Source organism: Psychrobacter sp. H27 (assembly GCF_059072655.1).
Genome location: NZ_JCACRX010000001.1, coordinates 1095756 through 1153426 on the forward strand (window position 1 = coordinate 1095756; position 57671 = coordinate 1153426).

Genomic DNA, 57671 nt, shown 5'->3' on the forward strand with positions numbered 1-57671 from the left:
TGATGACAGGTCTATCGTTAGTACCATTGATAGTCACAGTCAAAGTGGTCGTACTGGTATCACCATCAGCATCTGTGATGGTGTAGTTGAAGGTTTCGGTTAAAGGTTCATCATCGACAGCAAGATATTGTACTGCATCGTTATCAAGATCGTAACTGTAACTGCCATCTGCATTGAGCGAAAGCACACCATAGTCACCTTGTGTACTTCCGCCTACTGTACCCGTCACCGTGGTAGATGTAACTGATTCTATCGCCGTGACAGATGTTGCGTCTGCCCCTAAACTGTCGGCGACATCTGTTGCAGCGGCACCTGTAGCCGTGAGCACGTTACCTGTTACTTTGTCTATTTCTTCAGTAAGGCTATTAGTATCTGGATTGGCAGTAGGCGCGGTATCAATGATACGAATATCTAACGTGTCAGATGAAGTCCCACCTGCACTATTGATGAGATTGACAGTAAACTGGTCTAATACATTGTCACCAGCGGTGTTGTGCATTTCAGCACTGCCATCTTCGGTATATGCATAAGTGAGCGAGCCTGTGGCCGAGTTGTAATCCGTAATAACCAGTTGGCCTTCGCTACCATTTATAATCACAGGATTAGCAGCGGTGGCTGTGGTCACATCGACACTGTTGATAGTCAGCGCTGCGACACTTTGCGGGTTAGTGATATCGATAGCGCCAGTCACATTGTTACCTGTGCCTTCAACCACGCTGTTATCTTGTGGTGTTGTGGCTGCATCTGTATCTTCAATAGTGACGGTTGGCGCTATATCATTGTCAGTAATGGCGGTGGTAACACTTGCTTGCGTGCTATCAATACTGGCATTGAGTGATGGATTAGATAAAGCGATAGTATAGTTCTCAGAATTTTCAAACAGGGTGTCGTCAGTAATAGCAACCGTTACCGTTTTGGTTACCTCCCCTGGTGCAAAAGTCAACGTACCTGAGTTTGCACCATAATCAGCCCCAGCAGTGGCTGTACCATTACTGGTGGCATAATCAACCGTCACAGCCGTTGATGATGGGTTGGTTAAGCTAACGGTATAAGTGACCGTACCAGCATCTTCATTTACTAAAGTAGCACCAACAATTGAAACAACAGGCGCATCATCGTTATCAATGATGGTACCAGTCGCTGTGCTTGGCGTGACCTGATCAGTTGCACTTGCCGTAAGCGTAATGGTTTCATTCGGCTCATCAATATTGTCATCCACAGTAGGCACACGCACGATGATACCATCCGTGCTATTAGCGGGAACATCCACACTAAAGGTACCATCTATAGCAACAGTAACCGTGCTAAAGGTGTTGCCACCATCTAAGCTTACTTCAACAGACATATTCGTGTCTGTGCCAAGTACCGCTGTACCATTCGCTAACGTCAGCGCTACTGTTGTATCAGACTCAGATAGGTTGCTCAAATCAACGGTGAACTCAAGAGTACTCCCCTCAACCACACTGTCTCTAGTGACAATTGCAGTCGGCTTATCACCTGCTTGAGGTGTACCGTCTACCGCATCTTCGTCTAAAATAGTGCCAGTCGCAACAGCACTATCAATGTCTGCATTATCAGCACTAGTGACCACAAAGCTGAGCTGCTCACTGCTCTCAAAGATATCATCATTATTAGTAGTGACGATAATAGCAGGTGCTGTTTGGCTTCCTGCAGGAACTTTGAGCTCAAGTATAGTACTACCATCTAAAACTTCTGCTATGACCGTAGCATCGGTAATAACCACTTGATCACCAGTCGCATTGATATAGATAATCGAAGCAATATCTGCCGCTTCTACGTCACTACTTGGATCAACTGTCACTTGCACTGTAGTGTCAAAATTACTTTCACTATCTTGCTCAACCGTAAAGCTCAAGACATTGTCCACCCCTTCAATCGATTGCGCATCAGTGGCAGCAATGCTAACGCTCGGTTTGTCGCCCTCGTTGACGGCGCCGTCTGCTGCATTTTCATCGAAGATGGTGGCGACATCAAAGGCGGTGCCAATGCTGGCGTTGATCGGATTGCTGATGCTCATGCTTAGGGCTTCTGAGACCTCATAGATGGCATCGTCAGTTGGGCTGATGGTGAACGTTGGCAGGACACTGCTGCCCGCAGGAATGGTCACGCTAACCCCAGCAATGGCGTCCGCCACGCTGATGGTTTGCGTGCCATTGGCATCGGTAAAGGTGATGCTGTCAATGTCGCTGCCATCACTATCGCCAAGCACTAGGCTTGCGGTGACGGTGCTGTCTTTGTCCGTTGCGCCCGTTTGGCTGATACTAAAGACGATGCTGTCGTCTGCCCCTTCGGTGGCGCTATCACTCACCGCGGCAATGCTCACCGCAGGAATGGCATCTAAAGCATCGATGATGGTGCCAGTGCCACTGTCATTGCCAATGGTAAGCTCGGTGGTTTCATCGTTCTCAAGGATGGCATCATTGAGCACAGGATAGCTGACGGTAAAGTCGGTCACCCCAGCAGGGACGGTGATGGTGCCATCATTATTGTTGATGACGCCGTTGCTAAAGATGAGAGCAGCAGGGTCGCTACTGTAATCATTGCCATCTGTGGCGCTATTACCTGCCAAGTCAAAGTCATAGGTGACATCCGCTTCGGTGACGCCATTGACGGTAACTTGGTGAACCAGAGTGTCCCCTTCGGTGGCGCTGGCATTGCCCACGCTAACGCTCGGTTTGTCGCCCTCGTTGACGGCGCCGTCTGCTGCATTTTCATCGAAGATGGTGGCGACATCAAAGGCGGTGCCAATGCTGGCGTTGATCGGATTGCTGATGCTCATGCTTAGGGCTTCTGAGACCTCATAGATGGCATCGTCAGTTGGGCTGATGGTGAACGTTGGCAGGACACTGCTGCCCGCAGGAATGGTCACGCTAACCCCAGCAATGGCGTCCGCCACGCTGATGGTTTGCGTGCCATTGGCATCGGTAAAGGTGATGCTGTCAATGTCGCTGCCATCACTATCGCCAAGCACTAGGCTTGCGGTGACGGTGCTGTCTTTGTCCGTTGCGCCCGTTTGGCTGATACTAAAGACGATGCTGTCGTCTGCCCCTTCGGTGGCGCTATCACTCACCGCGGCAATGCTCACCGCAGGAATGGCATCTAAAGCATCGATGATGGTGCCAGTGCCACTGTCATTGCCAATGGTAAGCTCGGTGGTTTCATCGTTCTCAAGGATGGCATCATTGAGCACAGGATAGCTGACGGTAAAGTCGGTCACCCCAGCAGGGACGGTGATGGTGCCATCATTATTGTTGATGACGCCGTTGCTAAAGACGGGGGCGTTGCTAAAGTCGGTGGCCTCGGTGGCGCTATTACCTGCCAAGTCAAAGTCATAGGTGACGTCCGCTTCGGTGACGCCATTGACGGTAACTTGGTGAACCAGAGTGTCCCCTTCGGTGGCGCTGGCATTGCCCACGCTAACGCTCGGTTTGTCGCCCTCGTTGACGGCGCCGTCTGCTGCATTTTCATCGAAGATGGTGGCGACATCAAAGGCGGTGCCAATGCTGGCGTTGATCGGATTGCTGATGCTCATGCTTAGGGCTTCTGAGACCTCATAGATGGCATCGTCAGTTGGGCTGATGGTGAACGTTGGCAGGACACTGCTGCCCGCAGGAATGGTCACGCTAACCCCAGCAATGGCGTCCGCCACGCTGATGGTTTGCGTGCCATTGGCATCGGTAAAGGTGATGCTGTCAATGTCGCTGGCATCACTATCGCCAAGCACTAGGCTTGCGGTGACGGTGCTGTCTTTGTCCGTTGCGCCCGTTTGGCTGATACTAAAGACGATGCTGTCGTCTGCCCCTTCGGTGGCGCTATCACTCACCGCGGCAATGCTCACCGCAGGAATGGCATCTAAAGCATCGATGATGGTGCCAGTGCCACTGTCATTGCCAATGGTAAGCTCGGTGGTTTCATCGTTCTCAAGGATGGCATCATTGAGCACAGGATAGCTGACGGTAAAGTCGGTCACCCCAGCAGGGACGGTGATGGTGCCATCATTATTGTTGATGACGCCGTTGCTAAAGATGAGAGCAGCAGGGTCGCTACTGTAATCATTGCCATCTGTGGCGCTATTACCTGCCAAGTCAAAGTCATAGGTGACATCCGCTTCGGTGACGCCATTGACGGTAACTTGGTGAACCAGAGTGTCCCCTTCGGTGGCGCTGGCATTGCCCACGCTAACGCTCGGTTTGTCGCCCTCGTTGACGGCGCCGTCTGCTGCATTTTCATCGAAGATGGTGGCGACATCAAAGGCGGTGCCAATGCTGGCGTTGATCGGATTGCTGATGCTCATGCTTAGGGCTTCTGAGACCTCATAGATGGCATCGTCAGTTGGGCTGATGGTGAACGTTGGCAGGACACTGCTGCCCGCAGGAATGGTCACGCTAACCCCAGCAATGGCGTCCGCCACGCTGATGGTTTGCGTGCCATTGGCATCGGTAAAGGTGATGCTGTCAATGTCGCTGCCATCACTATCGCCAAGCACTAGGCTTGCGGTGACGGTGCTGTCTTTGTCCGTTGCGCCCGTTTGGCTGATACTAAAGACGATGCTGTCGTCTGCCCCTTCGGTGGCGCTATCACTCACCGCGGCAATGCTCACCGCAGGAATGGCATCTAAAGCATCGATGATGGTGCCAGTGCCACTATCCGCCCCAATGGTAAGCTCGGTGGTTTCATCGTTCTCAAGGATGGCATCATTGAGCACAGGATAGCTGACGGTAAAGTCGGTCACCCCAGCAGGGACGGTGATGGTGCCATCATTATTGTTGATGACGCCGTTGCTAAAGACGGGGGCGTTGCTAAAGTCGGTGGCCTCGGTGGCGCTATTACCTGCCAAGTCAAAGTCATAGGTGACGTCCGCTTCGGTGACGCCATTGACGGTAACTTGGTGAACCAGAGTGTCCCCTTCGGTGGCGCTGGCATTGCCCACGCTAACGCTCGGTTTGTCGCCCTCGTTGACGGCGCCGTCTGCTGCATTTTCATCGAAGATGGTGGCGACATCAAAGGCGGTGCCAATGCTGGCGTTGATCGGATTGCTGATGCTCATGCTTAGGGCTTCTGAGACCTCATAGATGGCATCGTCAGTTGGGCTGATGGTGAACGTTGGCAGGACACTGCTGCCCGCAGGAATGGTCACGCTAACCCCAGCAATGGCGTCCGCCACGCTGATGGTTTGCGTGCCATTGGCATCGGTAAAGGTGATGCTGTCAATGTCGCTGCCATCACTATCGCCAAGCACTAGGCTTGCGGTGACGGTGCTGTCTTTGTCCGTTGCGCCCGTTTGGCTGATACTAAAGACGATGCTGTCGTCTGCCCCTTCGGTGGCGCTATCACTCACCGCGGCAATGCTCACCGCAGGAATGGCATCTAAAGCATCGATGATGGTGCCAGTGCCACTATCCGCCCCAATGGTAAGCTCGGTGGTTTCATCGTTCTCAAGGATGGCATCATTGAGCACAGGATAGCTGACGGTAAAGTCGGTCACCCCAGCAGGGACGGTGATGGTGCCATCATTATTGTTGATGACGCCGTTGCTAAAGACGGGGGCGTTGCTAAAGTCGGTGGCCTCGGTGGCGCTATTACCTGCCAAGTCAAAGTCATAGGTGACGTCCGCTTCGGTGACGCCATTGACGGTAACTTGGTGAACCAGAGTGTCCCCTTCGGTGGCGCTGGCATTGCCCACGCTAACGCTCGGTTTGTCGCCCTCGTTGACGGCGCCGTCTGCTGCATTTTCATCGAAGATGGTGGCGACATCAAAGGCGGTGCCAATGCTGGCGTTGATCGGATTGCTGATGCTCATGCTTAGGGCTTCTGAGACCTCATAGATGGCATCGTCAGTTGGGCTGATGGTGAACGTTGGCAGGACACTGCTGCCCGCAGGAATGGTCACGCTAACCCCAGCAATGGCGTCCGCCACGCTGATGGTTTGCGTGCCATTGGCATCGGTAAAGGTGATGCTGTCAATGTCGCTGGCATCACTATCGCCAAGCACTAGGCTTGCGGTGACGGTGCTGTCTTTGTCCGTTGCGCCCGTTTGGCTGATACTAAAGACGATGCTGTCGTCTGCCCCTTCGGTGGCGCTATCACTCACCGCGGCAATGCTCACCGCAGGAATGGCATCTAAAGCATCGATGATGGTGCCAGTGCCACTATCCGCCCCAATGGTAAGCTCGGTGGTTTCATCGTTCTCAAGGATGGCATCATTGAGCACAGGATAGCTGACGGTAAAGTCGGTCACCCCAGCAGGGACGGTGATGGTGCCATCATTATTGTTGATGACGCCGTTGCTAAAGACGGGGGCGTTGCTAAAGTCGGTGGCCTCGGTGGCGCTATTACCTGCCAAGTCAAAGTCATAGGTGACGTCCGCTTCGGTGACGCCATTGACGGTAACTTGGTGAACCAGAGTGTCCCCTTCGGTGGCGCTGGCATTGCCCACGCTAACGCTCGGTTTGTCGCCCTCGTTGACGGCGCCGTCTGCTGCATTTTCATCGAAGATGGTGGCGACATCAAAGGCGGTGCCAATGCTGGCGTTGATCGGATTGCTGATGCTCATGCTTAGGGCTTCTGAGACCTCATAGATGGCATCGTCAGTTGGGCTGATGGTGAACGTTGGCAGGACACTGCTGCCCGCAGGAATGGTCACGCTAACCCCAGCAATGGCGTCCGCCACGCTGATGGTTTGCGTGCCATTGGCATCGGTAAAGGTGATGCTGTCAATGTCGCTGGCATCACTATCGCCAAGCACTAGGCTTGCGGTGACGGTGCTGTCTTTGTCCGTTGCGCCCGTTTGGCTGATACTAAAGACGATGCTGTCGTCTGCCCCTTCGGTGGCGCTATCACTCACCGCGGCAATGCTCACCGCAGGAATGGCATCTAAAGCATCGATGATGGTGCCAGTGCCACTATCCGCCCCAATGGTAAGCTCGGTGGTTTCATCGTTCTCAAGGATGGCATCATTGAGCACAGGATAGCTGACGGTAAAGTCGGTCACCCCAGCAGGGACGGTGATGGTGCCATCATTATTGTTGATGACGCCGTTGCTAAAGACGGGGGCGTTGCTAAAGTCGGTGGCCTCGGTGGCGCTATTACCTGCCAAGTCAAAGTCATAGGTGACATCCGCTTCGGTGACGCCATTGACGGTAACTTGGTGAACCAGAGTGTCCCCTTCGGTGGCGCTGGCATTGCCCACGCTAACGCTCGGTTTGTCGCCCTCGTTGACGGCGCCGTCTGCTGCATTTTCATCGAAGATGGTGGCGACATCAAAGGCGGTGCCAATGCTGGCGTTGATCGGATTGCTGATGCTCATGCTTAGGGCTTCTGAGACCTCATAGATGGCATCGTCAGTTGGGCTGATGGTGAACGTTGGCAGGACACTGCTGCCCGCAGGAATGGTCACGCTAACCCCAGCAATGGCGTCCGCCACGCTGATGGTTTGCGTGCCATTGGCATCGGTAAAGGTGATGCTGTCAATGTCGCTGCCATCACTATCGCCAAGCACTAGGCTTGCGGTGACGGTGCTGTCTTTGTCCGTTGCGCCCGTTTGGCTGATACTAAAGACGATGCTGTCGTCTGCCCCTTCGGTGGCGCTATCACTCACCGCGGCAATGCTCACCGCAGGAATGGCATCTAAAGCATCGATGATGGTGCCAGTGCCACTATCCGCCCCAATGGTAAGCTCGGTGGTTTCATCGTTCTCAAGGATGGCATCATTGAGCACAGGATAGCTGACGGTAAAGTCGGTCACCCCAGCAGGGACGGTGATGGTGCCATCATTATTGTTGATGACGCCGTTGCTAAAGACGGGGGCGTTGCTAAAGTCGGTGGCCTCGGTGGCGCTATTACCTGCCAAGTCAAAGTCATAGGTGACGTCCGCTTCGGTGACGCCATTGACGGTAACTTGGTGAACCAGAGTGTCCCCTTCGGTGGCGCTGGCATTGCCCACGCTAACGCTCGGTTTGTCGCCCTCGTTGACGGCGCCGTCTGCTGCATTTTCATCGAAGATGGTGGCGACATCAAAGGCGGTGCCAATGCTGGCGTTGATCGGATTGCTGATGCTCATGCTTAGGGCTTCTGAGACCTCATAGATGGCATCGTCAGTTGGGCTGATGGTGAACGTTGGCAGGACACTGCTGCCCGCAGGAATGGTCACGCTAACCCCAGCAATGGCGTCCGCCACGCTGATGGTTTGCGTGCCATTGGCATCGGTAAAGGTGATGCTGTCAATGTCGCTGGCATCACTATCGCCAAGCACTAGGCTTGCGGTGACGGTGCTGTCTTTGTCCGTTGCGCCCGTTTGGCTGATACTAAAGACGATGCTGTCGTCTGCCCCTTCGGTGGCGCTATCACTCACCGCGGCAATGCTCACCGCAGGAATGGCATCTAAAGCATCGATGATGGTGCCAGTGCCACTATCCGCCCCAATGGTAAGCTCGGTGGTTTCATCGTTCTCAAGGATGGCATCATTGAGCACAGGATAGCTGACGGTAAAGTCGGTCACCCCAGCAGGGACGGTGATGGTGCCATCATTATTGTTGATGACGCCGTTGCTAAAGACGGGGGCGTTGCTAAAGTCGGTGGCCTCGGTGGCGCTATTACCTGCCAAGTCAAAGTCATAGGTGACGTCCGCTTCGGTGACGCCATTGACGGTAACTTGGTGAACCAGAGTGTCCCCTTCGGTGGCGCTGGCATTGCCCACGCTAACGCTCGGTTTGTCGCCCTCGTTGACGGCGCCGTCTGCTGCATTTTCATCGAAGATGGTGGCGACATCAAAGGCGGTGCCAATGCTGGCGTTGATCGGATTGCTGATGCTCATGCTTAGGGCTTCTGAGACCTCATAGATGGCATCGTCAGTTGGGCTGATGGTGAACGTTGGCAGGACACTGCTGCCCGCAGGAATGGTCACGCTAACCCCAGCAATGGCGTCCGCCACGCTGATGGTTTGCGTGCCATTGGCATCGGTAAAGGTGATGCTGTCAATGTCGCTGGCATCACTATCGCCAAGCACTAGGCTTGCGGTGACGGTGCTGTCTTTGTCCGTTGCGCCCGTTTGGCTGATACTAAAGACGATGCTGTCGTCTGCCCCTTCGGTGGCGCTATCACTCACCGCGGCAATGCTCACCGCAGGAATGGCATCTAAAGCATCGATGATGGTGCCAGTGCCACTATCCGCCCCAATGGTAAGCTCGGTGGTTTCATCGTTCTCAAGGATGGCATCATTGAGCACAGGATAGCTGACGGTAAAGTCGGTCACCCCAGCAGGGACGGTGATGGTGCCATCATTATTGTTGATGACGCCGTTGCTAAAGACGGGGGCGTTGCTAAAGTCGGTGGCCTCGGTGGCGCTATTACCTGCCAAGTCAAAGTCATAGGTGACGTCCGCTTCGGTGACGCCATTGACGGTAACTTGGTGAACCAGAGTGTCCCCTTCGGTGGCGCTGGCATTGCCCACGCTAACGCTCGGTTTGTCGCCCTCGTTGACGGCGCCGTCTGCTGCATTTTCATCGAAGATGGTGGCGACATCAAAGGCGGTGCCAATGCTGGCGTTGATCGGATTGCTGATGCTCATGCTTAGGGCTTCTGAGACCTCATAGATGGCATCGTCAGTTGGGCTGATGGTGAACGTTGGCAGGACACTGCTGCCCGCAGGAATGGTCACGCTAACCCCAGCAATGGCGTCCGCCACGCTGATGGTTTGCGTGCCATTGGCATCGGTAAAGGTGATGCTGTCAATGTCGCTGGCATCACTATCGCCAAGCACTAGGCTTGCGGTGACGGTGCTGTCTTTGTCCGTTGCGCCCGTTTGGCTGATACTAAAGACGATGCTGTCGTCTGCCCCTTCGGTGGCGCTATCACTCACCGCGGCAATGCTCACCGCAGGAATGGCATCTAAAGCATCGATGATGGTGCCAGTGCCACTATCCGCCCCAATGGTAAGCTCGGTGGTTTCATCGTTCTCAAGGATGGCATCATTGAGCACAGGATAGCTGACGGTAAAGTCGGTCACCCCAGCAGGGACGGTGATGGTGCCATCATTATTGTTGATGACGCCGTTGCTAAAGATGAGAGCAGCAGGGTCGCTACTGTAATCATTGCCATCTGTGGCGCTATTACCTGCCAAGTCAAAGTCATAGGTGACATCCGCTTCGGTGACGCCATTGACGGTAACTTGGTGAACCAGAGTGTCCCCTTCGGTGGCGCTGGCATTGCCCACGCTAACGCTCGGTTTGTCGCCCTCGTTGACGGCGCCGTCTGCTGCATTTTCATCGAAGATGGTGGCGACATCAAAGGCGGTGCCAATGCTGGCGTTGATCGGATTGCTGATGCTCATGCTTAGGGCTTCTGAGACCTCATAGATGGCATCGTCAGTTGGGCTGATGGTGAACGTTGGCAGGACACTGCTGCCCGCAGGAATGGTCACGCTAACCCCAGCAATGGCGTCCGCCACGCTGATGGTTTGCGTGCCATTGGCATCGGTAAAGGTGATGCTGTCAATGTCGCTGCCATCACTATCGCCAAGCACTAGGCTTGCGGTGACGGTGCTGTCTTTGTCCGTTGCGCCCGTTTGGCTGATACTAAAGACGATGCTGTCGTCTGCCCCTTCGGTGGCGCTATCACTCACCGCGGCAATGCTCACCGCAGGAATGGCATCTAAAGCATCGATGATGGTGCCAGTGCCACTGTCATTGCCAATGGTAAGCTCGGTGGTTTCATCGTTCTCAAGGATGGCATCATTGAGCACAGGATAGCTGACGGTAAAGTCGGTCACCCCAGCAGGGACGGTGATGGTGCCATCATTATTGTTGATGACGCCGTTGCTAAAGACGGGGGCGTTGCTAAAGTCGGTGGCCTCGGTGGCGCTATTACCTGCCAAGTCAAAGTCATAGGTGACGTCCGCTTCGGTGACGCCATTGACGGTAACTTGGTGAACCAGAGTGTCCCCTTCGGTGGCGCTGGCATTGCCCACGCTAACGCTCGGTTTGTCGCCCTCGTTGACGGCGCCGTCTGCTGCATTTTCATCGAAGATGGTGGCGACATCAGTGGCGGTGCCAATGCTGGCGTTGATCGGATTGCTGATGCTCATGCTTAGGGCTTCTGAGACCTCATAGATGGCATCGTCAGTTGGGCTGATGGTGAACGTTGGCAGGACACTGCTGCCCGCAGGAATGGTCACGCTAACCCCAGCAATGGCGTCCGCCACGCTGATGGTTTGCGTGCCATTGGCATCGGTAAAGGTGATGCTGTCAATGTCGCTGCCATCACTATCGCCAAGCACTAGGCTTGCGGTGACGGTGCTGTCTTTGTCCGTTGCGCCCGTTTGGCTGATACTAAAGACGATGCTGTCGTCTGCCCCTTCGGTGGCGCTATCACTCACCGCGGCAATGCTCACCGCAGGAATGGCATCTAAAGCATCGATGATGGTGCCAGTGCCACTATCCGCCCCAATGGTAAGCTCGGTGGTTTCATCGTTCTCAAGGATGGCATCATTGAGCACAGGATAGCTGACGGTAAAGTCGGTCACCCCAGCAGGGACGGTGATGGTGCCATCATTATTGTTGATGACGCCGTTGCTAAAGACGGGGGCGTTGCTAAAGTCGGTGGCCTCGGTGGCGCTATTACCTGCCAAGTCAAAGTCATAGGTGACGTCCGCTTCGGTGACGCCATTGACGGTAACTTGGTGAACCAGAGTGTCCCCTTCGGTGGCGCTGGCATTGCCCACGCTAACGCTCGGTTTGTCGCCCTCGTTGACGGCGCCGTCTGCTGCATTTTCATCGAAGATGGTGGCGACATCAAAGGCGGTGCCAATGCTGGCGTTGATCGGATTGCTGATGCTCATGCTTAGGGCTTCTGAGACCTCATAGATGGCATCGTCAGTTGGGCTGATGGTGAACGTTGGCAGGACACTGCTGCCCGCAGGAATGGTCACGCTAACCCCAGCAATGGCGTCCGCCACGCTGATGGTTTGCGTGCCATTGGCATCGGTAAAGGTGATGCTGTCAATGTCGCTGGCATCACTATCGCCAAGCACTAGGCTTGCGGTGACGGTGCTGTCTTTGTCCGTTGCGCCCGTTTGGCTGATACTAAAGACGATGCTGTCGTCTGCCCCTTCGGTGGCGCTATCACTCACCGCGGCAATGCTCACCGCAGGAATGGCATCTAAAGCATCGATGATGGTGCCAGTGCCACTATCCGCCCCAATGGTAAGCTCGGTGGTTTCATCGTTCTCAAGGATGGCATCATTGAGCACAGGATAGCTGACGGTAAAGTCGGTCACCCCAGCAGGGACGGTGATGGTGCCATCATTATTGTTGATGACGCCGTTGCTAAAGACGGGGGCGTTGCTAAAGTCGGTGGCCTCGGTGGCGCTATTACCTGCCAAGTCAAAGTCATAGGTGACGTCCGCTTCGGTGACGCCATTGACGGTAACTTGGTGAACCAGAGTGTCCCCTTCGGTGGCGCTGGCATTGCCCACGCTAACGCTCGGTTTGTCGCCCTCGTTGACGGCGCCGTCTGCTGCATTTTCATCGAAGATGGTGGCGACATCAAAGGCGGTGCCAATGCTGGCGTTGATCGGATTGCTGATGCTCATGCTTAGGGCTTCTGAGACCTCATAGATGGCATCGTCGACCACTGTGACATTAATGACTGGTGCCGAGCTCTGTCCTGCTGGTATTCTGACACTCGCTCCATTGATAAGAAAATCTTGGATATCATTTGCATTACTCAGAAATACAGTAACACCATCAATGTCAACATAACTAATAGAAGCAATATCTGCCAATTCGATACTGCTTGTATCACTAATTTTTACGTCAACTAAGGTGTTGAAGTTACTAATTTTGTTTTGTGATACAGCGAAAACTAACCCATTATCAATCCCTTCAATCGCTTGACCATCAGTTGCCACAATGCTGACCACGGGTATATCACTTCCTGTCATCGGATTGTTAGGATCGACCGGTGTACTACCATCAGTCGTACCATCATCATATACAGTCGTTTCTACAGTACTATTGGCAGTATCAATAGTAGCTCTGCCCGTGCTGACACTTGTGATCGCTACTTGAAAGCCTTCTGCTCCTTCATAGACATCATCATTGACAATCGGCACATCAAAATCAACAAAGGTCTGTCCAGCCGGAATCGTGACTGTCTGCGTGGCTGGCGCACTATAGTCATCACCATCAGCAGATCCAGGTGTGATCGTTATCGTAACTGTAGTATCTGTCTCACTCACTTTATCCAGACTGACTGTGTACAGCGCTGTATTCGCATTATCGGCAGCATCTGCTTCGCTTAGGTTCATCACTCCACTAAGACTCACTACAGAAGCAGGTTCAGCTGGCTCATTGTCATCATCACTGCCACTACTAATGGCTGCTACTAGACCCGCCAAGCCAAGTCCTGCTGCTGCAGGTATCCACCAAGGTATCGCAGCTGCTGCTATATATTCAGTGCCACCCAATGCCTGTCCTTCCACATCCCCTGTCTCTAGCTGCGTGACATAGTCATAAGTCTCACCAGTATCTGGAATATAGTAATAGTACTCACCATCTTCAGCGATTCCGAGCAGTGCACTGTCTGCCTCGTCGTAGAATCCCTCTATTATAAGATCACTATCTTTACCATCCTTCTCAAACGAGACATGCAAATCATTTTTTAGACGCTTAGTAATAATATGATTGGGTGCACGACCGATTGCCGTATCATGAAACTCGTAATTCACCTTGTCCACAGCTTTAATAATAGTAGGCTTTCCATCTTCAGTGACTACTTGTACTTGCGCGATGGTCTGAGTTGCATTGTTAGTTTTTACTATAATCGTGTTCATATTTTTTACCTTCTATTTTTTACCTTCTATTTTTCAATTCAAATAATATAGATTACGATATAATTATATTAGGCAGCGTTAGTTGCCAAAGAGTAATTTCTTGAGGCTATCCTAAATGATTGAAATTCATTTAGGATAGCCCTTAGTCATCCATTTTATGGACGTTCTTCTACTATAGCGACGACGCGGCGATTAAGCTGTCTTCCTGCTGCAGTATCATTACTTGCTCTTGGCTGCGACTCGCCATAGCCGATAGCGCTTATACGATTGGGTGCAACACTGAATTCGTTAACTAGTATCTCTTTCACTGCGTTGACTCGGCGCTGTGATAATGCTTTGTTATAGTCATTTTGACCACGGCTATCTGTATGTCCCTCGATAGTTACTACAGTATTCGGGTACTGCTTCATAAACGTGACCAGTTCGGTCGTTTTTGCATAATAGGCTGGACGTACCATCGACTTGTCTGTCTCAAACAATATTTCAAGATCAATAGATATTCTTTCGGACAGTGTTGGTGTCGGTGTTTTGATAACAGCAGGTGGATTAATTGGTGGTGCGGCTATGATAGGTATTGGGCAGTTAGGAACAACGCGACTGATTTGATGAGACTGATAACGCTTTTTCTCTAGTAGTTGCAATGAGCTAGCGGTAGTGATCTGCTCTAAGATGCTTTGACCCGTTTGAGCCATATTCACATAAAAAAAGTAAGTTTGACCGCCTACTAACTCATACTCTTTTTTATTTGCCAGCAAGTTATTGTCCTTGAACCCCGTGGCATGAGCGCTTAATTGGTTTATACCAACACATGATTCAACAACCGTATAGTTGCCTGCATGGAGACTCACTTGAAACCGATTGTTTACTGCGATGTTGGCACTCGTTTGTTCAGAGTAACGGTCATTGGATCTAATAAATACCAAACGGGTTTTATCAGAAGATACATTTTGGTTTAATATATAGTTGATATCAGCATCAGTTTGGTTGTTCCATGCAACCTTACTCACATGGCGACTACCTCCATCGTTATCGATACTGTTGTTACCAGTCACAGAGCATGCTGTCATTCCTAATAGCATTACTGGTAAAGCAATGATATTGATAGACTTTCTGAGTATATTTCCCATGACTACTCCCTTACTTACTGTATTCCGAATCACCTTTGGGCACTTATGTATACTTTTATGCTACCTGTTACTATAGTTGCATACCAGTACGGTCAAACCATCCAACCGACCGTACATCGCTTTTTAGCTGTAAATCTTATCTTAAGTCATTAATTTTATTAATATAAATAAATTACCCAGATCGCTTTATCGTACAAAAACCTCTCATTCTTCTGAGCAGGTGCTATCTTACATGAAAATTCATCCCATAATTAAACAAACTATTGTTTATTTAAATATTTATAAAAATAATAGTTGCTGGTTCTTTAATGTTGCAAAATAAATGCCAATTCATACCACCTTTTAGAAATCCGTACTACCATAAAATAAACCTCGCAAGCTGTTATGCTTGGCGAGGTTTTTTTTATGCAGAGTATTCTGTAGTAGTGACTACGCTAATGACTGTCATTCAATAACTCAAAGGTAATGATTAAATCATGACGATAAGTCATCTCGATGAGATCTAATATTGCAATATTATGGTCTTGATCTCTAAGTCTATAATACTCAATGCGTACTAATCTAACGATAAAAGACTTATTACTCAAGCAATATATACTATGAAGTAAGAGTTTATATACGTTGAGGCGGTACAGAATATGTGCCGACTACGTGTGCGACAACGTCATCCGAGCCTTCCGAATACAGAGACACCTCACCCACTATCAGCGCTCGCCCTACTTTGAGTAAGGTGCATTCAGCGATAATACGAGCATCTGCTGATGGTTTACGCAAAAAATTAATCGTCAGGCTGGTCGTCACGGTCAAGGGCACGATGCCGATTTTTCCCAGTATCGCCACATAGATGGCGACATCAGCGACGGCCATCATGACAGGGCCAGACACTGTGCCACCGGGACGTAGCTCATTGATACCAATCTCGTGTGATAAGGTCGCGCCATGCGCGCTTACTGCTTCAACAACGCATTTTGTTTGAGGGAACTCCATTGCCATAAAGGCGTTAATTTCTTCTTTGGTTGCAGACATAATTCTTCCTTGAATGTCACTGTCTCGAATATCACTACCTTGAATATCGCTATATTAAATGTCGCTATATTAAATGGAACTACCGCTATTGCCGTTGTTAACACTGCCGACATTGCTATTTTCTTTAACACATCCGATTAATGTATCACAGGCGTGCCTTCGGTACTAAACGCAAATCCTTTATTGCTAAAATTCCCAATCATGACCGCTTCAATGACAGGTTTGACCGTCTCATCCGCGCCTTCAACTTCGATAATAAAGTTAGCACCAGCGCCGCCTTTGTTCTCTTCTTTTTCAACGATATAGTTGAGCGTGGCCATCGCAGGTAGCTCGATTGGCTTGTCTATATAGGATTTGACAAGAGCGCCATCGGTATCGTAATAATCAATTTTATTGATATATAGTGATTTTTCCAACGTGGTATTGCGTACGCTCAACGTCGCTGCCAATAACACTTTACGATTGTCTTTATCGGTATAAATATCAGAATAAATGGGCACATAAAAGGTTTCTTTATAGCTAAACTCGCTACGATCCACATTGGACGTCACCTCTAACGCCTCAATCGGGTCTTGTTGATTCTCGGACAGGGTGACGTTTGGATCTTGCGCGGACGGATCACAGCCAGACAGTAGTGCCATAATGGTAACTAATAGAGCGGCTACACTGCGCTTATTCATAAACTTCCCCTGTATCTTCTTATGCCACTACGCTGTTGAGCCGTTATTTGATTTTCACACCGACGCTACGTAAAAACTGGTTGATGTGTTTGTTCGCGCCATAAATGACCAGTACATCGTGGTCTTTTAATACTTGCTCTGGCGTTGCCAATCCTTGAATGCTCGGTTTGCTCTGAGTACGACCAAAGCTGTCTTCATAATACTCATAGCGCAAGGTACTAAGCAATCGTATATTGAACTTTTGCTCCAATTGCAATTCATCGATGGTCTTACCGATCAATACACTTGGAATATTAATCTCTACCATACTGAAGTTATCGCTTAACTCAAACGAATCGACAAAATAACGTAGCGACAGTCGTTTGGCCCAGCGATTGGCCGCTTCTTTTTCAGGATGAATCAAATCGTCCACCCCAATAGCCTGTAAGACTTTTTCGTGCAGTGGATTAATACTGCGGCTGATCAACCGTTTTGCTTTTAGGGTCTTAAATAACGCCGTTGCCATCACGTTTGCGCCTTGATCTTCGCCAACTGCCACGATGACGATGTCAGTATCAATGATGGGTAAGCCGCTTACGGTATACTCATCTGTGGCATCCATACAGAGCGTATGAGAGATAACTTCCTTATAGGTTTCGACCCTTTGCATATTGCTATCAATGCCAATCACTTCATGCCCTTGGCTAGTCAATGCAGAGCCTAGTGACGCGCCAAAATTCCCCAATCCTACGATAATATACTTCATAACCTTGATGACCTTTTTTAAACTATATTTTTCGCTTCTGAACGTAAAATTATTTATGTATAAAAATTTAGTTAATCGTAATTTCCTCAGTTGGATAGCGATAATTGCGTTGGCGCATGTTTTTGAGTAGCGCAATAAATATCGTTAGCATACTGACCCGACCAACAAACATAATGACCGATATCACCACTTTGCTAAAATCTGACAAATCTGCTGTTAGATTCAAACTCAGCCCTACTGTACTGTATGCTGAAAAACACTCAAACACTACTTTAATCAAATCAAGCTCTGGCTGATCATAGCTAATGAGCGTCACACCCGTACCGATGACCAGCAGTGACAACCACATAATAGAAAATGCGCGGCGCACGGAGATTTCCGCAATTTGACGTTTGAACACCTCGATCTTCGTTTGCCCACGGGCTAGACTGAGTGTATTCAATAAGGCAATCGCAAAGGTACTGGTCTTAATACCGCCCCCTGTCGAGTTTGGTGACGCCCCAATCCACATCAAAAATATCGTCAGCATGATCGTTGGGAATGCAAGCTCACCCATATCAATCACATTGAACCCTGCGGTTCGCGGCGTGGCAGCGGTAAAGAATCCTGTGACAAGCTTACCAAAAATACTGGTATGGTCAGCGAGCACATTATCGTATTCAAATATCATTACTCCAATAAGACCGACCAGCAATAGCGCACCAGTCGTAATCAAGGTAATGCGGCTATTGATGTTGAGCAACCAAGGCTGATAAAAATAGCGCTGATCATGACGATACAGTAGTCGCTCGATGCGATGCCGTAGATAGCGCAGTACATTGACCACAATAGTAAAACCCATACCGCCAAAGATAAAGGTCATCGCCACGATCAGCTGTAGCGGGTAATTAAAGCGCAGCGAATCGTCATACATGCCCGCACTAAAGGTCGAAAACCCCGCATTACAAAAAGCTGAAATTGCATGGAAAATCGAAAAGAACAACTGCTCAGACCAATTCATATCGGGTATATCATAGATACTGATATAAATCAGTGCCGCTGCTACTGCTTCAACACCGAAAGTCACGTATAAGATTGACTTCAAGGTCGAGACCACATCCCCCATACCGCGCATATACGACATCTCGCTGATACTCGCTTGCGTCTCATAACTGACGCCGCCCTTGAAAAAGTAACTAAAATAAGTCACAAATGTCAAAATACCTAAGCCACCGACTTGTATTAAGCCCATAATAATGGCCTGTCCAAACGTCGTAAAATGGGTCGCTGTATCCACGACAATAAGTCCTGTTACGCAAACCGCACTGGTCGCGGTAAAGAGCGCATCAATAAAGGATAACGGCTGCGTTGTGGCATTGGGCATCATTAGCAGCAGGGCACCTGCCAGCACCACCGCCAAAAAGCTTAGAATAAAAAACTGCGCAGGATGCAGAAAGGTACGATTAAGATTAAACTCGTGATCAGACAGTTCACGGATAAAGGTGACAAACACCGCTATTTTTATCGCGACGAAGCCATCAACAGCGGCAGACAACCCAAAACGCATTAGGTCAGTAAAGTGTGCCACAAGTAAAACGATAATAGCGATACTGGTAAAAGCATCGAATACCGCCACTTTATTGAGCGTGAACGGCTTATTTGTGTAGATATAACGGCCAACCGTCACTACAAAGCTCAAAAAAATAATGACTAGATAAAAAATATGGAAACCTTGTTGTAGCCACATCGGCAGTGTAAAACCACTATCCAACAAAGCAACAACGACTCCGATGATGCTAGTAAGAATCGTGACATTATTTAATAACCGATAACGCGTGGCTGCATTCATAGCCTGAATCCAAGACAACAATAACCCCGATACTTATACTCCTTTTTTGCCATATTCACAAAAATTGATTTGAGATAATCGTAACCAATTATTGGATCTATATAGACTTTATGAGTAATTAAGACGAGATATCAAATACTTGCACGATTATAGAGTATTGATCAGATATGCTTACCTATTGGCGCGTTTGTTGAGCGTCCTTCATTCTTTTTTTGTTGTGACCGTCGACATTTTTACACCGCCCCATGTCACCAGTGCTATGCCAATAGTAATCAGACAACCTCCTAACAGCAAACCCTCAGGCGGATGCTCTCCCTGCAAAAATATTGCAATAGGGACACCAAAGATGGCCCCGACTGCCCCCAACAGACTGAGCAAAACAGGACCGCCTGTTTTTTGTAAGAGAAACAGTAATAAAAACTGTCCAGAAAATACACCTGCCTGTACGGCTATCAACCCAAGCGGTAGCCCACTCTCTAAGGGTATCGTGACAGAAAAGTTAAATACCGCACTAAATAGAGCCAGCAGTAGAGAGGCGGCGACTAGCATCCCCGGAGCGAGAGCACTAAATGCGGCATTATCAGGCCAGCGTAGTGTCCGGTATATGTTGCCAATGGCGAGTAGTACTGGTCCACACAGCGCGACCAAAATCCAAAACACGCTGGTATCTGGGGCGGAGAGCTTATGGATAGCCAACACCCCTGCTCCTAAAAGTGCTGCAGCGACACCAAGCGCACGGGAGAGGTAGAAGCGCTCTATGCGCAGCAGCAGTGCGCCAAGATACGTTAGCAATGGAGGTAAGGATATAATAAGAGCGACAAATCCTGCGCCAACATGAGGAATCGCTGAAAACAACAGTAAATTGGCAGCCGCCACACTGACAAAGGCGGCAACGAAATAATACTCGAAGCTACGGGCGCTAAAGGGAAGTGTCTCTTGTTTGATGAATGCGACGATCAATAAAATAATAGCTGCACCAGTGATCGACCAAAACAAAAACGCTAGTGGCGTAAGACCGGTATCGACAGCATATTTGGCGAGATTGGTTGAGATACCTGTGAGCGCGCCACCGACCAGCAGGCAAGCAACAGGTACTAGCCAAGTCGCATTATGGTCAGGTTTTTGCTTGAGGGAGTCATTCATCAACTATCCTATTAGATGACGATGTTTTTGTATAACTATAGGTTTTCTGGCGATATTCACTCTTTGGACAATACTGTCGCAGGCAAGCTTTGTACTGCTATGGCTGCCGCATCAATAGCGCCAGCAATATAACCAGGAAACTGTGCTGACCACTCACTACCGCAGCCTGTTAGTTGGTCTTGCCATGCGCCTGTTTTTGGTTTGGCTGGTGGTGCTACGGCATGTTGCCCGTTGCCATTGATATCAGCAGGCATCGCTGTCAATAGGTCTTGCGCCCAGTCCTTGAGATACTCAGCTACCGGACTACTCGCCTGCGTACCAAACAGACGTACCAATTGCGCGCGGCAATGTTGTTTTAGCACGATATCAGAGACACTTTGCCGTGCCTGCGCCGATACACCAAAGAAGCCAAACAGGGCACCATGACTGTCTACAGTAGAAGCATCATGTATTTCAGTGAGTGGTCCTATCGCACTACGCGCGGCCCCTGAGAGACCATTATCTCGCCAAAATGGCGTTTCATAGACTGCCACATATTTGGCATGGGGCGCCATCCACGTTGCTGTCTGTTGCCACTGCGTCATTAGATCCTGTGGTAGTGGTGGCTCAAATGCTATCCGACCCGCTACCAGTCTAGGCGGTAGCGCAAGCAAGACATGCCGCGCTCGAGATATGGTCACTTGTCCAGAGGCATCTACGCTCTGTACGTTGATATACTCACCTACTCTACTTAACTGCTGCACAGTTTGATTGGTGATGATACTTTTAGCATCTAAGCGGGTATATAGCGCCTCAATCAAAGTCGCCATTCCACCGACTAGGCGCATAGAAGACGGCGCGCTTTTGTAACCTTGCATTCGTACGGGCGGCTGATCAGTAGCGCGCTCCACCATCATATCGCCTACTTCAAACTGCGCAAAACGTGATAAGTTCAACGATTCAATGAGCGTACTTAACTGCGTCTGATAGTCAGGCCAAAACCAAGACGGTCCCAAATCAAATGCATTATCTTTATTAGCACTATCTTTATTAGTATCTTGATTAGCATTGTCTTTATTAGCCATACTTGTGTTAGGAGCAGCCTGTCCATTATGGAGCGCACTTGAAAAATTAGCGACTGCAATACGACCGCCTAATCTATTACGCGCTTCTAGCAGTCTATAGGCGATGCCTTTTTGCTCTAATAAAAAGGCAGCGTATAGTCCACTTAGCCCGCCGCCAACAATCACCACAGGTACATCTTGCATATCAGATTACTCAATTCATAGAGGATTGATTATAGTTGAGACTACTCTGCCAATAGTTTGGTAAGCATCTCATCGATCTCAACCTTAAATTCTTTGTCTTCAATTTTGTTTGCCGTGACTTTGGCATTTTGCAAACTTTGGATGGCTGTTTCTTTTTCACCCATCTCAAGCTGTAGTACCGCCATAGAAAAAGCTATTGAAGACATATGATCTTTTGAGTTGATAGCAGTGGCTTTGATTAGTGCTTTGTCATAGATAACCAATGCCTCATCTAAATCCTCTGTAAAATCAGCAAGAGTTTCCCATTGCTCTGGATGGTCTTTATCAGTATTTTCATTATCGGTACAGATGGCTTTTAGCTCAGCATAAAGCTCGTCAAATTTCGATTGATTGCCTCTACGATCGGCTTCTAATAGCTCTTCGGCTAACGTATAGATGGCTTTATATATTTTGGTATTGATCATTTTTTTCTCTATTTTTAGTGAAGTAATAAAAGAGTACGTATGTGTATTTATGGTTTAATTGCGAATAGTTTGATGGCAAAAATTTTAATACAGGCAAGCTTAGCACGGTTACTGCAAATGATGAGTGTTTTCAGTTATCAGCAAACACATGGTATGGCTATATAACGTCCATGTAATCAGCGCTCTTGCCAATGCAACCATAAACGCATATCCAGCTCCAGTTGATGATATTCAGGCTCCATATGACAGCACAGCTGATAAAACGCCTTGTTATGATCATGCTCTTTGAAATGCGCAAGCTCATGCACCACTATCATGCGCAAAAAATCTGGCGGCGCGTCTTTGAACAAACTGGCCACCGTGATGCTATTGTGCGACTTGAGCTTACTTCCTTGTACTCGAGACTGTGTGGTATGCATCCCTAGCGCATGTTTTAGAACTTTTAATTTACTGCTATAGCTGACATTCGATAGCGGGCCAATCTTACGCATGTATTGGTTTTTTATCTCATTGATATAGTGATAGAGCGCCTTATCACTTTGGATCTCATGCTGGGTGGGGTATTTATTTTTGAGATATACCCCTAACCTGCCATCACTCATCATCTCTGCAACTTGAGTTTGGATGTGCTCTGGATAATGAGCAATGTATTTTAATGTAGTCACAACGATATCCTTTGCTTAAATGCTCAATTTATTGGCTGATCAGCACAGTCTTAGTTAATTTTACCTTATACATGCTGCTTGTATTGACTTCTTGCTTTATTAATTACTTTGACTGGTCATCACCTGCTTTCTGACTGAGTTTTTGTCATAAAGAAACCCCATAAGCTGTCATCAACTTATGGGGTGTTTTCTTATATAAGCGTTCAATGATGAGCTATCGTACCTATATAAATGGATAGCTATTTATAGTCAATTAACGCTCTAGATGTAAATACTGCAAGTGACGCTCGTACTGATTGAGAATATCGACCAGTACCTGCTCTTTGGTATAACCAACCAAGTCATACTCTTGCGACCCTTCTCTCAAGAATACCTCAGCACGATAATAGTACTCTGCATGCTTGCTTGACGTATTCAGCGTAAAGTTAGGGCGCTCAGCTTTGATCAAATGTACTTCATAAATAAAGTCATCTTCATCACCATGACCGACACGCAGTTTTAGACCGTCAACTTGACCGCTGTCTTGATCCATACCAGCATCGATACCTTCACCAATACTCGCAAGATTATGGATATCTAGCGAGGTTTTTAGACCACCCGCTTCGAACTCTTTTTCGACATCACTCATGGCAGGCATCACCACAGTGTGCAAGAATTTTTCGACCTGCGCATGTCCTGGGAAACTCACAATACGTTGCAAGCGGGCTTTCCAGCCTTTACCGTTATCAAGGACATTGGCAGTACCAATAGTACTCGCTTTGCGTTTGTTGCCTTCTTCTTTTAGTGACTTCCACATCGCTATCATGTAGAGCACAAGAATGATAGAGAATGGCAAGCCTGCGATCACAGAGACCGACTGCAATGAGCCAAAACCACCAGCAAACAATAAGCCTAGCGTAATAAGACCCGTTGCCGCTGCCCAGAATAAACGCAACCATACCGGTGCATCAGTATCATTAGTCATACCTCGTGAGCTCAGGTTTGCAAGTACCAACGCCCCTGAATCCGCTGAGGTTACAAAGAATATAAGACCAATCACTACACCAGCAAATGACAGCACCTCGCTATAAGGGAAGTACTCAAATAACGCAAACATACCCATCGCAGCGTCATTAACAGCGATCTCACCCAGCTCAGTTGCACCATTGGCAACCAAGTCTATCGCCGTGTTACCAAAGATAGAGAACCATGCAAAAATGAAACCCAGTGGAATAAACATCACGCCAAACACGAACTCTCGCAGCGTGCGACCACGGCTAATACGCGCAATAAATAGACCGACAAATGGCGCCCAAGCAACCCACCATGCCCAGAAAAATATCGTCCACCAAGATTTCCACTCGGCACCAGCAGCGCCATCATAAGCATAAACATCAAAAGTCTTATAAATAATAGTCTGGAAATATTGACCGATATTTTGGGTAAAGGTATTCAATAGGTATACGGTATTGCCCATCACGAGTATGGCAAGCAATAGTAAAATTGATGACAACATGTTGAATTCAGACAGACGACGTACGCCTCTTTCGACACCCGTCATCGCAGAGATAGCAGCCGCCGCGACAACGCCCACGATGATAAGCGCCTGAACCATCTTGCTAGATTCGATACCAAATACGTGGGTCAAACCAGCATTGGCTTGTAGCACACCAATACCTAGACTTGTCGCAATACCCATCAACGTACAGACGACACCAAAGGTATCAATACCATCGCCTAGCCAGCCTTTGATTAAGCGTTCACCAAATACTGGTGTCAGCGGCGAGCGTAGTGCCAGCGGCATGTTTTTGCGATAGGCAAAGTAAGCCAATGCCATACCAATCAAGGCATAAATACCCCAGCCATGCAGACCCCAATGCAAAAAGGTTTGCGCCAGTGCTTCGCGCATGGCCTCAGTACTAGCAGGCTCTAAGCCTGTATGCGGGGTCAAATAATGCATCAAAGGTTCAGAGGCACCAAAGAACAATAGGTCAATACCGATACCTGCTGAGAACAGCATGGCTGCCCACGCCAAAAACGGAAATTGTGCTTTTTCGTGGTCTTGACCAAGCTTTATATCGCCGTACTTAGAAAAACCAACAAACAACGCAAAGATACTATAAGCGGCAACCACCAACATGTAATACCAGCCAAACTTGTCTGATACCCAAGTCATGCTCGCGCTCAGCAAGGTTTCACTATAATCTGGAAAAGCAATGGTCCAGATTATCAATAAAATAGAAATAATAGCAGAGCCCAAAAACACCGTTTTGTTTAGGCTCAAAGGTTTCGTCACATCTTGTGATGGCGAACTGTACATAAAAGACCTCAATAGGTAAATTAAACAGGGTCCGATATTGCTTTGTCCGGCATAGTATTATGGATAATCGTCACACAATATATAAATCACCGCATGACGGACAAAGCAGTACCAATAAATAAAACGCAAATAAAATTATAAACAGCTTCAACCATAACGATATTTATCGTACCAATACGTTAGCGCTGATAAAAAAGGCCTCTACTTAGAAAGGCCTTATAGTTAAAATTTTCTTATATTGTTATTTATTCAGTTACTGACATGTAGGTTTGTATTTAACTTAAATAGTCGAGAGATAATCACGCATAGGCTCAGCGCGCAGCGGTGCACCATTGGCGACATAGTAATCTGCCGTTGATCGTGGCAACTGTACACCTCTCATTTTATCAACGATTTTTTCTGCCAACATGATCGTGGTGGCGTTGAGGTTGCCACTGATGATGTTGGGCATGATAGACGCATCGACGACGCGCAAGCCATCGATACCGTGTACCAAACCTTCACCATTGACGACGGAGTCATTGTCTTCGCCCATCGCACAAGTACAAGATGGGTGATACGCGGTCTCGCTATGATTACGTACGTACTCATCCAACTGAGCATCCGTCACCAAATCGTCAGTCGGTGCAATAGCACGTCCACGATAAGGATCGAGCGCTGGCTGATGCATGATCTCACGCGTGATACGCATCGCCGCGCGAAACTCTTGCCAATCCTGATCATGAGACATGTAATTGAACAAGATGCTTGGATGCGCTTTCGGATCACGTGATGTGAGCTTGACGCGACCACGACTTGGTGAGCGTAATGACCCTACATGTGCCTGAAAGCTATGCGATTTGACTGCACTGCGTCCGTCGTAACGTACCGCCAGTGGTAAGAAATGATACTGAATATTTGGATGAGTGAATTTCTCATCGGTACGGATAAAACCGCCGCCTTCGAACTGGTTAGAGGCACCAAGACCAGTGCCATTAAACAACCATTCAGCACCAATAGCAGGCTTATTCCACCACTTATTAGCAGGGGCAATAGAGACAGGCAGCTTACACTCATACTGCATATACAGCTCTAAGTGATCTTGCAGGTTGTTACCCACACCTGGTAAATCTAGTATTTCAGTTATGCCTGCGTCTTTTAACCACTGACCAGGGCCGATACCTGAGCGCTGCAATAGCTGAGGTGAGGCAATCGCACCAGACGAAACCACCACTTCACGAGAGGCATAGAACTTTTTGGTCTGTCCGTCGTGCTCTACCTTGACACCGACGGCACGCTTACCATCGAATAAGATCACATCGGTCAGTGCTCCTGTTAAGATCGTGATATTGCTACGCGGCTTGGCGCGATCTAGATAACCGCGAGAGGTTGACGCGCGGCGACCATTAGGGGTCACGAATCGATCCATCGGGCCAAAGCCTTCTTGCTGATAGCCGTTCAAATCTTCGGTACGTGGATAGCCCGCTTGTACGCCAGCTTCAATCATGGCTTGGAACAACGGATTGACCCCTGGCTTTGAGGTGGTCATCTCAACAGGGCCGCCCGCACCGTGATAGTCATTTTCGCCAACATCGCGGTTTTCTGACTTTTTAAAGTACGGTAGGCAATCTGAATATGTCCAGTCTGATAGCCCTTTTATCTTAGACCAATCATCAAAATCCAGCGCATTGCCACGTATATAGCACATACCATTGATAAGCGATGAGCCACCAAGCCCTTTACCACGACCACAATCCATAACACGGTTATTCATATAGGGCTCAGGGTCTGTCTTGTAACCCCAATTATAAGTCGTGCCTTGCAATGGCATGGCGAGCGCGGCTGGCATTTGAGTGCGAAAATCTAGTCGATAGTCTGGGCGACCTGCCTCTAATAGCAATACTTTGATACTGGCATCTTGGGTCAAACGCGTGGCCAGCACATTTCCTGCTGATCCTGCACCGACTATAATGTAGTCGTACTCAGGTGTGGTTGATGTCATAACATGCTCCATAATATGGAAAAAACATAAATCGTTTCGTATCAGAAAGGTCAAATAAAGCTGGAGGATGACCTTACTGTCTTAGTTTCTTTCAATACAAATTGCTAAACTATCAACGCTTAAAAGACCGATTCAAACGCGCCCAACTCTACTTGGATAGATTTGGTTTGAGTATAATGCTCAAGCGCCTCAACACCGTTTTCGCGGCCAATACCGGAGTGCTTGTAACCACCGACTGGCATCTGTGCTGCTGACTCGCCCCACGTATTTAACCAGCAGATACCTGCTTCGATCTGAGCGATGACGCGATGCGCGCGCTTCAGATCAGCCGTCACCACACCAGCTGCTAAGCCGTAATCGGTATCGTTAGCACGGCGAATCACTTCCTCTTCAGTCTCATAGGTTAAGATTGACATGACCGGACCAAAGATTTCTTCACAGACGATAGTCATATCATCGCTACAATCTGTAAATACGGTCGGCTCGACAAAAGCACCATTTGCAAGCTCGTCTGTCGTCACACGTGCGCCGCCTGTTAGCAGACGAGCACCGCTCTTTTTACCTTGCTCGATATAGCCAAGCACGCGCTCCATATGTGGGAAGCTAACCAGTGGACCCATGTTGATGTTCTCATCCACCGGATCGCCAAGCTTGATACGATTAACGCGCGTTAAGATGGCTTGCTCAAATTTTTCTTGCAGCGCTTTAGGGATAAAGACACGCGTACCGTTAGTACATACTTGACCGGTACTATAAAAGTTGGCCATCATCGCGATGTCAGCGGCGGTATCAATATCGGCATCTTCAAATATAATTAGCGGTGACTTACCACCAAGCTCTAAAGTCACGTCTTTTAAAGACGAGCTTGCTGCGCTTGACATGACTTTTTTGCCAGTCGGTACGCCACCTGTGAATGATACTTTGGCGATATCTGGGTGCTCAGTCAGCGCTTGACCCACTTCGTAGTTGCCTTGTACGACATTGAACACACCATCTGGCAGTCCTGCTTCTGTAAAAATCTCAGCCAGTTTTAAGGCAGTCAGAGGAGTAACTTCTGACGGTTTAAAGATCATTGCGTTGCCAGCAGCCAGTGCAGGTGCTGCTTTCCACATGGCGATCTGAATAGGATAGTTCCACGCACCGATACCAGCAACCACGCCCAGCGGCTCACGGCGAGTATAAACAAAGCTCGTATCACGCAATGGAATCTGGCGACCCTCGATCATTGGTGCCAGCCCTGCATAGTACTCAACGACATCAGCACCAGTGACGATATCGACATATTTTGTCTCGGAGTATGCTTTGCCCGTATCTTTTGTTTCCAGCAATGCCAGTACATCATTACGTGCACGTAATATCTCAACAGCCTTTGAGAGGATTCGACCACGTTCCACAGTCGTCATCGCAGCCCAAATTTTTTGACCTTTATGTGCAGCTTTTACCGCCTCATTAATCTGCTCATTGCTTGTTTGTTGGATGGTAGCCAATACCTCACCAGTCGCTGGGTTGATATCTTCAAAAGTGGTTAGCGTGTCATCTACAGGCAAGTAACGACCATTAACATAAGCAGTTTGTACTTGTTCTAGATCGATAATGTCTGTCAAATTATTGATGTCTGTCATAAATATTCCTTGGGACAATGGGTAGCAGCAGCGTTGTAAAAGTGCTGACCATGCGATGTCATCATGAGTTAAATTTGTGAATATAGTCTTTCGTCGTTAGATGTTTATTAAGTGGTTTATCTACGCCTATCAGAGCTTCGCTGCCTAACAGCTGAACCCTTATCAGTCTTAATATTTTCTGATTTAAGCTTTTATTTGGTTGTTACTTCTATCTGACCTGTGCGCTGTCATTTAGTCAGCATTGTTATCTAATCAGTGCTGTTATCAAAATCACGCTGCGTCATTTTTATCAGTCGATCACGCAGCCTCTTTTTGTCTGCTATATCGACACCTGAAAAGTCCGAGAGCCAAATACCATCAGCAGTCAGACGGACCATGCATAAGGTTTCGGTATCGTCAGTTGCGGCATGTTTCTTTAATTGGGCATTGGCCCACTGAGCCCACATTTCACGTAATTCGCTATCCCCTAGCATCAATACATATAAGGTTGCTTGATTGTCATATTCTGCCTGCGCTTTTTCGCCCAAACTGATAGTGGCGTCGATATAAGCACGAGTAAAAGCACCATAACTCACAGGATCCTTTGCCATAGCAGCATCTACTTCTGCCTCAAATTTGGCCATCGCATCATTGAACACTTCGATAACCAGAGCATTTTTGGTAGCGAAATGGTGCATAACGCCGCCTTTGGTTACCCCTACTGCATCAGCGACCGCCTGAAACGTCACCTTAGTCAGCCCTTGCTCTAGTGTTATCCGTGCCGCTTGATCCAGCAGCGCCCGACGAACCACTTCTGGCTGTTTTTTACGCTTATGAGCATTTTCCACTTCTATATTCATACTAATGCACCACAGAATTAGACAATAAGTTCATGACAACAACACCGCCAACAATCATAGCAATGCCGACTACTGCTGCCGTATCAAGGGTTTGCTTGAATAGCACCACACCCACAAGCGAGGTCAGCACAATGCCCAGCCCGCCCCACAATGCATAGGCAATGCCCAGCGGTATGGTCTTGAGCGTCTGTGCCAATAAATAAAATGAGACTGTATAAAGCGCGCCCATCATAATGGTCGGCACCAGACGGGTGAACTGCTCTGATTTCATCAAAAAAGTCGTGCCAATCACTTCACATATAATGGCAATGGTCAGGTAACCGTAGGCAATTGTTGTAGGACTCATCTTTAGCACACCCGCCTTTGTTCAAGCATTTACTAACAATATACTTGTTAAATACATATTAAAGATACCGTATGGTAGGTATTTTATAGCAATACTCTAGCAATGTGAAGGGCTGTCTTGCGTCTTTATTGTGTCAAATAGTGTAGTACTTGCCTTAATATTCAAAAAACCGTATGTTTTTGCAGTTAATTAGCATGCCGTTTTGATATCCATCTGAACTTGTCTGTATGCTGGACGAGATTTTTATAGATGTCCGTCATTGCTACAGCCAATTGCTACCTGTATTTGGTAAATATCAGTACTGAAATAGCTTATTTGGTAAGGCACAAACGCCTATTTTTGATAATTGTAATAATATTTCTGATTAATGACATAATAAGGTTGACAGCCCCTAATGACTTGGCTAAAATGTGCCCCACATAACGCAAACAAGCCAAGAAATTGATTGGTCACAAAGCTAAAATGCTTAGTGTTATGACAGCTTATTCTCCAATAGCTCAGTTGGTAGAGCAACGGACTGTTAATCCGTGTGTCCCTGGTTCGAGCCCAGGTTGGAGAGCCATATACTAAAAACCTTCATCACTATTTGATGAAGGTTTTTTTATTGTTGCCTCTTTTATAGGCACTTATAATAATATTAATATGTACTTATAAGTTTAAGCGTATTGCATGGCTATAGTGTTATTTTAGGCGTTTTTGTTGTATGGTAAGATTAATTTGGATTGGGTTCGTTTTTGTTTGAGTGCTTTGCTCCTACTCACTAAAAGTAATGGTTTATTATGATACCTGTACGTATAAAAAATAAGTTTTCTGATCATCCGCAAAAAATTATGCGCCCGATCAGTATTCGTTTGTCTGAAGAAATGATTGAGCTATTAGAAACAACGTCATCAGACCTAGGTTTCAAACGCATTCAAGGGCTTATTCGCTTATATATTCGCCAAGGTCTCGATCGTGATCATCAAGACTATACACTGGCTCATGATGAAGTTTTTATCGAGACACTACGCAAGCGCGGCGTGAGCCAACGTATCATTGATGAAGCTATTGTGGTTACTCACAACAATCATATCACGCACTCTTTGTCTGAACTTCAAGACAACGATCAATAATGCTGTCGATATCGAAATGAAAGTCGATATTGAAACGACAGCATAGACATCATCACTTGGCACATAAAACCTAATAATGAGTGTCAAAAAAAAGACCACGTTTGCTGATGCGAATGTGGTCTTTTTTTGTCGATTGCTTTATTACTGTTAATGAACAATGCACCTTTTTTATTCTTGCACTCTCTTTTATTTATGCTGTTATCTGTCCTATTTAAAGGTGTTCACTTTTTAGTACTTTGGACATTTTACTACCGCAGTTAGCCATAATTAAACACAATCTCCCCTTAAACGAGGTATATTAAGAAAATAGCCATCACTATTAGACAGGCTTTATCATAATAGAAATGCATAAGGGGGTATACGATGAAAGGTTTACAGCGGCGTTTTAACAAGGCTTTGTATTTGACCATGACGGTTACGGTGCTCGCGCTTGCCTCTGGCTGCTCGTCGCCGCAAACAGATCCAAGCCAAAAAACCATACCTACTGATTCTGACCAGTGGCAAGACGAATTAGGACAAACCTTTGAACAACTACCTGCAGCCGATCAGCAAGTCCTCAGTCGCTATATGCTGCGTATGAAACTCAGCGATGCGTATGAGTCAGGTGCCATGCCGCGTACCACGATCAAGCAAGCCTTGATACAACAACGTGAATACGAGCGCCTGCATCCTGATAATCCAACAGGTAAGAAAAGCCCTATTGTCACTGGTGAGACAGCAAATGCGACAGCTCAGAAATATCCTGTCGCCCTGCTGCCCATCAAAACCAGTGATAGTGACAGTTTAAACCAAGTCAAAATGCAGTTTATGCTATCAAATCATGGGACAGTACCTATTGAGAGCTTCAAAGGTACGCTGACGATGCAAGACGATAACCTTGAGCAAGGCAAGAACTTCAATGTCCCTTTGATCACATTTGATCCTGCTATTGAGCCTGAGCAATCTGGAAAGATAGTCATCGATAGCAGTATTGAGGACATCAATGTCATGCGTGCGATCAAAAACACCACAGGCATGACCATTGAGATCAAAGAAGGCACCCTAGTATTAGTGGATGACCAGATCATCGAGTTTGGCAACTCGTTAGCAAAATAGCTGTCCAAAGTAGACTAATAAAGACATCTATGAGATGTATGACTTAAACCTTTACAAATGCCCATAAAAAAACCCCAATCATTGCTGATTGGGGATTTTTCGAATTTGGCGGAGACGGAGAGATTCGAACTCTCGAAGGGCTATTAACCCTTGTCGGTTTTCAAGACCGGTGCATTCAACCGCTCTGCCACGTCTCCATTGGTGCATCATTATATAGATATCATTTTATAATGCAAGCCCCTAATCTAAAAAAGTTCAATTAATTTTCAAATACGTTCTAATCAGATGATTATCACTTGCTATAAGCCAGATGTAGGCACATATCTAGCAGCCTATTGGCATAGCCCCACTCATTGTCGTACCACGCAAAAACCTTGTACTGGTCGCCTACTTGCATGAGCTGCTGACCATCGATGATCAGCGACTCGGTCTGATGAATAAAATCACTAGAGACCAACGGCTCATCGGTATACGCCATGATGTCATGCAGATGCGCTTGACTGGCTGACTTGAGCGTCTCACGAATATCCTCAATACTGACATCTGGCGTGTCAAATACAAAAGTCACATCGATTGCTGCCACATCGATAGTAGGTACACGTATCGAGTGCCCATTTATCTTGCCAACCATGGCTGGCAAGACACGCTCTGTTGCAGCGATACTACTGGACGTCGTTGGGATAATATTATAGCCAGAAGCACGTGCGCGCCTTGGGTCTCGATGCGCCTGATCGAGTACAGTCTGATCGGCGGTGACCGCATGAATCTCTGTCATCATGGCAGACCTCACACCAAATGCTTTGTCCAGTGTGTCAATCAGCGGCACCAATGCCTGCGTGGTACAAGACACGCTAGAGATAATCGGTAGCTCAAGTGTCAGCGCGTCTGTGTTGACGCCCATAACGATACAAGCGTCCACATCATCGAATGGTGCAGCACCAATAATGACCTGCTGCGCGCCTGCATCGATATGTAACATCGCCTGCTCGTAAGAGCGAAAATGACCGGTACACTCTAGTACCACATCGACGCCCAGCGACTGCCAAGATAGGTTTTGTGGATCAGGCTCTGATAGCATATTGATACAATATGTTAGATTGTTTTTGGTTAGACAAAGCTGGGTTTTGCCTCCATTATCCGCGTTACTTTCTATGATCTCAGCATCGACGCCCAATCGACTAAGGCGACCGTGTGTACTGTCGAATTTTAGGAGATGCAGCAAAATATCTGCCGGTGCCAAATCATTAATGGCAACGACATGGATAGCACGTCCCAATACCTCAAAGCGCTCTAGCAAGGCGCGCAGTACATTGCGTCCTATACGTCCAAAACCATTGATGGCGACTCTTAGTGGCTGTGAGTGCTCACCAGTCGTACGAAACGTCGTCGCGATGGGATCGGATGTCAACTGGTAAGTCGCATTAGAAAAATCAGGCATAACAAGGTATCGCTATCAAATAAGAAAGATAAAGAGTGAGCGCGGTCACTCTTGGCACGCTCTAATAGTGGGTTTGGTACTGTCGTACCATAAGATCTGCAATGACATTCTGTGCGGCAATAGATAGCTACCTATGCAGCAACAAATACTTATGGCGTGATAAAAATCAGAGCCAAGCGAATGGTATTGTAGTCGATGCTCTGCTTAAGATGATCAAATATGGGGCGCAGCTTGATACTACCATCATCATTGAAGTCATTTGGGTTGTTAGCGACCTTGATGGCGACATATGCATTGCCTACAGCTGTCATCACCTCATCGTCTGGGCGCAGATGATCACAGGCAAGGCTGGGGTCTTGTGATTTTAGCTCACCGATATGACGCATGATGGTTGATTGTGACAGCTGACGCGCTTGTGAGATCTCTGCTATGGTCAGACTCTCCTCTAACAGCACTCTAGTCGCAAGCAAAGTACTCTCTGATTTATCAGAGACTTGATTGCCTAATTTTTGTTTTTTGTCTATTTGCGCTTGCTGCTGCTCGCGGCGCTTTTTTTGCAGCGCCGTATAGGCATCAATGACAGATTTACTCAGCGTTCCACCTGATTTCAAAACAAACTTTTCGTGTGCCTGCTGCATACTCTCTTCATCTAGCATGGCGTAGTTGGCATCTGCCTCTGCAGACAGCACTAAGAATCGCTTGTCTGCCCCGCGTGCTAGCGGATCAAGTTGTAGACTCATGTCATTCATACCGAGCAGCTGTAACCCTGCCAGTGACTTGAGTCGTGACAATGCTACGTAGCCTTGACCCAACTCAAAGGTGCGTGACAGATCAATTTCAGCCGCATCAAGGGTCATGCCCTGTGATTTGTGAATGGTAATCGCCCAAGCCAGACAGAGCGGAACTTGCAAGTAGCTTGCCAGCACATCGCCCGTTTCATCTTCGATGATCCATTCTTCAGGTTCAGCGATGACTTCACGTCCTGAGTTGAGCCGCACCACAGGCATTTTTTGCGTGGTTATTTTCTTTGTTTTTGGCTTTTCTTTATCTTTATCTTTATCTTTTTTAGCAGTGGACTTCTTACTTTTCGTCTTTTTTTCGCCAGCAGCATCTTCATCAATGACATCGATGCTATCGTCTTCGATTAGCGCATCACTATTGTCCTTGCTATCATCTATTTTGACTGCCGCAAAACCAATCAGCTCACCCATCGTACCGTTAGACACCCCAAGCTCGGCATTGTTTTTGATAAACATGACCTTTGCACCAACTTTGAGGATCAGCTCATCTTGAGTCCGTACAGTCTTTTTTAGGGTTTCAACCAACTTACTGTCGCCTGTGGCAGTCGCCTCAAAGCGCATCGTCTCTCCCTCTAAAGAAGCAAGCTCTTTGTCATTGATTTTGTTGACATTGAGATTGTGCGTGTACAGACGCGTACGCTTGATATCGACGCTTTGATCATAAGTCGCCTCCAACGCCGCAATCGCCTCAAAGGTCACTTCTTGACGACGGATTTGGTTAAGGATATCGTCCAAATCTAGTCCGCCATTGGCCGCTTCGCTAACCTGTCTGTGTTGCTCTGATAGATAGCAAATATGAAATTTGGCATCGAGCCATGCCTCAGACATAAACGCGAACTTTTCACGATTGCTCTCGCCCTTGCTACCGATGGGCGGCAACTGAAAGAAGTCCCCTGCGACCACCACCTGAATACCACCAAAGGCTTTGTCACTTTTGCGAATGTGCTTGAGCACTTGGCTGACTAGATTGAGCTGCTTGGCATGTAGCATCGATATCTCATCGATGACCAATACTGCCGTATCTTTTAGTCTGTCTGCCAAGAACTGCTTGCGTGATAAGGTGGTTAAATCCCGATCCGTCAGCTCATCTTTGATACCGATACCTGACCAGCTATGAATCGTTGTGCCATTCATATGTGTGGCTGCAATACCCGTACTTGCCGTTACCGCGACGGGCACACGGCGTGCGCGCAAATAGTCGATGTATTGGTTGAGCGTATAAGTCTTGCCTGAGCCTGCTGAGCCAGTCAAAAAGACGTTTTGACCTGTTTTTAGGATATCAAGAGCAGAAGATTGACGCATAGACCCAAACCAACCAATATTATGAAAAAGAATAGTATACATACAAGGCTGCTACGGTTAACCCAATAACCATAGCCAGCCAAAATCGATGCTCACAATTATAGCAGCTGCAACCACTTTGCGGACCACTTTCACCCGCTCATATCACATAACTTAAAGTTATATGATAAAAAATATATCATTATAAAAAGTCATTATCGTTCTGCAAAAAAGCTCAGTACGATAGGATGATTACTTGGTCAGGAAGACCAAGGATTATTTTTAAATGGCCACACACCAGTGACCATATTTTAGATAACCATAATACACAACAAGGAGTGGTTAATGTTATACGCTTATCCCAATACTGAAGACAGCCCCGTTCAATTCCGCGAAAAATACGACAACTTTATCAATGGTGAGTGGACGCCTCCTATTGATGGTGAGTACTTTGATAACTCCAGCCCAATCGATGGAAAAACCTTCTGTCAGATCGCCCGTTCAAAAGAAGCCGATGTAGAAGCGGCACTAGATGCAGCACACGCAGCAAAAGACGCCTGGGGCAAAACGAGTGTCACTGAACGCTCCAATATGTTACTCAAACTTGCTGACGGTATCGAAGCCAACCTAGAAGCCATCGCAATCGCCGAAAGCTACGAAAACGGTAAACCTGTACGTGAAACCCTCGCCGCTGATATTCCAATCGCCATCGATCATTTGCGTTATTTTGCTGGCGTTATCCGCGCACAAGAAGGCGGCATCAGTCAGATTGATGAAGATACTGTCGCTTATCACTTTCATGAGCCACTAGGTGTCGTCGGTCAAATCATTCCTTGGAACTTCCCTATTCTCATGGCAATTTGGAAAATTGCACCAGCGCTGGCGGCAGGTAACTGTATCGTCCTCAAGCCTGCTGAGCAAACCCCTGCTTCTGTCCTATACATGCTTGAATTGATAGGGGTAGCTGATATTCTGCCCAAAGGCGTACTAAACGTCGTCAATGGCTTCGGTGTTGAAGCCGGCAAGCCTATCGCTTCTAACCCACGTATCGATAAAGTCTCCTTTACTGGTGAGACCACGACTGGTCGCTTAATCATGCAGTATGCCAGCGAAAATATCATTCCAGTCACCCTAGAGCTGGGCGGCAAAAGTCCGAATATCTTCTTTGCTGATATTATGGATGAAGACGATGACTTCTTGGACAAAGCGGTCGAAGGTCTGGTGATGTTTGCCCTAAACCAAGGCGAAGTCTGTACCTGTCCCTCACGCGCGCTCGTTCACGAAAGCATCTATGATGAATTTATGAAACGCTGTATCGCTCGCGTCAAAGCCATCAAAATGGGCAATCCGCTTGATACCGATACCATGATTGGCGCACAAGCCAGCTCAGATCAATTAGAAAAAATCCTATCTTATCTGGATATCGGCAAAAAAGAAGGTGCAAAAGTCTTGGTAGGTGGTGAACTTGCCAAACATGATGGCGATATGGCAAACGGTTATTACGTACAGCCCACTATTTTTGAGGGCACCAATGATATGCGTGTGTTCCAAGAAGAAATCTTTGGTCCTGTGCTTGCTGTCACTACTTTCAAAGACGATGAAGAAGCGATGACGCTGGCCAATGACACATTGTACGGTCTGGGCGCTGGTATCTGGACACGTAATGGCACTCGCGCTTATCGTTTTGGCCGTGGCATCCAAGCCGGCCGCATATGGACCAATTGCTATCACCTCTATCCTGCGCATTCAGCCTTTGGCGGTTACAAGCAATCTGGTATTGGCCGCGAAAACCATTTGATGATGCTCGATCATTACCAGCAAACCAAAAACATGCTGGTATCGTACAGCCCTAAAGCGATGGGATTTTTCTAAGCAGATTTTGACAACTCTTAATTTGTGACCATGCTGAAACAAGCATAAAAAATGCAATCTGTCGCAAGGTAGGTTGCATTTTTGCTTTAATAAACCATTAGAGTGCTGTTTTTGGTGATTTATAGAAAATGAGAATATAAGGAGTTGATTATGAAAATTATGGCAACAGAAGCATGTGAGGCATTGATTGCGCTATTGAAATCCAAGCACGGTGAGCTAATGTTTCACCAATCAGGTGGCTGCTGTGATGGTAGCTCGCCGATGTGTTATCCATTAGGAGAGTTTAAGGTAGGCGGTCAAGATGTGCTGGTTGGCAAGCTTGCTGGCTGTCCATTTTATATGGGCAAAGCACAGTACGATCTGTGGCAGCATACTGATCTGACTATTGATGTGGTCAATGGGCGCGGTGCGAGTTTTTCAATAGAGATCCCTGAAGGCAAGCGCTTCATCGTACGCTCAGAGATCTGTTCGGTATGAGACTATTCGGGACAAGATGAAAGGTTATTTGAAACAAGACAATATGGCATCAGTACTACGCCATGCACCCTGTGCTGCCCCATGGGCGGTTATACCCTACTGATATACACAGACACCGCCGAGTCATTTTTATTTTATTATTTCAGCAAAATAATAGATACTGTAAAGCATAGCCTATTTTAATTAGCATGGATGCTATAAGGAATATAAAATGGAATTTGACAAAACATTTGATTACGTCATTGTGGGCGGTGGCTCGGCAGGTTGTGTACTTGCAAGCCGTCTGACCGAAAACCCAGATATCAGTGTCTGCTTATTGGAGTACGGCGGTGATGGGAAAGATCTGGCTGTACGCGTACCTGCCGGACTGATTCTGATGGTGCCGGGCAAGCCGCTCAAACTGAACAACTGGTGCTTTCATACCACGCCCCAAAAGCATCTTAATAACCGTAAAGGTTTTCAACCACGTGGGCAATGCCTAGGCGGTTCATCAGCAATCAATGCCATGATCTACACGCGCGGCAGCAAACTAGATTACGAGCGCTGGGTAGAAGAAGGCTGTACTGGCTGGGGATTTGATGATGTACTCCCTTACTTTATAAAAGCTGAAAACAACGTCCATGGCAGCGATGACTTACATGGCGATGGTGGACCACTGCATGTCAGCGATCTGCTAAGCCCGCGAGACATCTCAAAGGCTTTTGTAGAGGCGGCTATAGCGAACGGTTTGGACCATAACAAAGACTTCAATAGCGAAAAACAAGACGGTGCAGGGTTATATCAGGTCACCCACTTCCATGGTGAAAAACAAGGCCAACGCTGCTCCGCGGCTGCCGCCTATCTACATCCCGTACAAAACCGCTCAAACCTAACTGTCATCACACATGCCCAGGCTAACCGTGTCATTATTGAAGACGATCAAGCGACTGGTGTTGTCTACGAAAAAGACGGTGTGGAGCACACGGTTCTGGCACGTCACGAAGTTCTCTTGTCAGGTGGTGCATTCGGTTCACCTAAGGTCCTTATGCTCTCAGGTATTGGTCCCGCCGAGCATTTACAGTCTCATGGTATTGAAGTCATAGTAGACGCCCCTGAAGTCGGCGGTAATCTACAAGACCATTTAGATGTGGTCTTTGATTACGAGGTCAATACTACGGATGTCATCGGTATCGGTATAGCAGCACTCTCGACATTGACCAAAAGCATTCGCCAATGGAGAAAGGATGGTACAGGCATACTCTCTACCAACTATGCAGAAGCAGGTGCATTCTTTAGTGTGGGGGATGCGCCAAAAGAGTGGCCAAACACTCAGCTGCATTTTGTCATCTCACGTGTGATTGAGCATGGTCGAGACCTCAGGCGTGGCTATGCGGTCTCTTGCCATAGCTGCTACTTACGACCTGAGAGTCGCGGTACGGTAAGACTGGACTCAGCGGATCCCTCTGCTGCCGTCTTGATCGATCCAAACTACCTCTCACATCCAAAAGACGTTGAGCAGATGGTGGCAGGCGCCGAGCGTACTCGAGCCATCATGCAAGAGTCAGCACTCGCCAAGTATATTACAGAAGACTACCCTGCCCCCTATCTCGAAAAAGATGGCATGCTCGGCTATATCCGCAATAAATCTGACACCATCTACCATCCAGTAGGTACCTGCCGGATGGGCTCAGATGACAACTCTGTGGTTGACTTGGCGCTAAAAGTGCGCGGTGTAAAAGGACTACGGGTTATTGATGCCTCAGTGATGCCAACGCTTATCAGTGCCAACACCAACGCACCGACGATTATGATTGCCGAAAAAATAGCAGACCTTATCAAGGCAACTCATGATCATGCCAAAAATATCTCTGCATAAAATATAGCTAAAGATAATGTCGTCACATAGATAATTACCTTAAAAACATGTCATAACTGGTTACGTCAGATGCACGTAACCAGTTTATTTCTCGTCGTCTGTATTTAGTAAAAAATCATATAACACTGGATCTTAATCACTTTTTGGCACAAATTAAATGTATAGACAAAAATCAATAAAATTTAGCATATTCTACTAAATTCGTGCTATTGACAGCATAATGATGCAATTATTATCAAAATTAGTTCATTTATAGCTTGCACTACTACAGATTAAGAGAGTATATTCGAACGACTTGTTTATATTTTTAGTTTCTATCGATATAAATTAAAGTTATAACAACCCATAATATGTTTCTTTTTGTATATAAGAAAATATATAAATAAACACTTTCAAGGTCATCAAACGCTTGCTCATGATATCCATAGTTGAACACCGCTATCTGGATATCATAAGTGACTACCTATCACTACATAGGATGTAATAATGCAAAAATCTCTCTTTAAACTTACCCTGTTGACGACACTCATCTTAGGCGTTAGTGCCTGTAGTGGAGACAATAAAACCACTGATGACTCTGCTGCCAGCTCTGATGCAAAAGCTGCCAAGACTTTGCTTTATTGTTCAGAAGGTAGCCCTGCTGGTTTTGATCCGGCGCAGTATACTTCGGGTACAGATTTTGATGCGAGTGCATTCCCTATTTATAACGGTTTGGTAGAGTTTAAAAGAGCGGAAACTGAGATTCAGCCAGGGTTGGCTGAGAGCTGGGAGATTAGCGAAGATGGCAAAACCTATACGTTCAACCTACGTAAAGGCGTTAAATTCGGTAAGACTGATTACTTTACCCCGACTCGCGATTTTAATGCCGACGACATTGTCTTTACGCTAGAGCGTATCACCGACCCAGACTTTGAATTTAATAAATCTTATCCTGCTGAATTCCCTTATTCAGTTGGCATGGGGCTACCTGATATTATCTCTGATATCGAAAAGGTCGATGACTACACGGTAAAAATTACCCTGAGCGAAACCAACGCCCCATTTTTACAGAACCTAGCGATGCCATTCGCTTACATCAACTCTGCTGAATATGCCAACACACTGATGGAAGCTGGTAATGCCGCTGATATCAATACCAAACCTGTTGGTACAGGACCATTTGTCTTTACCTCTTATCAAAAAGACGCACAAATTCGTTATACCAAAAACCCAGACTACTGGAATAAAGACGATATTCATATCGATAATCTTGTGTTTGTTATCACTAAAGACTCAGCAGTCCGTGCTCAAAAAGTACAAGCTGGTGAGTGTCATGTATCGGCCTATCCAAAACCTGCTGAGATTGAATCTGTCAAACAGTCTGGCAAGGCTACGGTTCTCGACCAACCTGGTTTCAACGTGGGCTATGTTGGTTACAACGTTGAAAAACCTCAGCTTAGTGATCTAAGAGTCCGTCAGGCATTAGATATGGCTGTGAATAAAGACGCGATTATCAACGCGGTTTATCAAAGTGAAGGTCTCAAAGCGACCAACCCAATGCCACCAACACAGTGGGGCTATGACGAGTCTCTAAAAGATGCGCCTTATGACGTCGAAAAAGCAAAAGCCCTGATTAAAGAAGCTGGTGCAGACAATCTTTCTATCGACCTATGGTATATGCCAGTCCAACGACCATATAACCCAAATGCCAAGCTAATGGCTGAGATGCTACAAGCAGATTGGGCTAAGATCGGTGTCGATACCAAGCTGGTCACTTATGAGTGGGGCGAATACCTCAAGCGCGCTGCTAAAGGCGAGCCTGATGTCATCCTAGCTGGCTGGACCGGTGATAATGGTGACCCAGACAACTGGCTAGGCTCATTACTGTCTTGTGATGCTGTAGGCGGCAATAACTACTCACGCTGGTGTAACAAAGACTTTGATAACTTAGTGACCAATGCCCGTCAGATTAATAATCAAGACGAGCGTGTCGCTGAATATGAACAAGCACAGCAAATCTTCAAAGAACAGCTTCCTTGGACGACGATGGCACACTCGGTCGTAACCGTATTCACTGCACCAAACGTCGTCGACTATAAGATTAGCCCGCTTGGCTCAATACGCTTCGATGGCGTAAAAGTTGAATAACCTTGGCTGATTACGTCCTTGTATGACAAGCACTCTTAATTCATTAATATTTGTATTTATTGATATTCGGCTGGGTCAGATACTCTGCCCCAGCCGCACTTATATAAATGATATCAATAATATGGGTTAAATACTTGGTCACGAATACGCTCATCACTGCTAATTTTCTAATCATCGAACCACAACTATTGAGCAGCCTATGCTACTTTATATTCTACGTCGCATCGCCATCCTAATACCTGTCTATCTTGGTCTCACTCTATCCACCTTTACTCTAATTCGCCTCGTCCCTGGAGATGCAGTCGAGATTATGATGGGTGAGCGTATGGTCGACCCTGAGCTACATGCTCGCGCGCTAGAGAGACTGGGACTAGATAAACCCCTCATCGCCCAGTATTGGGACTACCTAACGGGTATTTTGACAGGTGATTTCGGTCAGTCCTTCCGTACCCGTACCCCTGTACTGCAAGACTTCTTTGCACACTTTGTGCCCACGTTAGAGCTGGCGCTATGCGCTATTGTCATTGCTAGTGTCGTTGGGATAAGTTTGGGTATTTTTGCAGCGCTACGCCGTGGCACATGGATTGACTACACACTCATGTCAGGGGCACTGGCAGGCTACTCTATGCCCATTTATCTGCTGGGGCCTATTTTGACTGGCATATTTGCCCACTACCTAGGACTTTTACCTGTCGCTGGGGTAATCTCTGTCGCACAGTTTTTGGATGTGCAGCCGCTATATGGCTCATGGCTACTCGGTTCCCTGACATCAGGTGAGCCTGGTGCATTCTGGAACGTGGTCAAACACTTCATTCTGCCTTCTATTGCACTATCGACCATTCCGTTAGCGATGATAGCGCGGATGACGCGCTCTGCGATGCTAGAGGTGTTAGATGAAGACTATGTACGTACAGCGCGTGCCAAAGGCTTGTCACCGCGCCGCGTGATACTGGTACACGTCATGCGTAATGCGTTAATCACTGTCGTTACAGTTGTTGGCTTACAGATGGCGACATTGCTCGCAGGTGCGATCATTACCGAGACAATCTTTAGTTGGCCAGGTGTTGGCAACTGGTTACTCGATGGGTTCTTCACACGTGACTACCCAATTGTACAAAACGGTATTCTACTGGTCGCCACCGCCCTGATTTTGGTCAGTTTATTTATTGATATTTTGTATGGTCTGATCAACCCACGCATTCGACATACGTCTTAAATCAACAGTGATAAATACACATATTATAAATAGTGAGGATTAGCGCTTATTTGGTTTTAAAGGTTTGTAGTAAATTTCTAATGATTGTTAGAAAAAGAAGCCTAAAAATCTAATGCACTAGCCACTATAGGAACTGCTCATGAAGCCTTCTGTTCTCCCCTCCGATGTCAAGCTTATGGCCGCCACACCGCCATCTTCTTGGCAGCTATTTTTGTCGACGTTCTGCCGAAACAAAGGCGCGGTGCTTGGTTTTATCGTACTGGCACTAATGGTGCTTGTTGCCATACTCGCGCCCGCCATTGCACCCCATGACCCTTATGAGCTATTTACCGGTCAAGAGCAATTGCCCCCTGCTTTTTTGGATGGTGGCAATACGATGTTTTGGCTAGGTACTGATGATGCTGGCCGAGATACCTTGTCGCGAGTGATGTATGGCGCGCGTTATTCACTGTTTATCGGTTTGAGCGCGACCACCCTTGCTATGCTGGTCGGTATTTCTTTAGGACTTAGTGCCGCATTTTGGCCAAAGGTTTGGGGCAAGGCGGTCATGCTGGTTAATGATATTTTGATGTCCTATCCCAGCTTGCTTTTGGCCATCATTATTGCCGCTATCTTAGGCCCTTCTATGACCAATACAATTATCACGATTGCACTGGTCTGTACACCGCCCTTTATTCGTCTGACTCGCGCCACCGCGATGGTAGAGCTTCAGCGCGAGTACTTTATTGCCTCACAAGTCATGGGTGCTGGCGTACTGCGTCTACTGTTCGTGACCATTCTGCCCAACTGTATGGCACCGCTTATCGTGCAGGCAACGATGATCTTCTCCTCTGCTATCTTAGAAGCAGGTGCGATTGGTTTCTTAGGCTTTGGCGTACAGCCACCAGATGCGGAATGGGGCGCGATGCTCGGTACGGCTCGTCAGTATATTCAAAGTAATGTTTGGCTCGCTATTTGGCCAGGTGTCGCTATTTTCTTAGCAGCATTGTCGATCAACTTGACGGGGGATGGCTTGCGTGACGCGCTAGACCCTAAACTCAAACAGGTGACCTAACATGACTGAATCATTAATTAAAATACCTACCAACCACACGTCTATGAATGGCGCATCAACAAAAGACTCACCGTTGCTGTTAGATATCGAAAATCTGTCTGTCACTTTTGGACAAGGTGTGCGTGCCTTTCGCGCAGTGGATGATGTGTCGTTAAAAATTACTCAAGGTGAGGTCATCGCTGTCGTAGGAGAGTCAGGCTCAGGTAAGTCGGTCACGATGATGGCGCTGATGGGACTACTGCCACCGTCTGCCAGCGTGCGTGCTCAGCGGGTGATGTTTGATGGTAAAGACATGCTCGGTATGCCGCCGAAACAGAGACGCGGCATCATTGGCAAAGACATCTCTATGATCTTTCAAAACGCCATGTCTTGTCTTAATCCAAGCTTTACCGTTGAGATGCAATTGGGTGAAGTTCTGCGCAAGCATCTTGGTTTGCGCGGCGCCGCCGTACAAACACGTATATTAGAGCTACTAGAGTTGGTCGAGATGCCTGACGCCAAAAACCGTCTCAAGGTCTATCCGCATCAGCTATCAGGGGGCATGAGTCAGCGGGTTATGATTGCAATGGCGCTTGCTTGTGAGCCAAAACTACTGATCGCCGATGAGCCGACCACTGCACTTGATGTCACCGTACAAGCACAAATCATGGACTTGCTTGGCCGATTACAACGTGAAAAACAAATGGCGATGGTACTTATCACCCACGATTTGGGACTGGTTGCACAGAATTCACGTGATGTTGCCGTCATGTATGCTGGACAAGTGGTCGAAACCAGTACCGTGCCAGAGATTTTTCAAAAGCCTGCGCATCCTTATACTGAGGCGTTGCTACAAGCCATCCCTGAGCTGGCTATCGGTCAAGACCGTCTGAATAGCTTACCAGGAGTTGTGCCCAGTCAATACGATCGCCCAACGGGTTGCCTATTGTCTCCACGCTGCCCCTACAAAGAGCCAACGTGTGATGTGCCACCGCCTATTTTGGATACAGCAAATGGTAAGGTACGCTGTATTCATGCTGATCCCTCTTCTCGCACGCCTACCTCTCACGCTGCTACTTTGGAGTCACAAGTATGAGTAATAAAGTGGTTTTAAAAGCAGACAATTTACACAAGCATTACCCAGTATCACAAGGTCTGGGTAAAGCAAAAGCATACGTAAAGGCGCTCAATGGTATCTCGTTCGAGCTCGAAGCTGGCAAAACATTGGCCGTCGTTGGAGAGTCAGGTTGCGGCAAATCAACCCTTGCCCGCCAGCTGACATTGATCGAAGAACCTACGCATGGTGAGCTGTTCATCAATGATGAAGGCACGACTGGGTATAGCAGAAAAGCGCTAAAAGAGTTGCGTACCGAGATTCAAATGGTCTTCCAAAACCCGTATGGCAGCTTAAACCCTCGCCACACTATCGGCTATCAGCTAACTGAACCATTGGATATCCATACCAAGCTGTCCAAAGAAGAGAAGCGCGACAAGATCAACGAGATGATGAGAAACGTAGGTCTACGTCCTGAACATGCTGGTCGTTTTCCGCATATGTTTTCGGGTGGTCAACGGCAGCGAATTGCCCTCGCCCGCGCCATGATGCTCAATCCAAAAATTGTCGTCGCTGATGAGCCAACTTCCGCGCTCGATGTGTCGATTCAAGCGCAAGTCTTGAATCTATTTATGGATTTGCAGGATGAGTATCGTACTGCCTACGTCTTTATCTCGCACAACTTATCGGTAGTACGCCATGTCGCTGATGATGTCATGGTGATGTACTTAGGTCAGGCCGTCGAGCACGGGCCGAAAGAAGCCATTTATAATGCGCCAAAACATCCGTATACCATCGCGTTATTGGCTGCTGCACCCACAGTAAATGGTCATAAAAACGATCTAACCCTGCAAGGTGAGCTACCAAGTCCACTCAATCCACCAAGTGGCTGCGCGCTACATAAACGCTGCCCCTATGCCAAGCAGCAATGTAGCGAAGTAGAGCCACAACTGCGCGAATGGGATGGTCGATTGGTCGCTTGTTTACGTTTGGAAGAGATATATGGTTGAGATGACTAACAGTTAAGCTACATTCACCACGCCTCGGCACTTAGGAAACTGCGCGCACCCATAAAAGGACTGTCCTTGGCGTGCGCCTTTTTTTGCGATGCGTTCAACCATCTCACCATTACATCTTGGGCAGGTTGGTGCTTGGTCGATATCAGCGGCGTTGTCTGCCGCCTTAAGTAACTCAGGCTCATCCATTTGTGATTCAGACTCTATACTTTCAAATGGCGTAAGGAAAACCTTATTAGCCATATCGTGTGGTGTAATTGTCTGCTGAGTGTCTGCTTGCTGAGTATCCATACTATCAATTGATAAATCTTTAGATTCGATCTCAGTTTGACCCGACCATCGCTGCACTTCTCTGCTTTTTAGAATAGCTCGTTTAGCGGTCTCTTTTACTATCGGCTCTGGTGTAGGCTTATTAGCTACTTTAGCAACAGCAACTGGTTTATCATTAGCGTTACCGCTAGGCTGCTTATTCGTATTCTGGCTTGGATTGCTATGCTTGTCTTTTAGATAGGCTTTATGCTCTCGATTGGTGCGCCAAGACTTACTAAATCTATTGCTATTAATCTGCTCAATGATGGATGTGACCTCGTCTTCAGTCAGTATTTCATCCTGCTTTTTCTTCACATAAGAGACCATACCACTCGTCAATACGTGTTCGGGTAGCTCATTACGAGTTTTCAACTCACATTCACCAATGAAAGCAATCATCGAATGAAAGTAACTCAGCTCCAAGCCTAATAAATCTGCGATTGTCTTAATATGCAAGTAATTTTGGCGCAATGTGTTTTGGAATTTAAATTTACTTCCATTTGGGAACGATTGCGTCCATTGCTTTTGGTTCTCGCTACCATATATCCAACCTTTATAGTTTTTGGTTTCAATGACAAAGATGCCATATACGGAGACGATGATATGATCGATTTGCGTACTGCCACCATTTGCTCGTGGCAAGGTGATACCGTTTAATCGGTGGTAGACGTCTTTTTCAAGCTTTAGCCACATGGCAACATTGATGACGGTTTCACCTAGGAAACCTTTAAAGGTGGATTTTAGGGACATGGTAGATTTCTCGAGAAATAACTCATTAGGTTGATACCTGTCAAATGAAAATCTTTAGCCCATATAAAATAGCTATAAATACCATTACGCTAATTACAATCTTCATTAGATTAATTCGTTCACCTCCTCCTTCAAGTTCAATACTACTTAAAATACTTAGAGAGTCATTCAGTTGCTCATTCCAATTACTCTGTTCTTTATCAACCTGATATAAACCTGGTTTATATGGCTTCTCTAATTCTAATAAATATTCTTCCAATTGCTCCCACTGTTCGTTCGAATAACTTTGCATAGCTAACTTTACTGTCTTTGCATCATTAGTTGCGTAAGATAAATGAATAGGGTTGAAGTCTAGCCAATGTGCTAAATCGTCATTAGTTGAGGCAGTATAGAGCGCAACTGTTGGTACTCTATCGCCAACAGACACATTTTTTAATAAAGTACATTTCATTATTTTGACTACTGGGAAATGACCGTAACCTTTAGTTAAACTTGTATTAACTGCAATGAGAGTAGGATAAGTATCTACAACAATACCTCCATTTGAATCTCCACTTAAAAAATGCTCCTTTTTATTTACCCAGTAATAAAGGTTCATCACTACTGCAATAACAGTAACTAAGAAATACATAACATCGATGACCATCGTCGCTAATAATGAGCAAATTAGAAATAGTGTCAATAAGCTTACGGTCATTTTATTATGACAAAACCATACCCATTTATTTAGCTCTGTATTACCGGGATTTGAAGCAATGCTATTGTCATCGACTGTATAATTATTGCTCATTTAATATCTCGCTCATCAAACCGCTCATCAAACTTGGTGTGCAACTAAAAAGAGCTATTAGATTACTCTAACGGCTCTCTTATAAACTAAAAATTTAGTTTATGCTTAAATTACAGTAAACTCTTTATAGACATAACAATCTCAGATATGTAGTTAGTCATAATAAGACTCTTTAATCATATCTGCGGTATATCTAGCATTCACTTTATTCAATAAACTAGTCGCAGTAGGAGCTCTATTATTAGATAATCCAAAATCTATAAATGTTGGCATATTAAACGTTAGTGGGACGCTTCCTTCATAGCTGTAAGTAATCTCTTGGTTGATTTTTCCATTTTGACTAACATCTACTAGAGTTTTAGTTAAGTATCCTGCATTGTTATATTCAGCTTTATTAGTAACATTCTGAACGTTAGCTCTAAACCCTTCATATGTTTCCGTAGCACTAGTCGCTAAGCCTAAATTATTATAAGAAACTGCAATATCGATAACAGATGGTTCGTCATTAGTTGTCTTTTTAATAATATTTTTTTGATTATCATAGCTATAGGTAACAGCTCGAACACTTCCATAATCGATTGAGCTATCAACAACTTTTGTAACATTACCTTGATTATCGTAGCTGAACTCTAAAGTATTACGCAATTCTCTAACATCATTGTTAGTATTTTCATCAACTCTTATAAAAGATAGAGCAGACTTAGCTAGGTAATTATTAATATTAAAAGTTATATCTTCAACTCTGTCTATACTACCGTCGTTATATTCATCCGTCTCAATTTTTTCTAACTGATTAGAGCTGTTATAAGTATATGTTCTTGTTGAATTATAGAAAAATCTCGAATCACTTGAATCCTTTTCTACTATCTGTTCGATATTACCGTTTGAATTATATTGATAAGTTACTGTTCTCTCAAAAATACTATCTCCATCAGAATTAGTGTTGAACTCAGTTAGCTGACCTTTTTGATCATATACCCATACTTCGATACCATCATTTCGCTTATCGAGACCACGGGTTTGTTCGCGGCGAATTAGGCGATCTTTATTGTCGTAAGTAAACTGCGTTGAGGTATTAGCTCGATCAGGATTGCTAGATGACAGGTATTCTTGCTCAACCAGCTGATTTTTGCCATTAAAGTAAAAACTTTCAGTTGCATTTATATAGCCAAAACCGTCTCCTTTATAAGATCTAGTGCTGATGCCAGCAATAGTGGCATCCAAAGGTCTTGCGTCTTTTGCATTCACAACGCCGTCACCATCGATGTCATCGTCGCAGTCATCAGTGATCTCATCTTCGTCTAAGTCAGCCTGCCCTGAATTACTAGCAGTTTTATCTTTGCATTTATCGGTGGGCGTAGGAGTATTAGGCTTAACAATGTCATCATTACTTGCACTTCCAGAGCCACCCCCAGAACCCCCACACGCAACTAACGAGGTAGTAAAAAAAATAGTGAAAAGGGTTAAACCAAGGTTCTTATTTACGCGAGGATGTGGCATATGAGTACTCACTCAAAGGAGCTGTTTAAAGGTTCGTGCTAAGCATCAGACCATGAATATTTGTTACATATCAAAAACTTAAATTAACTTTTTATTACAAACTGAATTATAGGTTCTTATAGTAATTAGTCAACATATTTTCATCTTCCTTCCATAAAAAAAGCCACTAGATTTCTCTAGTAGCTCTTTTTCTAAATACTAACTAAGTTAGGTTTATTACACCAAACTATTTACCGCTTCAATCACAGCATCCGTCGTGATACCAAACTCTTTATACAAGTCGCTAGCAGGAGCAGATTCGCCATAAGTCGTCATACCGATGACTTTGCCATCTAGACCAACGAACTTATACCAGTAATCTACATGCGCGGCTTCTACTGCGACGCGAGCACGAATATTTGCAGGCAATACCGCTTCGCGATAGCTTGCATCTTGCTCAACGAAAATCTCAGCACATGGCATAGAGACCACACGGACGCCAACACCATTTGCGCTCAATGTTTCGTACGCTTGCATCGCTAGGCCAACTTCTGAACCTGTCGCGATGATAATGGCTTGTAGCTCGCCTTGCTCTTTCGCCAGTACATAGCCGCCATTTGTGATGTTCGCTACTTGCTCGCTATCACGTGCTTGATGTGGCAAGCTCTGACGGCTAAAGATCAATGCTGATGGGTTGTTTTCTGATTTGATTGCTTCTACCCAAGCGCTTGCAGATTCGGTCGCATCACAAGGACGCCATGTACGTAGGTTTGGCGTGGTACGTAGGCTAGTCAATTGCTCAACTGGCTGATGCGTTGGGCCATCTTCACCAAGACCGATAGAGTCATGCGTATAGACATGGATGACACGCTGCTTCATCAATGCGCCCATGCGTACTGCGTTACGTGCGTATTCCATAAACATCAGGAACGTCGCTACATAAGGGATAAAGCCGCCATGCAATGCGATACCATTGGCAATCGCAGTCATACCGAACTCGCGCACACCGTAATAGATATAGTTACCATCAGCGTCTTTTTCGATACCTTTAGCGCCTTTGAATAGCGTAAGGTTCGAGCCAGCTAAATCTGCTGAACCGCCCAATAGTTCTGGTAATAATGGCTGCAAGCTATTGATAGCATTTTGGCTCGCTTTACGACTAGCGACATCACCGCCCGCTTCTTGCGTTTGCTGAATATAGGCTTGCGCTTGGCTGTCAAAGTCATCAGGCAACTCGCCATTTAGACGACGTGATAGTTCTGCTGCAAGCTCTGGATAGGCTTTTTTATACGCTTCAAAGTCTGCATCCCAGTTCTTTTGCTGGACGTCGCCTTTGGCTTTAGCATCCCATGCTTCATAGATTTCGTCATCTAATTCAAATGGGGCATGTTTCCAAGATAGCGCATCACGGGTCAAGGCGATTTCGTCATCACCAAGTGGAGCACCATGACTGGCGGCTAGACCTTGTTTGTTTGGGCTACCAGCACCGATCGTGGTTTTACAAATAATTAGACTTGGCTTAGCAGTCTCTGCAATGGCTTGCTCAGTCGCTTGCGTGATTGCGTCAGTATCATGACCGTCAACTTTAATAACTTGCCAGCCATACGACTCAAAGCGAGCTTCGGTATCATCAGTGAACCAGCCTTCGACATTACCATCGATTGAGATGCCGTTATCATCATAGAAGAATACCAACTTACCAAGCGCCAACGTGCCAGCCAGTGAGCAAACTTCATGACTGATACCTTCCATTAAGCAACCATCACCTAAAAATGCATAGGTATGATGATCGACGACGTTATGACCGTCACGGTTGAACTGTGCGGCTAGTGTTTTTTCTGCGATTGCAAAACCAACGGCATTAGCAATACCTTGTCCTAGTGGACCAGTCGTCGTTTCTACACCAGGCGTATAACCAAGTTCAGGATGCCCTGGGGTTTTTGAATGCAGCTGACGGAAACCTTTAAGGTCATCAACGCTCACATCGTAACCTGATAAATGTAGCAATGAGTAAATAAGCATCGAGCCATGACCGTTTGACAGTACAAAGCGATCACGGTTGTGCCAATTAGGATCAGCTGGATTGTGCTTCAAAAATTTGCGCCACAAAACTTCGGCAATATCAGCCATACCCATTGGCGCACCCGGATGTCCAGAGTTGGCTTTTTGAACCGCGTCAAACGATAGTACACGGATGGCATTGGCTAGTTTACGTTCGCTAATTGGAGCTGGCATAGAGTGTCCTAATATTCGAATGAGTCGTATAAAGATAAGAGGAGAGTTTACTCAAAGGATAATCCATCAAAAACGCGACAGGCGTTTTCAATAGATAGGCTATAAAATAAAAATGCAATATTAACATATTTGCTATGAGCCTAGCCAAAAATGCAGTTACAAGACCGTTTATATTTAGCAATGACTCACATCAGTTCTGTCAAACGATAAGCAATGACGTACTTTGATTTAAGTTATAAATAACAAGCTACGAATGACCTAAGTGACAGGCAGCTCATTACTTATAGTCAATTTATTAAACTGAAATAGTCTCAGCACCGCCCATAAACGGACGTAATACTTCTGGAATCGTAATGCTGCCATCAGCGTTTTGATGATTTTCCATCACTGCTAATAGCGTACGACCCACGGCCAAACCTGAACCATTTAAAGTATGAGCCAAGCTGGTTTGCTTACCATCCTTGACACGCGTACCCATACGGCGCGCTTGGAAATCACCACAGTTAGAGCAGCTAGAGATTTCACGGTAAGTATCTTGGCTCGGTAACCATACTTCGATGTCATAAGTCTTTTGTGCGGCAAAACCCATATCGCCAGTACATAGCTGTACCGTGCGGTATGGCAACTCAAGCTGCTGCAAGATATATTCAGCCTGTCCTGTCATCGCTTCTAATAGGTCATCAGACTGATCGCTAGTACCGACATTGACCATTTCAACTTTTTCAAACTGATGCTGACGAATCAAGCCACGAGTATCACGCCCGTGCGAACCCGCTTCACTACGAAAACATGGCGTATGCGCGGTGAATTTTAGCGGTAGCTCTTTGATATCCAAACGTTCGCCGCGTACTAAGTTGGTCATTGGTACTTCAGCGGTTGGAATAAGGTAAAAATCCATCTCTTCATTATTCGTGTGATTGCTTAGCTTAAACAAATCATCTTCAAATTTAGGCAACTGACCCGTACCTTTTAAGCTATCGCTATTAACGATATAAGGCACATAGGTCTCAAGATAGCCGTACTTCATAGTATGCGTGTTCAACATGAATTGAATCAACGCGCGATGCAATTGTGCTAATTGACCTTTGAGCACGTTAAAACGGCTACCAGTCAACTTGGTCGCTGCCTCAAAGTCCAGCATACCAAGCGTCTCACCGATATGAGTATGGTCTTGAATCTCAAAATCAAACGTACGCGGCGTGCCCCACTGACGCACTTCTACGTTATCGTCTTCTGACGTACCCACTGGCACATCTGCCGCCGGAATATTTGGAATCTGTAGCGCTGCTTGAGTGATGCGCTCTTGTAGCGTACGTAGCTCGTCTTCCGCAGCTTTGATCTCACCACTAACGCTTTGCATTTCAGCCAATAGCTCACTGGCATCTTCGCCTGATTTTTTTAGGGCACCTACTTGCTTAGCACCAGCGTTACGGCGCGATTGCAACTCTTCAGTTTTAACTTGTAGCGACTTACGCTCGTTTTCAATCGTCTGCCAGAACGCCATATCAAGCTCATAACCACGGGTGGCTAGCTGCTGCTGTAGGTCGCTCAAATCGCCGCGTAAGAGTTTCGGATCAATCATAGTAGTTGCCTGTAACACTAAAGGTGAATAAAAGGTTTATTAATATAATAGTTGCCCAACGTCTCGCTATCACTGTCTTTGTGACAACGGGCTATGGCGTTATGTCTTGTACCAACATATCTTGTAGCCGCTATAATACCAAGACCCAGCAGATTTGACCATGTTTTGGTCATTTTTGGCGGCTGTAGGTTTATTTTTGAGCGACCATTTCCGTTATGGTTAGCAGGTTGCATTTATCTCAGGATCATATTCAAAGGTTTGACCGACCTAAACGCCCCTCGCTCACCCTTATAAAATCATTAATATCACCCCTATCAGCGAACAGCCTTGCTTATATGTTTCATTTAAGAGTACTTTTCGGTAATATAAGCGCATACCTTTATTCGCCTCCAGCCAAGTAGCGCATCATAGCTCGGCTTTGGCGATACAAACCCAACACTTTTAACACAAGTATTTGAGAAACCTTTATGGCCCTGTACCCTTACACGCTCCAACCTGTCGCCTTAAATCTGACTGAGGCGGAATTTCACCAAGCACAGTATGAACTGTTTGCCAGTGCCAGCCCTTCTTTTGGTTTATCAAGCTTTAAGACCAAAGAGTGGATCATTATGGCAGTGGTTGTGATACTTGCCATTGCAGGGCTCATCTTTGTGACCGGCTACTCAACCATTATATTTTGGTTAATGCTCGTTGGTGTAGTGATTTATCTATTGGCTCGTACGTTGGGTTTTAAATGGTATGTAAAAAGAGAGTTTGAAAAACAAGTCGCCGATCAAGAAATGCCAGATGAGATGCGTCAGATGAAGCTGGGTGTACAAAAGCATGGTTTAGTTATGGCAATGCCAAGCAACCAACCTGATATGATGAAAAACTCACAAATGCGCGGTATGCAGATGCGTGCAGGCGCAACTCAACAAGCCGTCATACCTTGGACCTCTATCAAAAGCTGGGACGAAACCGACGACTATATCTTTATGATGTTTGAGCTAAAAGGTCAACAAGGTAGCCAAATCGTACCAAAGCGCTTGCAAGCACAGAAGTTTCCTATCGATACGATACGTCAACATTTACAAGAAGTGGTTCCCGTGAAAGGCTTAAATCCTGAAAACTTACAGCCACCAGCGTAAATGTAATGAGGTCTCTCTATCGTTTAGAAAAACAGTAGAGAGACTTGGTCTTAGTTTTATAAAACCAATCGTAAAATTGTATTTATTAAATTTAATTTATTAATAATAGTTTGCTATTATTATAAGCATCAAAAGAAGACAGACATAGAGAAATAGCTGGTATGAACAGTGATTAGTAGAATTGAATCACTTTTTTTACCAACCTGATCTCTATTGATTTAAGCTACCAAAACTCTTCTTTATTACGTATCACAACACTCACATTATAAGGATAATACTATGAGTAATTCTAACAATGCTACTAACCAGATCGGCTTAGAAAAAGCAGACATGAGCGAAGTTATTGCGCAACTGAATAACCTACTATCAACATACCATGTATTTTATTTGAACGTACGTGGCTACCACTGGAATGTAAAAGGTGAGCACTTCTTTACGTTGCATCCTCAATTTGAAGAGCTATATACTGCTTTACAACTACAGATTGATGAGATTGCTGAGCGCATCCTAACATTAGGCGGCACACCACTTCACGCTTATAGCGATTTTTCTCAGCATACTAGCATCAGTGAAGACAAAAACGTTAAAGATGGCACAACTTGTGTAAAAGGCGTAGTAAATGGTCTGCAAGCCCTAATCACTGAACAGCGCCAAGTGTCTTCTCTAGCAGCAGAAAGCGATGACCAAGGTACAGCTGACCTTGTAGATGCCTACGTACAAGAGCAAGAAAAACTGGTATGGATGTATAATGCATTTTTGGGTTAGTAATGATTAACCCTGACTAAATGACTACCAAAATCTAAACAATAAAAAAGCACCTCGTAGGGTGCTTTTTTATTGTCAAAATTATAAAAGAAGAGAGCTATTTTTGCATCCATTGACGCATTTTTTCACGCTCAGCAGGCGTTGCTTGTAGCCAAATTTGCATGAATGAATCTAACGTATTGGTAGACGTACTTACATTTGCACTTTGCTGGACAGCAGTCGTCGTATTGACGTTGCCTTTAGGCATCGCTGCTGGACTTGTATTTGCAACTGCTGGCTGATCCAATGATGCAATCGCGCGCTGGTTCTGTAACTCAGCATCGCCTGCACCGCCGAACACACCACCTATTGCCTTACCAAGTCCTGAGAACAAGCCACCTTTGTTACCAACCATACCTTGTTGGCTGGCAATAACCGTATTATTTTGCTGTATAGCAAGCGTTGGCTGATCGGCATAATCTTTGGCTGCCTCATAGTCTTCTGGCTGATTAGGCATGGTCAAACGATACGTTTGGTTATCAGCCAGTTGTGCGGTCACACTAACATTACCTGAACGTAAGTAGTCATGCTCATCACGAGGTAAGTTATACAAGCGGTCGTATTTGGCCGTGATTGCGTGTTGACCTGGCTGGAGTGTAAATGTCTTCGTTAGTGGCTGAAACGCACTCTGTTTGATTTCCTGTCCATTAATGGCAGTGACTTTGATATTGTCATCAACCAATACTGTCACTGCTGCCTGTGACGTCATAGAGACCGAAGTGGCACCTACCAATAACGACCCAATAGTTAATTTTTTTAGCAAAGAAATATTCGATTTCATAAGGCGTTCCATTAATAGTAAAAGCATGTTGGATAAACAATTCGTATTCTTACGGTTATTCGTGTTCTGACTGCTAAAATTCTGACTACTGTAATTATAGAAACTAAAAATCAAGCGGCATCGTATGTTGATCTTGATCCGTTGTCTCGTTATCTACTTGTGTCTCTTGAGCGATATCAGCAAGCTCTGCTGCAAGTGTCTGCTCATCGATCGTTTTGAGCGCATCACTTATCACTGCTTTTGATATATTGCTACGCCCAAGATTAGAGAACATTGGCTGAATGTAGTTGAGCACGTCCATCATCGCACCAATCCGGTGTGGACCTTCTGTCAATAAATAATCAATGATTCGATCATCAAACTGCCAACCGCGTCGACGCAAGATAGACTGTAGCAACGCCTGCCTGTCTGCCAAATCATGTCCAGTAGGGACTTTGAAGGTAGGCGCTTGTGCCAGACGCGTCAACAAATCCCTCAATTGAAAGGGTAAATCATCAGCAGGTTTATTGGCAGCAAACAACAGCTGACGCTGCCCCTCGCGGCTACGATTGATCAGATGGAATAAGGCTTCTTGCCATTGACTGCTTTGCTCAAGCACTTCTAAATCATCGATAGCAATAAGATCAAAGTTTTCTAAAGAAGATAGTACATGGACATCGGTATGGATTAACTCATTAAGCGACAAGCAGATTGCTGACTTGTCCATCTCAATAAACGATTCGCAAATAGCAGAAAGCAGATGAGACTTACCTGTGGCAGGGCTACCAAACAGATATAGCTGACCAATCAGGCCGACATGTAACTGCCGTACTGCATCAATAATAGACATCCAACCAGGACCGGCAAAGTCGCTGAGACTTGCATCATGCTTAATGTCCAGATTGAGACTTAGCTGTGCTTCTGCCATGAATCATCAACTCGTGTTGCGTAGCGCAATATAAAAGTACAATAGAAAAAGGATAAACGGCTTTAACACTACATTAAGTGCTATCAGCGCCATCCGGTATAAATGTATGTGATAAATATAGTTTTTTGGTAGGTCAATTCAATGACTAAAAACCTAGTGATGAAAAGCCACTGATGAAATTCAATCTTTATGAAACGATTATCGTAGCGACTGATACTATCAACACTGCGCCTATATATAACATATTTGTAAAATGACTGACAAGTCTTTTACCTACTCAGCCTTTTCGTTTACTGCTCCATTATAACGTTGTGAGCATTTACACCCTATTTATCCAGAACATCCAACGTTATAGTATTTACTTCTTTTCAAACAACGCCAGCTGCTTGCGACCTCTATAAAAGTCAGTCGTACGATAATGGGCATACAAATGGCGGAACAATACATTCAAGACAGCAGATACAGGTAGCGCAATTAACATACCAACAAAACCCAATAAACTTGCCCCTGCTAATACCGCAAATATGACCCATAGTGGTGATAGTCCAATCTTATCACCTAATAGCAATGGTTGCAGAATATAGCCTTCTGCGGCTTGTCCAACCAAGAACGCCCCAACAACCAATGACAAATATGTCCAGTTGAGCCCAAACTGAAATAAGCAGGCAAT

The 57671-nt window shown here is 46.3% G+C and carries 37 protein-coding genes and 2 tRNA genes (2 of these 39 cut by a window edge); 13 read left to right on the plus strand and 26 right to left on the minus strand.

Annotation, left to right across the window (positions count from 1 at the left end):
• The 15 genes from AC5JPY_RS04310 to AC5JPY_RS04380 all read right to left on the minus strand — a co-directional run.
• Positions 1-13849, minus strand: partial view of a Calx-beta domain-containing protein gene (locus AC5JPY_RS04310; RefSeq protein WP_493852190.1) — the 5' portion only. Its footprint begins 6914 nt before the window's first position; the window shows 13849 of its 20763 coding nt (coding positions 1-13849); it begins with the start codon at positions 13847-13849; its stop codon lies off the left edge, out of view.
• Between the two features lie 155 nt (positions 13850-14004).
• Positions 14005-14976: an OmpA family protein gene (locus tag AC5JPY_RS04315; protein WP_493852191.1), complete on the minus strand. Its 972-nt coding sequence runs from the start codon at positions 14974-14976 to the stop codon at positions 14005-14007.
• 612 nt (positions 14977-15588) lie between these two features.
• A complete protein-coding gene (locus tag AC5JPY_RS04320) occupies positions 15589-16002 on the minus strand; it encodes a PaaI family thioesterase (RefSeq protein ID WP_493852192.1) in 414 nt (137 codons plus the stop codon).
• Positions 16003-16139: 137 nt separating this feature from the next.
• On the minus strand, positions 16140-16682 hold the full coding sequence (locus AC5JPY_RS04325) for a DUF3124 domain-containing protein (protein ID WP_493852193.1): 543 nt from the start codon (positions 16680-16682) through the stop codon (positions 16140-16142).
• A 43-nt stretch (positions 16683-16725) separates the two neighbouring features.
• Complete coding sequence (locus AC5JPY_RS04330; protein ID WP_319052200.1) at positions 16726-17427, minus strand: potassium channel family protein; 702 nt, start codon at positions 17425-17427, stop codon at positions 16726-16728.
• Positions 17428-17494: 67 nt separating this feature from the next.
• Entirely contained in the window at positions 17495-19255 is a 1761-nt protein-coding gene (locus AC5JPY_RS04335; protein ID WP_493852194.1) for a TrkH family potassium uptake protein, read from the minus strand.
• A 201-nt stretch (positions 19256-19456) separates the two neighbouring features.
• Positions 19457-20398 carry a DMT family transporter gene (locus AC5JPY_RS04340; RefSeq protein WP_493852195.1) on the minus strand — a complete coding sequence of 314 codons (942 nt, stop codon included), beginning with the start codon at positions 20396-20398 and terminating at the stop codon, positions 19457-19459.
• A 56-nt stretch (positions 20399-20454) separates the two neighbouring features.
• Complete coding sequence (locus AC5JPY_RS04345) at positions 20455-21645, minus strand: flavin monoamine oxidase family protein (RefSeq protein WP_493852196.1); 1191 nt, start codon at positions 21643-21645, stop codon at positions 20455-20457.
• 41 nt (positions 21646-21686) lie between these two features.
• Positions 21687-22109, minus strand: a complete 423-nt coding sequence (locus tag AC5JPY_RS04350; protein WP_493852197.1) for a tetratricopeptide repeat protein — start codon at positions 22107-22109, stop codon at positions 21687-21689.
• A 176-nt stretch (positions 22110-22285) separates the two neighbouring features.
• A complete protein-coding gene (locus AC5JPY_RS04355) occupies positions 22286-22774 on the minus strand; it encodes a M48 family metallopeptidase (RefSeq protein ID WP_319052195.1) in 489 nt (162 codons plus the stop codon).
• A gap of 253 nt (positions 22775-23027) precedes the next feature.
• A complete protein-coding gene (gene betT / locus AC5JPY_RS04360; protein ID WP_493852198.1) occupies positions 23028-25073 on the minus strand; it encodes a choline BCCT transporter BetT in 2046 nt (681 codons plus the stop codon).
• 280 nt (positions 25074-25353) lie between these two features.
• The gene (gene betA / locus AC5JPY_RS04365; RefSeq protein WP_493852199.1) at positions 25354-27054 is read right to left on the minus strand and encodes a choline dehydrogenase; all 1701 of its coding nucleotides are present in this window, start codon (positions 27052-27054) and stop codon (positions 25354-25356) included.
• 119 nt (positions 27055-27173) lie between these two features.
• Positions 27174-28676, minus strand: coding sequence for a betaine-aldehyde dehydrogenase (betB, locus tag AC5JPY_RS04370; RefSeq protein WP_493852200.1), 1503 nt, complete (start codon positions 28674-28676; stop codon positions 27174-27176).
• Between the two features lie 248 nt (positions 28677-28924).
• Positions 28925-29515, minus strand: coding sequence for a TetR/AcrR family transcriptional regulator (locus AC5JPY_RS04375; RefSeq protein ID WP_443526031.1), 591 nt, complete (start codon positions 29513-29515; stop codon positions 28925-28927).
• Position 29516: 1 nt separating this feature from the next.
• Complete coding sequence (locus AC5JPY_RS04380) at positions 29517-29870, minus strand: DMT family transporter (protein WP_493842737.1); 354 nt, start codon at positions 29868-29870, stop codon at positions 29517-29519.
• Between the two features lie 477 nt (positions 29871-30347).
• On the opposite strand from AC5JPY_RS04380, the gene AC5JPY_RS04385 reads away from it, so the two are divergent.
• The 3 genes from AC5JPY_RS04385 (at position 30348) to AC5JPY_RS04395 (ending at position 32068) form a co-directional block, all read left to right on the plus strand.
• Positions 30348-30423, plus strand: a tRNA-Asn gene (locus AC5JPY_RS04385).
• 217 nt (positions 30424-30640) lie between these two features.
• Entirely contained in the window at positions 30641-30973 is a 333-nt protein-coding gene (locus AC5JPY_RS04390; RefSeq protein ID WP_443526028.1) for a CopG family transcriptional regulator, read from the plus strand.
• 363 nt (positions 30974-31336) lie between these two features.
• Positions 31337-32068 (plus strand): hypothetical protein, encoded by a 732-nt coding sequence (locus tag AC5JPY_RS04395; protein WP_493852201.1) that lies wholly within the window; start codon positions 31337-31339, stop codon positions 32066-32068.
• 106 nt (positions 32069-32174) lie between these two features.
• Here AC5JPY_RS04395 and AC5JPY_RS04400 read toward each other — a convergent pair.
• The 3 genes from AC5JPY_RS04400 to AC5JPY_RS04410 form a co-directional block, all read right to left on the minus strand.
• Positions 32175-32265 (minus strand) — tRNA-Ser (locus tag AC5JPY_RS04400).
• A 95-nt stretch (positions 32266-32360) separates the two neighbouring features.
• Positions 32361-33506 (minus strand): type I glyceraldehyde-3-phosphate dehydrogenase, encoded by a 1146-nt coding sequence (locus AC5JPY_RS04405; protein ID WP_493852202.1) that lies wholly within the window; start codon positions 33504-33506, stop codon positions 32361-32363.
• A gap of 149 nt (positions 33507-33655) precedes the next feature.
• Positions 33656-35608: an AAA family ATPase gene (locus AC5JPY_RS04410; RefSeq protein ID WP_493852203.1), complete on the minus strand. Its 1953-nt coding sequence runs from the start codon at positions 35606-35608 to the stop codon at positions 33656-33658.
• 324 nt (positions 35609-35932) lie between these two features.
• Here AC5JPY_RS04410 and exaC point away from each other — a divergent pair, with 324 nt between their 5' ends.
• The 8 genes from exaC (at position 35933) to AC5JPY_RS04450 (ending at position 46231) form a co-directional block, all read left to right on the plus strand.
• Positions 35933-37459: an acetaldehyde dehydrogenase ExaC gene (gene exaC, locus AC5JPY_RS04415; protein WP_493852204.1), complete on the plus strand. Its 1527-nt coding sequence runs from the start codon at positions 35933-35935 to the stop codon at positions 37457-37459.
• 150 nt (positions 37460-37609) lie between these two features.
• Complete coding sequence (locus AC5JPY_RS04420; protein WP_493852205.1) at positions 37610-37936, plus strand: DUF779 domain-containing protein; 327 nt, start codon at positions 37610-37612, stop codon at positions 37934-37936.
• 211 nt (positions 37937-38147) lie between these two features.
• Positions 38148-39791 carry a GMC family oxidoreductase gene (locus tag AC5JPY_RS04425; protein ID WP_493852206.1) on the plus strand — a complete coding sequence of 548 codons (1644 nt, stop codon included), beginning with the start codon at positions 38148-38150 and terminating at the stop codon, positions 39789-39791.
• A gap of 486 nt (positions 39792-40277) precedes the next feature.
• Positions 40278-41918 carry an ABC transporter substrate-binding protein gene (locus AC5JPY_RS04430; protein ID WP_319052181.1) on the plus strand — a complete coding sequence of 547 codons (1641 nt, stop codon included), beginning with the start codon at positions 40278-40280 and terminating at the stop codon, positions 41916-41918.
• A 199-nt stretch (positions 41919-42117) separates the two neighbouring features.
• A complete protein-coding gene (locus AC5JPY_RS04435) occupies positions 42118-43134 on the plus strand; it encodes an ABC transporter permease (protein ID WP_319052180.1) in 1017 nt (338 codons plus the stop codon).
• A 139-nt stretch (positions 43135-43273) separates the two neighbouring features.
• The gene (locus AC5JPY_RS04440) at positions 43274-44188 is read left to right on the plus strand and encodes an ABC transporter permease (protein WP_319052179.1); all 915 of its coding nucleotides are present in this window, start codon (positions 43274-43276) and stop codon (positions 44186-44188) included.
• Position 44189: 1 nt separating this feature from the next.
• The gene (locus tag AC5JPY_RS04445; protein ID WP_493852207.1) at positions 44190-45263 is read left to right on the plus strand and encodes an ABC transporter ATP-binding protein; all 1074 of its coding nucleotides are present in this window, start codon (positions 44190-44192) and stop codon (positions 45261-45263) included.
• On the plus strand, positions 45260-46231 hold the full coding sequence (locus AC5JPY_RS04450) for a peptide ABC transporter ATP-binding protein (protein WP_493852208.1): 972 nt from the start codon (positions 45260-45262) through the stop codon (positions 46229-46231). Before AC5JPY_RS04445 ends, AC5JPY_RS04450 begins: the two co-directional genes overlap by 4 nt.
• A gap of 12 nt (positions 46232-46243) precedes the next feature.
• Here the strand turns inward: AC5JPY_RS04450 and AC5JPY_RS04455 are convergent, their stop codons facing one another.
• The 5 genes from AC5JPY_RS04455 to serS all read right to left on the minus strand — a co-directional run bounded on the left by AC5JPY_RS04455 (position 46244) and on the right by serS (position 53382).
• The gene (locus AC5JPY_RS04455; protein ID WP_493852209.1) at positions 46244-47296 is read right to left on the minus strand and encodes an NERD domain-containing protein; all 1053 of its coding nucleotides are present in this window, start codon (positions 47294-47296) and stop codon (positions 46244-46246) included.
• A gap of 40 nt (positions 47297-47336) precedes the next feature.
• Positions 47337-48086, minus strand: a complete 750-nt coding sequence (locus AC5JPY_RS04460) for a DUF3239 domain-containing protein (RefSeq protein WP_493852210.1) — start codon at positions 48084-48086, stop codon at positions 47337-47339.
• 153 nt (positions 48087-48239) lie between these two features.
• Positions 48240-49586: a hypothetical protein gene (locus AC5JPY_RS04465; protein ID WP_493852211.1), complete on the minus strand. Its 1347-nt coding sequence runs from the start codon at positions 49584-49586 to the stop codon at positions 48240-48242.
• A gap of 216 nt (positions 49587-49802) precedes the next feature.
• Positions 49803-51800: a transketolase gene (tkt, locus tag AC5JPY_RS04470; protein WP_493852212.1), complete on the minus strand. Its 1998-nt coding sequence runs from the start codon at positions 51798-51800 to the stop codon at positions 49803-49805.
• Positions 51801-52095: 295 nt separating this feature from the next.
• The gene (gene serS, locus AC5JPY_RS04475; protein WP_493852213.1) at positions 52096-53382 is read right to left on the minus strand and encodes a serine--tRNA ligase; all 1287 of its coding nucleotides are present in this window, start codon (positions 53380-53382) and stop codon (positions 52096-52098) included.
• Positions 53383-53849: 467 nt separating this feature from the next.
• On the opposite strand from serS, the gene AC5JPY_RS04480 reads away from it, so the two are divergent.
• Complete coding sequence (locus AC5JPY_RS04480) at positions 53850-54509, plus strand: YcxB family protein (protein WP_493852214.1); 660 nt, start codon at positions 53850-53852, stop codon at positions 54507-54509.
• A gap of 279 nt (positions 54510-54788) precedes the next feature.
• Positions 54789-55274 (plus strand): Dps family protein, encoded by a 486-nt coding sequence (locus AC5JPY_RS04485; protein ID WP_319051248.1) that lies wholly within the window; start codon positions 54789-54791, stop codon positions 55272-55274.
• A 97-nt stretch (positions 55275-55371) separates the two neighbouring features.
• On the opposite strand, the gene AC5JPY_RS04490 is transcribed toward AC5JPY_RS04485, so the two are convergent.
• From AC5JPY_RS04490 to AC5JPY_RS04500, 3 genes are all read right to left on the minus strand, one after another.
• Positions 55372-56094 carry a DUF2057 family protein gene (locus tag AC5JPY_RS04490; RefSeq protein ID WP_493852215.1) on the minus strand — a complete coding sequence of 241 codons (723 nt, stop codon included), beginning with the start codon at positions 56092-56094 and terminating at the stop codon, positions 55372-55374.
• A 103-nt stretch (positions 56095-56197) separates the two neighbouring features.
• A complete protein-coding gene (hda, locus tag AC5JPY_RS04495; protein WP_319051250.1) occupies positions 56198-57001 on the minus strand; it encodes a DnaA regulatory inactivator Hda in 804 nt (267 codons plus the stop codon).
• A 358-nt stretch (positions 57002-57359) separates the two neighbouring features.
• On the minus strand, positions 57360-57671 hold the end of the coding sequence (locus AC5JPY_RS04500) for an AI-2E family transporter (protein ID WP_319051251.1). 795 nt of this gene lie beyond the right edge of the window; 312 of the gene's 1107 nt are visible here — the last part of the coding sequence; the start codon falls outside the window, past its right edge — the gene reads right to left on this strand; it ends in the stop codon at positions 57360-57362.

What these genes read in the sequence shown, in the direction of transcription:
- AC5JPY_RS04315 (WP_493852191.1), bottom strand. Translation starts at nt 14,976, where the DNA reads ATGGGAAATATACTCAGAAAGTCTATCAATATCATTGCTTTACCAGTA.
- AC5JPY_RS04320 (WP_493852192.1), bottom strand. Translation starts at nt 16,002, where the DNA reads ATGTCTGCAACCAAAGAAGAAATTAACGCCTTTATGGCAATGGAGTTC.
- AC5JPY_RS04325 (WP_493852193.1), bottom strand. Translation starts at nt 16,682, where the DNA reads ATGAATAAGCGCAGTGTAGCCGCTCTATTAGTTACCATTATGGCACTA.
- AC5JPY_RS04330 (WP_319052200.1), bottom strand. Translation starts at nt 17,427, where the DNA reads ATGAAGTATATTATCGTAGGATTGGGGAATTTTGGCGCGTCACTAGGC.
- AC5JPY_RS04335 (WP_493852194.1), bottom strand. Translation starts at nt 19,255, where the DNA reads ATGAATGCAGCCACGCGTTATCGGTTATTAAATAATGTCACGATTCTT.
- AC5JPY_RS04340 (WP_493852195.1), bottom strand. Translation starts at nt 20,398, where the DNA reads ATGAATGACTCCCTCAAGCAAAAACCTGACCATAATGCGACTTGGCTA.
- AC5JPY_RS04345 (WP_493852196.1), bottom strand. Translation starts at nt 21,645, where the DNA reads ATGCAAGATGTACCTGTGGTGATTGTTGGCGGCGGGCTAAGTGGACTA.
- AC5JPY_RS04350 (WP_493852197.1), bottom strand. Translation starts at nt 22,109, where the DNA reads ATGATCAATACCAAAATATATAAAGCCATCTATACGTTAGCCGAAGAG.
- betT (WP_493852198.1), bottom strand. Translation starts at nt 25,073, where the DNA reads ATGTACAGTTCGCCATCACAAGATGTGACGAAACCTTTGAGCCTAAAC.
- betA (WP_493852199.1), bottom strand. Translation starts at nt 27,054, where the DNA reads ATGACATCAACCACACCTGAGTACGACTACATTATAGTCGGTGCAGGA.
- betB (WP_493852200.1), bottom strand. Translation starts at nt 28,676, where the DNA reads ATGACAGACATCAATAATTTGACAGACATTATCGATCTAGAACAAGTA.
- AC5JPY_RS04375 (WP_443526031.1), bottom strand. Translation starts at nt 29,515, where the DNA reads ATGAATATAGAAGTGGAAAATGCTCATAAGCGTAAAAAACAGCCAGAA.
- AC5JPY_RS04390 (WP_443526028.1), top strand. Translation starts at nt 30,641, where the DNA reads ATGATACCTGTACGTATAAAAAATAAGTTTTCTGATCATCCGCAAAAA.
- AC5JPY_RS04395 (WP_493852201.1), top strand. Translation starts at nt 31,337, where the DNA reads ATGAAAGGTTTACAGCGGCGTTTTAACAAGGCTTTGTATTTGACCATG.
- AC5JPY_RS04405 (WP_493852202.1), bottom strand. Translation starts at nt 33,506, where the DNA reads ATGCCTGATTTTTCTAATGCGACTTACCAGTTGACATCCGATCCCATC.
- AC5JPY_RS04410 (WP_493852203.1), bottom strand. Translation starts at nt 35,608, where the DNA reads ATGCGTCAATCTTCTGCTCTTGATATCCTAAAAACAGGTCAAAACGTC.
- exaC (WP_493852204.1), top strand. Translation starts at nt 35,933, where the DNA reads ATGTTATACGCTTATCCCAATACTGAAGACAGCCCCGTTCAATTCCGC.
- AC5JPY_RS04420 (WP_493852205.1), top strand. Translation starts at nt 37,610, where the DNA reads ATGAAAATTATGGCAACAGAAGCATGTGAGGCATTGATTGCGCTATTG.
- AC5JPY_RS04425 (WP_493852206.1), top strand. Translation starts at nt 38,148, where the DNA reads ATGGAATTTGACAAAACATTTGATTACGTCATTGTGGGCGGTGGCTCG.
- AC5JPY_RS04430 (WP_319052181.1), top strand. Translation starts at nt 40,278, where the DNA reads ATGCAAAAATCTCTCTTTAAACTTACCCTGTTGACGACACTCATCTTA.
- AC5JPY_RS04435 (WP_319052180.1), top strand. Translation starts at nt 42,118, where the DNA reads ATGCTACTTTATATTCTACGTCGCATCGCCATCCTAATACCTGTCTAT.
- AC5JPY_RS04440 (WP_319052179.1), top strand. Translation starts at nt 43,274, where the DNA reads ATGAAGCCTTCTGTTCTCCCCTCCGATGTCAAGCTTATGGCCGCCACA.
- AC5JPY_RS04445 (WP_493852207.1), top strand. Translation starts at nt 44,190, where the DNA reads ATGACTGAATCATTAATTAAAATACCTACCAACCACACGTCTATGAAT.
- AC5JPY_RS04450 (WP_493852208.1), top strand. Translation starts at nt 45,260, where the DNA reads ATGAGTAATAAAGTGGTTTTAAAAGCAGACAATTTACACAAGCATTAC.
- AC5JPY_RS04455 (WP_493852209.1), bottom strand. Translation starts at nt 47,296, where the DNA reads ATGTCCCTAAAATCCACCTTTAAAGGTTTCCTAGGTGAAACCGTCATC.
- AC5JPY_RS04460 (WP_493852210.1), bottom strand. Translation starts at nt 48,086, where the DNA reads ATGAGCAATAATTATACAGTCGATGACAATAGCATTGCTTCAAATCCC.
- AC5JPY_RS04465 (WP_493852211.1), bottom strand. Translation starts at nt 49,586, where the DNA reads ATGCCACATCCTCGCGTAAATAAGAACCTTGGTTTAACCCTTTTCACT.
- tkt (WP_493852212.1), bottom strand. Translation starts at nt 51,800, where the DNA reads ATGCCAGCTCCAATTAGCGAACGTAAACTAGCCAATGCCATCCGTGTA.
- serS (WP_493852213.1), bottom strand. Translation starts at nt 53,382, where the DNA reads ATGATTGATCCGAAACTCTTACGCGGCGATTTGAGCGACCTACAGCAG.
- AC5JPY_RS04480 (WP_493852214.1), top strand. Translation starts at nt 53,850, where the DNA reads ATGGCCCTGTACCCTTACACGCTCCAACCTGTCGCCTTAAATCTGACT.
- AC5JPY_RS04485 (WP_319051248.1), top strand. Translation starts at nt 54,789, where the DNA reads ATGAGTAATTCTAACAATGCTACTAACCAGATCGGCTTAGAAAAAGCA.
- AC5JPY_RS04490 (WP_493852215.1), bottom strand. Translation starts at nt 56,094, where the DNA reads ATGAAATCGAATATTTCTTTGCTAAAAAAATTAACTATTGGGTCGTTA.
- hda (WP_319051250.1), bottom strand. Translation starts at nt 57,001, where the DNA reads ATGGCAGAAGCACAGCTAAGTCTCAATCTGGACATTAAGCATGATGCA.